Origin of the sequence: Pantoea sp. Fr-CA_6 (assembly GCF_024520895.1) — a bacterium.
Lineage (GTDB): Bacteria > Pseudomonadota > Gammaproteobacteria > Enterobacterales > Enterobacteriaceae > Pantoea > Pantoea agglomerans.
The window spans coordinates 298,154-355,824 of the sequence record NZ_JALNPO010000002.1; the positions used below are offsets into that span (position 1 = coordinate 298,154).

Sequence of the window (57,671 nt, forward strand, 5' to 3'; positions counted from 1 at the left end):
GCTCGCTCTACGCTGGTCGGACTGATCCAGATGGGCCTGACGCTGACCGGCATCGCCATTCTGGTGTCACTGCTCATCGGTTACGTCACGCTGGCACGCTTCCTGAGTTATGAAGTGATCTGGTGCGGCCTGCTGTTTGGTTCGTTCTACTTCCTCAGTCATCTGCTCAACGATGGCTGTGAGAGCCTGTTCTCGACCAGTAACGCAACCGGTCGCCGTATTCAGAGTTCGCTTAACATCAATGAGCGCCATCTGCAGCAAACGGCTACGTTGCTGACGGCCATCGGTAAAACCTTCCTGGTGCTGGTTGTGGCGCTGGCGCTGGTCAACGGGACCTTTGCCTCTTCAACGCCGATTGAGCTGCTGCAAAAAGTGATTGAGTTCTGGGGCGGTAAAGGGCTTGAATCCCTGAATATCGTCCCGGCGCATATGGTGAATGCGATTATCTGCCTGATCGTCGGCATCTATGTGCTGCGAACGGTGCGCCGCTGGCTCGACACTGATTTTCTGCCGAAAACCACCATGGATGTGGGCATGCGGGTGTCGCTGGTGACGCTGTTCAGCAACATCGGTTATGTGCTGATTATCCTGCTGACGTTGTCGATCATGGGCCTGCAGTGGAATAAGCTGGCCTGGATCGTCAGTGCCTTGTCGGTAGGTATCGGTTTTGGCTTACAGGAGATTGTGAAGAACTTTATCTCGGGGCTGATTCTGTTGACCGAGCGGCCAGTGAAGGTTGGCGATCTGGTGAGCATCAGCGGTATCGAAGGGGATATCCGCCGGATTAACGTGCGCGCCACCGAGATCCAGCTGGGCGATAAATCCACGGTGATTGTGCCAAACTCGCAGTTTATCTCGCAGAACGTGCGAAATGCCACCATGGGTAATGCGCAGGGGGTGGTCACGATTACGCTGACGTTCCCGCTCGACATCGATCCGGCGAAAGTGCGCGATATCCTGCTGGAGGTCTACAACGAAAATGAACGCATTCTGGAGACGCCAGAGCCATCCGTTTCGTTTAAAGATCTGACTCAGCAGGGAATTATACTGAGCGTCACCGGTAACGTGGCGGGTCAGCGCCAGATCGCAGGGGCGAAGAGCGACCTGCTGTTCGATATTCTGACGCGTCTGCGTAAAGAGGGCATTCTGCTCTCTACGCCGCAGACCATGATTATCGAGCGCCGTCAGCAGATGGCGGGTGCGGAGCCGGTCCCCGAAGAGAAGCTGGTTTAGGTGTGAAAGGGCCGACTGCTGTCTAATGCTGATCAGTTAAGATCAGATTTGTAAAGGCTGCCACGGTCAAACGTGGCAGCCTTTTTTCTGGGCGAGCGAGCAACAGCGGCGCTCAGGCCTTCACTATCGTGCCCTTTTTAACAATACACACTGAAGTTTCAGAGCAGGCTGGGGCCGGGCAGGGGCAGGTAATCCGCAGCGCTGAACAGAATGAGTCTGCCAGGAGAGCCCGCAGGACGCGGGCGAAAGGCGGGGCGGCACAGGATGTGCCATCCCCGGCGGTCCGTCAGGCAGGCGAATGAAGTGAAGGAACCGCGCAGCGGCGCGAGGACCGCCAGCCCCTGCCCGGCACCAGACTGCGTTATCCCCTGTCGCTTAACTGACTGCCATTAGACTTCTGTCGGCCTTTTTCATATTCAAACGCTGGCTTCTCAGCCCGTTCACACTTCGCTTTCTACAGGGATTCAACGCGCTACAGGGATTCAACGCGGCTGGTGTGCTGCCCGTCGCGGCTCACCGAGCGAATTGCCACCGCACCGCTGACCTGCGGCGGTCTGGTGGCATCGTAGCGCTGCCAGTTTGTGCCCTTGTCCAGGCTGTACTCCAGCGTAACGCCCGGTAGGGCCACATTCATCGACAGGATGCCATCAACGATCCTGGCTCCCGGCACCGGCAGGCGATAATCGATGCCCGCCTTATCCAGCTTCGCCAGTTCCCGCTGTCCCAGCAGATTGGCAAATCGCTGCCAGTCATTCAGACGCGCCTGCTGATCGACCAGATGGGTTTTACCCCCCACATACTCCTGACCTGCCTTGTAATCCTGCTCCCAGCTGGCGCGGTGCCAGCTTCGTTCCGCTACTGCAAACAGGCGAGGATAGATCATGTGCTCCATTTGAGCGTCAGTGCGTACCGTTTCGCTCCACAGCTGGGCCGAAATGCCGTAAGCACCGCTCCAGGGCTTCTCTGATTTGGCGCTGAAAAAGTTGCCATCGCGATCCACCGAGGTTTCAGCATTCTGCGGCAGGTTGTCCGGCGCGAACCCAAAGATTTTGCGCTCGTCGTTGAAGCGCGTGCCCCAGTAATAGCCGCGCTCCAGCGGGTTAACTTCATACGGAAAATCCAGATAGAGATAATCGGGGCTGGAGATCACCACGTCGTAACCTTTCTGTGACCAGTCGCTGGCTGTGTCAAAACCGCCCCAGTAGAGGGTGTCCCAGAAGTTGACCGCGACGCGCGGTGTGGCAAAGGCTGCTGAATCTTTGGCATGTTTTAAACCATCCTGCCAGGCCTGCATTTTGCCAATACCGTGTCGGTTAACGATGTCACTGACGGTCAGGGCAAAGTAGCTCGGCAGGTGCGCCAGATCGTCCACTTTGCCGCTCTTCACCAGCGCCTGACAAACCTGCGATTTCGCCCACGGCAGATCTTCTTTACTCCAGTCGCGCAGACCGGTGCCCGGTTTAGGGTCGCGTTTATCCGAGTAGCCAGCACCCAGCCGGATATTCTTCGCTTCGTCACCGCCAAAATGCCAGACGTCGAGCGGCTGTCCCGCTTCCCGGTGCATCGCCTGAACTTCACCGATCACTTTATCGACAAACCGCTGTGAACCCGCAATGCAGGGATTGAGATAGCTGGTGCGATCATAGAGCTGCACCGAGGTGGTATTGGAGTCGTCGGTGGGATCAATCAGGCGATACGCACTGGCCTGTTCAGATTGTCCCTCCTTCATCAGCCGCTGATAGCGCGCTTCCATGGCGATGACGGCGGCACGGGCATGGGCGGGCATATCGATTTCCGGGATCACTTGGATGTGACGGGCCTGCGCATACTTCACAATCTCGATGTAGTCGGCACGACTGAAATAGCCGCTGCCGTTGTTATCGCTGAACGGACCGGAACCGAGCTGCGGCAGCAGGCAGCGCTGTTCGCTCAGGTCATGGCAGCGCTTAGCCCCCACGTCAGTCAGTTCCGGTAAGCCGGGAATTTCAATCCGCCAGCCCTCATCGTCAGTGAGGTGAAGGTGGAAGCGGTTCATCTTCCAGGCCGCCATCTGATCAAGCAGCCGCATGACCGCCTGTTTACTGTGAAAGTTGCGGGCAACGTCAAGAAACGCGCCGCGATAGGCAAAGCGTGGCGCGTCATGGGCTTCCAGCGTGGCAATACGCGGCGCGCCTTCGGTGGGTATCAGCGAGAGAATCGACATCAGACCATAGAACGCACCGGCAGCATCGTAGCCCACCACGATGGCGCGGCGGGGAGTGATATCCAGATCGTATGCGCCCGGTTTAGCCTTTTTCCCGCTGAAATGATCCGGTTTGATCTGCGTCTTAATAGCAAATCCGGCAGGATCTTCTTTCAGGCCGAGCAGGGCCAGACGCTGCTTCACCGCCTCACCGGTTTCACGGGTCAGCCCGGTCAGTGACAGACTGACGCCACGGCTGAGGTCGGCATCCTGGGGACGCAGTTTCACCTCAAGCGGCGTGGGTGTGATTTGACCGCGCAGCACGGAGGCGGGCAGGGTGGCAACATCGCTGTTTTTATCAAACCGGCTGGCGGGTTGCATCAGGATATTCCGGTCATCGGCACTGCGTCGCCAGTTATCCCCCAACGGCAACACAAACTGACTGGGATCTTCATGATCGGTGCTGACAATGATTTTGGGGGTGGCCTGCCCGGACGTCACATACCAGCGCGGCATCACATCCGTGGCAAACAGCTGCCAGTATTCGTTAACGATCGGAATCTGCACCGATTCGCCCGCGCCAATGCCGGTGAACTTCTCAGTCGGCTCCAGCCGGGTCAGGTCGCCGACCAGATGGGTCATTTTAAACTGTTCGTTATCGACCCGCAGCGTCTGGTGGACGTTGCTCATGTAGATTGCCCAGTGTTTATCGGTCAGGGCTGGGCCGTTATTGGTCAGGGTAATGGTGGCGCGATTGCAGGCGGCATAGTCGGCACCCAGCGCGGCGCAGTCGGTGCCATGCAGGGCGGCCTGATTATCGTTCACCTGATAAGTGACGCCAAACTGGCTGATCTGATTCACCACCTGCTGCGCTGACGAGCTGGCGTGGCCTGTGGCTGCAGCGCCCAGCAGAGTGAGCGCGATAAGGCTTAACTTAAACATATTGATTCATCCTTGCTGCTGAAGAGATATCCGGGAGTCTGCAGGGCGTCAGAACAGTGTAAACGGCACGATAACCATAAATTTGATGTCCTTCTCGTCCTGAAAAATGTTGCCGTAACCGCCGCTGTAACTGGGCAGATTGCTGTGATTGTCGTAGCGGGTGTAATGCAGTTTAAACAGGGTATCTTTGGCGCGGCCCTGCTGGATTTGATAGATCAGATCAAGGTTCCAGGCGGACTCTTTCAGCCGCTGGCTCTGGTCAACGGTGGGCAGCGTGGCGGGTCTGGCATCCCAGCCCCAGACGTACGATGCGCCTACTTTCCATCCCGCCAGCTGCCACGGCGTTAAGTCGAGCATCGCCCCGGCAAAGATCGCTTTTTCGCCATTGGCGTTCCAGTCGGAACGGGCATCCCACCAGATATCCAGTCGTCCATTGGAGCTGGCGTAGCCTGGCGTCATGCGCTGCAGGAAGAAGCCCTGATTCCCCTCTGCTTTGACCCAGCTACCTTCGAGTCGCAGATCAACCGGGCCGACGGTATAGCCGACCGTGATCGCCTGTAACCAGGCCAGGCCGTCATAGACATCACGGGGATTAGCGGCACCGCCCGCTACTTTGTCGTGCGCCCCGTAAAACTGATAGCTGGTGTAAAGTGCATTGCCACCGGGCGTAGCTGACCACGAGGCTTTGGCAAAATATTGATCCATATAATCCGCCGCCTGGCCAAATGCGCCCTCAAGCACCAGATTATTTTTGAAGTCATATTTCATACCGAACGAATGCAGGTAGCTGACAGAAGTTTTGCCATCAGCCTGGCGAAAATTATATAAATCACGATACCAGGGTGCTTTATATTTGTCGCTCCACATCCAGGAGAGCGATAATGTACCAGCCTGCTGGAAATCATACAGCGCACCAATTTCGACGCCGCGATAGGTTCCGGGTAAAAAACTCCAGTGTGGCGCAATAATTGTCTGGCCGGTTGGCTGAATATAACCGGCACGCAACCAGTAATCGTTATATTTTAATTTCAGTGCGGCTTTATAAACAGAAGCACCGCCGCTGTCGCCATTCCACTTTTCATCCCAGCGGGTACGCGCCTTGCTGAAGCCAATTTCATTGGGTGCGGCGGGGCCGCTGTTGGAAAGCTCAGCAGCACCGAAAATGGCGAGGTCCAGACCAATCCACTCTCCGGCATAGCCTGACTGATAGTCGAGATTACTGTTGAGCGAGGCATGATGTAAATTAGCCCGATACTGCCCCTGATATTCACTGGCGGGATCGGTGTCTCTGCGATCTCGCTGACGCTGCCAGTAAAAAACATTACCTTTCAGCGATGAGTCCTCAATAAATCCGCTGGCGTAGGCCGCTGATGAACTTATTGCAGTTAACGCTATTAATGCGGTGGCTATTTCAATTAACGCTAACGCGTAATAAATTTTTCGCATGATCACTCCTCCCTGAATGCAATCCGGATAATTAAGCAGAATATTATTATTGTGGCGGTACTCTATTTTTCGCGACGCGAATTATCAATTAGCAGCGTGGTGATTTGTGAACTATTGCGCAGAACCCGATGAGATAAAATAAAGCAGGTGCAATATGGGAGGGGAGATTAATATTTTGATGAAGATGTTAGCTATTGGCAGGACTGTTGCAATGGGAAGCTGGTGGTGCGAACGGGCCTCCCGGTTGTTTGACAATCAGCCTGCTCAGATAAGCAGGCTAATCCATAAGGCGATTAAACCTGCTTAACCGCCCATCCCTTTTGCTTACTGGTTTTGCCAATCCCAGGATTGAAGCTGTTGGTGGGATCGAGCTGGCGATAGAACGCCGCCAGCTGCGGTTTGGCCTGATAAAGATGTCCGACGTTATGTTCAGCGGGATATTCCGCGCCCCGCGCCTGAAGAATCTCCAGCATCTGCGCTTTGAGCGCATGCACATCGACACCTTTTCTGACGATGTAATCCTGATGAAACACATGACAGAAGAAGTGACCATAGTAGAGACGATGGCTCAGCGAGGCACGGATCTCATCGGGCAGGGTTTCGAACCAGTCCGCGTCGTTACGACGCAGGGCGATATCCAGCGCCAGAATATCTTCGACCTCATCAGAATGCACCGCGTGGTAGCGCACCGCCGCACCCGCCGCTGCGAAGCGATGCAGAAAGGCGTGCGCACCTTCTTTGCCTTCACACTCGAAGAATTCGCCACCGCCTTCACGGAAGTAGTCGCGCAGATAGTTACGCGCTTCCGCCACGCCGTCGCCAGACATCTTCAGCATCAGATGGTGTTCATATTTGTCGCGATACTGCTTCATGCGTTTCGGCAGATGCGCCGGGAACAGTTTACTCAGGCGCTGCAACAGGCGATCGCTGAAGTGCGGTTTAACGAAGGAGAGTTTGCTCAGCCAGGCATCAACCCGCCCCTTCAGCGTGAAAAACAGCGGCATCTTGTCGGTGCCCAGCTTGTCGATCATCAGGAAGGTATCTTTGCCGTAGACTTCCGCAATGTCATAGATGTCGCGGTGCATATATTCGCCCGCCACCGGCAGATGGGTGAAATGCGCCAGCATGTGACGGCGGATATCGCTGAGAACGCCGGGTTCGTTGGTGCCGATGTAAAACACCTGCTGCTGCGGTTCGCTGGCGAAGGTATCGAGTCGCACCGCGAAGACCGCCAGCTTCCCGGCACAACCGGAGGCTTCAAACAGGCGACGCGCATCGGCGTTATAGCGGGCGGGCGTATCCGCATCCACTTCACGAACCCGGTCGGCATATTCATGATCGGAGGCGTGACGGCCATCGTGCTGCACATCTTTGGGCTGCCAGCGGTCATCATCCAGCCGCCCCAGAATCTCTTCCGGCGACGTCCCAAGATCGATACCGAGATGGTTCACCAGCTTCAGTTTTCCCTGCGCATCAATCTGGGCAAACAGCGCCATTTCACTGTAGGCCGGTCCGCGTTTGATCAGCGATCCGCCTGAGTTATTACAGATGCCGCCCAGCACCGAGGCACCAATACAGGAGGAGCCAATCACCGAGTGGGGTTCACGCCCCAGCGGCTTTAGCGCTTTTTCCAGCTGGTAGAGTGTGCTGCCGGGGAACGCCAGCACCTGCTGGCCTTCGTCGATCAGCTGAAGCTTATCCAGCCGCAGGGTGCTGACAATCACCAGCGGACGATCGTAATCGTCGCCATGCGGCGTCGAGCCTTCGGTCAGGCCGGTATTCGCCGCCTGCATCAGGATAATGACATCGGCATTCACCAGCGTTTGCAGTACCCGCCAGAGCTCCAGCAGCGTACCGGGAAACGCCACCGCCAGCGCCTCGCCTTCGCCGGAGCGAAAGCCCTTGCGATAGCGCGCGGTCTGTTCAGGTTCAGTCAGCAGATGGGTGGGGCCGACCAGGCGGCGCAGGTCAGAAAGCAGGGCAGAGGTTTGTATCATGAGCAATTCCCTTGTCTTATCAGTGCGTCCTAACTGTAGCACGTCAACTCACCTCAACGCAGTGTGACAGCGGCAGCTACCTGCTATTCTCATCTTGTGGCACACTGCCGCCTGTTAATTCGATATTGCGCAGTTACTTAAGAGAACCCAACCTGATGAAATGGATTTACTCTGTTAGTCTCGCTGTCTCCCTCGCGATGCAACCGGCATTGGCTGAGACAGTGCCAGGTAACCACCCGATGACCGAACAGGCGCGGGATGCCTTCGTCAACCAACTGCTTAAAAAAATGACGCTGGACGAGAAGATCGGCCAGCTGCGTTTAATCAGCGTCGGACCTGATAATCCGAAAGAAGTGATTCGCGACATGATTCAGAAGAGTCAGGTTGGCGCGATTTTTAATACCGTAACCCGTCAGGATATCCGCGCGATGCAGGATCAGGCGATGCAGCTCAGCCGCCTGAAGATCCCGCTGTTTTTCGCCTACGACGTTATTCATGGTCAGCGCACCATTTTCCCGATTCCTTTGGCGCTGGCGTCGAGCTGGGATCTGGATGCGGTGAAAGAGGTGGGGCGCGTCTCTGCCTATGAAGCGGCCGACGATGGCCTGAACATGACCTGGGCGCCGATGGTGGATGTCAGCCGTGAACCGCGCTGGGGCCGTGGCTCCGAAGGTTTCGGTGAGGATACGTATCTCACCAGCGAAATGGGTCGCAGCATGGTGCAGTCGATGCAGGGCAAAAGTGCTGCCGATCGCTACAGCGTGATGACCAGCGTGAAGCACTTCGCACTTTATGGCGCAGTGGAAGGCGGACGCGATTACAACACCGTGGACATGAGCCCGCAGCGCATGTTCCAGGACTATCTGCCGCCCTATAAAGCCTCACTGGATGCAGGCAGCGGCGGCGTGATGGTGGCGCTGAACTCGATCAATGGCGTACCCGCCACGGCGGACAGCTGGTTGCTGAAAGATCTGCTGCGCGATAAGTGGAAGTTCAAAGGCATCACCATCAGCGACCATGGCGCAATCAAAGAGCTGATCAAGCATGGCGTCGCCAGCGATCCGCAGGAAGCGGTGCGCATCGCCCTGAAGTCGGGCGTCGATATGAGCATGAGCGACGAATATTACAGCAAGTATCTGCCCGCTCTGGTGAAGAGCGGCGCCGTCACCATGGCGGAGATTGATGATGCGGCGCGCCATGTGCTCAACGTCAAATATGACATGGGCCTGTTTAACGATCCCTACAGCCATTTAGGTCCGAAAGAGAGCGATCCGCAGGATACCAATGCGGAAAGCCGTCTGCACCGGGCTGAAGCGCGCGACGTCGCGCGTAAGAGCATCGTGTTGCTGAAAAACCGCCTGGAAACGCTGCCGCTGAAAAAATCGGGCACCATTGCCCTGATTGGTCCGCTGGCAGACAGCCAGCGCGACATTATGGGCAGCTGGTCCGCCGCTGGCGTGGCGAAGCAATCCGTTTCGCTGCTGCAGGGCATGCGCAATGCCACCGAAGGCAAGGCTACGCTGCTCTATGAGAAGGGCGCTAACGTCACCGACAACAAAGGGATTCAGGACTTCCTGAACCTCTATGAGCAGGCGGTTTCCGTGGATACGCGTTCACCGCAGCAGTTGATTGATGACGCGGTCGCCAAAGCGAAGCAGGCCGATGTGGTAGTTGCCGCCGTGGGCGAAGCGCAGGGTATGGCGCACGAAGCCTCCAGCCGCAGCGACCTGGTGATCCCGCCGAGCCAGCAGAAGCTGTTAGCAGCACTGAAAGCCACCGGTAAGCCGCTGGTGATTGTGCTGATGAACGGACGCCCGCTGTCAGTGGTGAATGAAGATCGGATGGCCGATGCGATGCTGGAAACCTGGTTCAGCGGCACCGAAGGCGGCAACGCCATCGCCGATGTGCTGTTCGGCGACTACAACCCGTCGGGCAAATTGCCGGTTTCCTTCCCGCGTTCAGTGGGTCAGATTCCTATCTATTACAACCATCTGCCAACCGGTCGTCCTTACAACTTTGCTAAGCCGAACAAATACACGTCGCACTACTACGACGCGGCTAATGGCCCGCTCTATCCGTTTGGTTACGGCCTGAGCTATACCACTTTCACCGTGTCGCCGGTAAAAATGTCCTCACCGACCATGCCGCGTAACGGCAGCATCGAAGCCAGCGTAACGGTGACCAACAGCGGTAAACGCGATGGCGCGACGGTGGTGCAGATGTACCTCAACGATCCGGTCGCGTCCATCAGCCGTCCGGTGCAGGAGCTGCGTGGCTTTAAGCGCATCATGCTGAAAGCAGGCGAGTCGCAAACCGTGACCTTTAAAATTGACGTGGATGCGCTGAAGTTCTGGAACCAGCAGATGCAGCATGTTGCAGAGCCCGGCAAATTCAACGTGATGATTGGACTCGATTCCGTTCGTACCGAGGATGGGCAGTTCAACTATTTATAACCGTCAGCCTTTCCCCTGACGTCAGGGGAAGGTGATGCGGCGCGTCGTTAGCGTCCTGCTACGGCGCGCCGCGTCATATCCACTATCAGAGCCGCCATGATTAATCTGCGTGACCGCATTCAGCAGCAGGTATTCCGCCTTAACGGCCTGTCGATGAATGAATTTGACCTCTCTCAACCGCCTGGCGATCCCGGCCTGTTTGGCCCGGACAGCGTGATCTGGCGCGTTCACGGTGACTTCACCTCCATGATGTGCGGCGGGATCAGCGCGCTGCTGTTGCAGATGCTGCATCCGGCGGCGCTGGCGGGCGTCTGGGATCACTCCAATTTCCGCGAAGATATGATGGGCCGCCTGCGGCGCACCAGTCAGTTTATCGCCGTGACCACCTATGGTAATTCGCAGGATGCACAGACGCTGATTGACCGGGTGAAACGCATTCACCTGAAAGTCAGCGGCGTTGATAGCGAAGGCAAACCCTATGCCGCCAGCGATCCGCATCTGCTGACCTGGGTGCATGTGGCGGAGACCAGCCGTTTTCTGGCCGCACATCTGCGCTACAAAAATCCACACCTCAGCCGCGCCGGGCAGGATCAGTACTATCAGGAAGCGGCGCAGATTGCCGAAGCGCTGGGGGCGGAGAAGGTACCGAAAAGCGTCGTGGACGTCGCGGATTACCTGCAACAGATGCGTTCAGAGCTGCGCTTTGATCATCGCACTGCCGAAGTGACGCGATTGCTGATGAATGCCCCCGCACCCAGCTGGCAGGCAAAACCGGTGATGAAAATCATGCTGAAGTCGGGATTCGGGCTGATGCCAGCCTGGGCGCAGGCAATGTCCGGTACTGAGATCGGCCGCTTTCAGCAGGCGATCATTGACCGGAAGATTAATGCGATTGCGGTGGGATTAAGGTGGTCGATTCAGCGCGGAGCCTGGTATCGGGCGATGGTGCGGATGGGAAGGGTGGGGTGAGGATGTGCGAGTCTTGTGAGGGGATATAAAAAGCTGAAATGGTAGTGTGGTTCGTATTGTAGAACTCAGCTTTTCAAGTGAAAAATTTTCTATTGCTAGGATAGATTTGTTATTCCACAATGTTTACTTTAGATAGCTTGATTCATACCTTTTTTATGTTACTTAACGTAAAGTTACAATGCTTAGCTATCATACTATTTTAGATTTTTAATACAGAGAAGCGGACATGACTTCATTAACAACATCCATTCTAGCGAAAATATTAGCTTCAGCTGTGTCTCAAGGTATTGAAATATCATCAAATTTTTTAAAATCAAAACTGCAAGGCTGGTTATTCGACGAACCAGCAATTGAACGTCTTGCTGACAAGCTTAAAAAAATGAACTTAGAGGATTTGAATGAAAAAGGTATTGAAAAAAGGTTAGAGAGTGATAGTGAAGTTAATGAATGTATATCAAGCATCTTTCATGAACAAAAAAATAACACTATAAGTCAAAATCATTATGGGCAAGGTGATAATGTCGGTGGAAACAAAGTGATAAATTATGGCAGAAATGATAAATCAACATCATGAAGGTTCAGGTGACAATGTAAATAATAAGATTATTAACATTATTACCAGCCTGAAGGCTGGTAACTTAGGCACTTTTGTTGAAGAGGTGTTGAGAGATATTAATTTTCGATCGATTAATTTAGCAAGCGAGAAAATATTAATTATCAAAACTATTGATGATATTGATGCTTCTGTTAAAGCATTGCTTGATGTGTTGGAAGTAAAAATAAGGCTTGCTCAGGATAAGCCAAATAAAATTAGTGATAATCATAGATTAAGAAACGTAATTAAAAATCCAGATTATCCTAATATGCTTATCAAGCTCGCAAGATCTGTATTTATAGAGCTTTTAAGTTTTATTGATGATAATGCTGCCAGGGATGAATTTAATGAGATTGGCATCGATGATTCTATATATAACGAAGTCTTTTTTCATCGCATTGCCACCAAAAATGAGCTGAGCTCTTTATCTACTCAACTTTCCCGGAGAACAGAAGGAGAGCTTATTGCATTAATCCGGGGTGCTTTGAGGTTAGAGAGTATAGATATTGCATATCAAGTCAGTAATTATCTCAATGCTGTCATGCAAACGCCATACTCAGAGTTTTTAAAATTTCATATTGATGTAGTATTACTTAGTAATAGAGTTTTAGAAAAACATGTTTTTCATTATAAGAGCTATGAAATAAAAGAAATTGACGATTACGTAAGTAAGTTGCTGAATATATTCCACAGTAACCCATCAAAATACTCAATCCCACTTATTAATTTAATTTCAGCCACTCATATGAATGAATCAAGGCTAGTTAAGCTGGCTGTTGAAAATATTGAGTATGTAAGAGAACATAACTCCGATTTTGCAAATTATATTATTGCAGCAACGGAAGAGTATTATGTTCCTGAAGACATTAGAATGTTGAAAGGTTTAGAAATTGATTTAAATGGATTCTCAGATCTGCTATTCGCTTTAGATAAGGGGATTGTTAGCATTCAAAGGATAAAAGAATGGATACTCGATGGAGGTCATGTTGTAAGTGAAAATGAATACTTTTCTAAAATATCCAATTTATTATTAGATCTTTGGGTAGTTAAATCCGATGATAATCTTGAAGTGTTAAGGATTTCAAAAAAAGCTGAAGAGTTAATTTACGAAAAGCTTGAGAATTCAAGCGAGCTTAATCCGGCATTTATACTTAGGGTAAGCGAAAGTTTATTATGTACCGAATTGCCAATTTTAGCACTGAAGTTCATCGAACCATTTATTTTAGAAGGTATGTGGATATCACCTCTATATGAAACATATCTTCAAGCTCTCTATCTCAGCGAAAAAAACAGTGAGTTCTTCAAAAGAATAAACACAATTCCACTATCTGATAAAACCGAATTTTTGCTGTCATTAGAAACTCAGGCGTGTATCAGTTATTTGTTGTTCCACAGGGCAGTAGAATGTGCGTCAAAGCTGATTGAATTGAATGACACCTCTCCTCACAATTGGTATCTTTTCCTGCTTTCACATAGATTGAATAAAACCGATTTAAAAATTATAAAAAATATGGTTTATAAAATTCCTCCTAAAGTTTTGTCCACTTATAGTGAAAATAAGAGACAGCTTATAGTAGAGATTGCCGTTAACGTAGATACTCAGCTATCTGACAAAATTCTTATAGATTGGTTTATTCAAGAACCTGTAAAAGGTTCAAGATTGTTAATCGACGTTCATATGCAGACTATAGATAAACGCAATTATAACAAGGACGAGCTAAACATAACCTACCCCTCAGACCTTTGTGTTAAAGGAGTTGTTTTTACCGATGGTTTTGATACATTTAAAAAAATTGTAGTCAATAATCACGCCTCAAAGCACGCTCAATTTGTTGATGCTTCCACTCCATTGGGAAAGGCACTGTGTTCGATGTCCGTTGGAGAAAAGAGAACTATATCTGGTAGTAATCAAATCACTCTCCAAGAAGAAATAACTCCATATCTAGCCGTTTATCAACTCGCATTAAATATAAGAAATAACAGTAATGATGGGTCGGATTCTTTCCGTCTGTTTACCCTTCCTGAAAAACAAGATGACCTAATACCATATCTTACTAGAGTAATTGGTAAGTACAGTACTAATATAAGTGAACTAGATCACTTTTTGCTTAATCCTGAATTGCCTCTATTCATGAAGGGGCATCATGCTTTTCCTGAAAATCCTGCAAAGGCGATGCATAACTTATTAACCTATGACAAATTGTGCAGTCTTATCACTCTATATAACAACGGTTTAGTAGATCAAAAAGAAATTATTCTGGATGGTTACACTATTCATTACTTTGGACAATTAGGGTTACTATCCATAATTGTAAGTTCTGGGTATAAAATATACATTTCATCGGCGACTAATTTGACTCTTAAAAAGTGGTTGTCAGAAAGCCTTAAGAACAATTTTATGTCGCTTGCAGTAACTGAGAGGGGGCTCAAGCGGCTTACTTCAGAAGACATAAAATCAGAGCAATTTGATTACATACGTGAAATTCATGATTTTTTGAATCACTGTATAACGATACCTTTAATAGTTTTCGATATGCCAGATGAGATTGTTAAGTTACGCGATATTGTTGACAATACAATCTATTCAACATTGCAAATAGCAATAGCTAATAAGATTCCTTGGGCTTGCCTAGATAATTATGTTAGCCAACTTGTTTCGAGCTTGAAAGTTGATGTGGTGAATTTTAACTCAATGTTAAACGCACTTTCTCAGCAGTGTAATTCGATTCAGAAAGCTAGACTTGTCAGAGCTCATATTACGTGGGGGCTCCCAGTCAATTTAAATTATAATGACCTTTTTTATCTTTCTAATAATGATCTGGATGTGTATGTATTAACTCGTTTTCTGCACAAATATGGTGTAAAACTAAATTCACACGAGGCAGTTTTTGATTATGTATTTGATCTAATAAGTCCAATTATATTTAAAGGGATGCTTGAAAAGAAAATTCCAAAAGGTGGCCGCACATATAATGCTTCATATGTCGGCCATGAAGAATACCTTTTTAATGTAGTATGCGATATAATTATAAATTTATCGAATGGTAAATCAGCTGAAGCTAATCTTGCATATTTTATTTTTTTATTTTACTCACGTGCTTTTTATCTTCCAAAAATAGTTGAGTTAATAAGTATGCTAGCATCTTTCTATGCAAGTGGTCATTTCTTGGATTATAATGAAATAAATTTTCAGTTGCATAGGCTTATCGTGGCAGACAATGAAAGTAGAAGATAGTTTATAATTTCACATTCGGGATTTAAATGTGTCATTGTAAGTTTTTCTGCTGATGAATTTATAATTATTCTGCGATTTAAATTTATTATATAATAAAGAAGCGCAAAGAAGCTATGAAATAAATTGATTTTAGTAAGGATAAAAAATGGGTTGAATGCGAATTTTAGTCGTAAGAATATCATATAATCAGTGTTCTTGTCATACAAAAACTCGACAATTTGTTATAATATGTATGAAGATTTTGTTGTTAATTAAAATTACTAATGCTTAGGGCTTGTTTAAAATATAGGGGTAAAGTATTACATTGCCTTCAAGTGTTATGACGTTTTAAAGTTCAAAAAAATAAGATTAAAATGGATTTTCTTCACAACTTCACGCTTACCATAGCGGAAATCAAATAAAGGGGGGGTCCATATTCAATCGCATTTTTGAGCACTTCTACTCCCAAATCCCCTCAAACTCCCACACTTTGAGACTAATACCCTTGTCTCAGATAGCCGCAGCCAGGATCCTGCTCTATTCTCGGGGAAAATGGATTCCTCCAGGCTTTGTCGAGGCACTATGACGTACAAATCCCTGATTGCTGAAGTCCACAATCAGCAGCGCACCCTGACCGCCATTGTCGAACAGGATGAGCGCACTGCCTATTTTTACATCTGGCCAACCGACCTGTTCCGCAGCCAGTATGCGGTGCGCGGCTGCTGGCTACGAAACCTGCTGCCGGCACCGGCGCAGGAAGATCGCGAGGCGATGGAGCAGGGCATAGCGCCGCTGCTCAGCGCCGAGTATTGCCGTAATCTGGAAGCGGAACCCGCGCTGGATCCGGCGGGTCTGCAGGTGCTGTGGGAGCCGAGCGATGATGGCGCGGCGCTGTGGTACTACGGCCAGCTGCTGGCGGTGATCCCCGGCTGGAGCCTCTATCAGGAGAAGCAGGTGAGCTTCTCTGCAGGCTGCATCAAAAAGAACCGGCTGACGGCACCGTTGGGTTCGGCATCAACCAATGACTACTACGCCCGTGCGGAGCATCAGCGTCAGTTCTGGCGCGAATGGCACGACGGCAGCGAGTGGGATAAGGTGCAGAACGATCTGATGGCCTGCTATCAGGCGCGCTTTGGCGAGTCAGTGAAATATTACGCTATCGATCAGGGCAGCTGGCCGCCGATGGCGATCTCCCAGCACTGGCATCAGGGCGTCTGGTATTTCCTGACCATCGGCATGAGCATCCGGCCGATGCCGCAGGTCGATTATCTGTTTGATGAACTGGCACCGCAGTATCGCCGCATTGAACTCGGCATGGCGGTTGACGGTGAAGTCATGACCGAAGGCAACGCGGTGCAGATGGCCAGCGCGCTGGCGGAGTTCGTGCATCTGCCGTGGGCGCGGCTGACCTGGCTGGGCGAGGGCCATACGCTGGCGTCGGAAGTGGCCCCCGTCGGCTTTGAAAGCTTCCTGCTCGCCAATGAGCTGGCAACCGAACAGGCGCAGTTCTCGCTGCCAAAACGCGACGGCGATCGCCCGACTCTGCTCTGGACTACGCCGATTACTGAAACGGAACGGCAGTTCGCGCAGGCGGATGAACATGGTGGTCAGAAGTTACGTGAATTGTTAACGGCGGATGGCAATAATCACATCTTCCGCCCGCGCCAGCAGGTCGTCAGTTCAGAAGAGTAGGCCAGCAATAATGCGCCTGTTCGCCCATTCCCCGGCGCCCGCCGGGGATGTGATAGTTTCTATGTGAAATTAAATTTTTACAAAAATCAAACATTTCTCAAATATGTGATCCTGCTCATCTCAAGTTCCCGCTTGCCGCGCCGTTAAACCCGATCAGGCAATCGCGCCGCACCAGGTTCAGGGGAACGAAGATGTTTAAAACAACACAATCCCGCTTCACCGCAACAATGATCGCGTTCTTTGTTGCGCTTTTACTCGTTACAGTCTGGGTTATTAATCAGTTTGTCGCGCCACAGCTGGTCGATAGCGAAAGCCGTCTGGTTCGCTATCAGGTAGATTCGCTGGCTTCCGGTATCGTTGAACAGATGAACCGCGTTCAGGCCCAGCAGCGCGCCATTACCGAAGCCGCATCCGTCATGGACAGCGCCACTATCGACACCCTGTTACCGACGCTGGTTAACCAGTATCAGGACAGCAATGTGTTTGGTGGCGGGATCTGGCCACTACCAAATCGTCGTGACCCGGCCAAAGAGAAGGACAGCAGCTTCTTTGCCCGTAATGCCAGCAATGAACTGCAGGTGAACACCTACTGGAACTCCGACGCGGCTGACAAATACTGGGAGCAACCCTGGTACAAAGATGGCATGGCCGCTCCAAAAGGCCAGTGTGCCTGGGCAAAAGCCTATCAGGATGCCGCCAGCCCGCAGCCGCGCACCAACTGTGCTATGGCTATCTACAAAAACGGCACGGCCTGGGGTGTCGCCACCATCGACGTGACGCTGGGGTTCTTTAACCAGCTGGCGAAGCAGATGGGTGAAACCATTCAGGGCAACGTCCTGATCGTTGAAGCCGACGGTAAAGTCGTGGGCAATGGCGCACTGGTGAATGCCGCACCGAAGCTCGAAAACCTGGCTGACGTGCAGATGCCGATGGCAGCACCGCTGAAAACGCTGCTTAACGGTGTTGGCAATCAGCCGCTGGAAACCACCTATGACAGCAGTGAAGGCGAGCAGACGCTGTTCGTGCAGGCCATTCCAGGCAGCCCGTGGTATCTCGCCAGCAGCCTGCCAACCAGCCTGCTTAAAGCGCAGTCGCACAACATGCTGACCCGCCTGGGTCTGGTGCAGATCCCTCTGGCGGTGATCCTGCTGCTGGTGTCGCTGGGCTTTGTCCGCGCCATGATGAAACGTCTTAACGTGCTGAACAGCAACATTGAAGCGCTGTCGACCGGTGGTGCGGATCTGACTCAGCGTCTGCCAGCCAGCAACAGCCCGGAGTTCAACGCCGTCGCGCAGAGCTTTAACCAGTTCATCAGCTATCTGCATGGACTGCTCCAGCAGGTGGGCGACAGCGCGCTGGCGATCACTGCCGCGTCGCGGGAAATTGCCAGCGGCAACGCTAATCTCTCTTCCCGTACCGAAGATCAGGCCAGCTCGATTGTAGAAACGGCCGCGTCGATGGAGCAGCTGACCGGCACCGTGCGTCAGAACGCTGACAACGCTACCCACGCTAACCAGCTGGCGGGTGATGCCTCGCAGGTGGCCGCACGTGGCACCGAAGTGGTCCGTCAGGTGGTGACCACCATGGGCGAGATTCATCACTCATCCCGTAAAGTGGTCGATATCATCAGCGTGATCGACAGCATCGCATTCCAGACCAATATCCTGGCGCTGAACGCCGCAGTAGAAGCCGCACGGGCCGGTGAACAGGGTCGCGGTTTTGCGGTGGTGGCATCGGAAGTGCGTAACCTGGCACAGCGTTCAGCCAACTCGGCGCGTGAGATTAAAAAGTTAATCGAAGAGTCGGTGGCGAACATCGATACCGGCAGCGCGCTGGTCGAGCAGGCGGGTCAGACCATGGATGAGCTGATGAAGGGCGTGAGCAGTGTGACAACGCTGATGAGCGAAATCATGTCAGCCAGCCGCGAACAGAGCCTGGGCATCGAACAGGTTAACGTTGCGATTACCCAACTGGATGGCACCACACAGCAGAACGCCGTGCTGGTGGAGCAGGTTTCTGCTGCCGCGCAGGCGATGGAATCGCAAAGCACCCAGCTTGAGCGGGTGGTTCAGAGCTTCCGACTGTAATCCCTCTCCAGGCCAGCCCTGCTGGCCTGATTTTCTCTCTGCTTCATCCGCTTATCTCCGCCTGACCCGGGTAAAAAATCCTCGATGATCCGCCCAAACCGATAATTCTGTGCCAGAATAGTTGGGAATAATCTCAAGGAAACGCCATGTCTGCTATTGAAGTTATCCTCGTTGACCACCTCGATCGTCCCACCGGCAAGATGGAAAAGCTGGAAGTGCATGAAAAAGGATTACTGCACCGCGCGGTGACGGTCTACGTCTTCAATTCCCGGCAGGAGCTGTTGCTACAACGGCGTGCCAGCGATAAATATCATTGTGGTGGCTTGTGGAGTAATACCTGCTGTGGTCATCCTTATCCCCATGAATCAACCCGCGACGCCGCCGAGCGTCGCCTGCGTGAAGAGATGGGGATGGTGGTGACGCTGACGCCGGTGTTTGAGCTGAGCTACAACCTGAAACTGAGCAATGGCCTGACTGAACATGAGTATGGTCACGTCTTCTTTGCCGTCTGCGACAGCCTGCCGCAGCTGAATCCGCAGGAAGCGGATGCCTGGGATTATCGCCCGATGGCGCTCATTGAGCAGCAGATGCAGCAGCAGCCACAGCAGTTCACACCGTGGTTTTTGCACACCTTCCCGCGCATCCCGGACTATCTGGAGCAGTTTCCTTTCCCGGAAGTCACCGCATAAAAAAACCGCACTAAGGTGCGGTTTCAATGCTGGCCGGAGAAGTCGGGCCGGGGTAAACAATGCGCCAGGGTTATGAGCCCGTTTGCTCCCTGAGCCTGCGCGCTATCCACACCCTGACCATTGATTATCGCTGCAGCTCGAAATCTTCCGCATCCACATCATAACCCGACGGTTCCCAGCGGATCGCCAGCAGCGCCAGCAGGCCCGCCAGTGGTGCAAGGAAGATCACCCAGAATACGCCGGTGCCCAGCGCCGCGACCAGCACCGGAAACAGAAACAGCGAAACTTAGAGCTGCCGCGCATCAGCGTCTGGTTAAAGCCGACACCCACGCCACGCAGCGACGTCGGGTAGCTCAGCGACGCAAAAGTCATGGTATGCGAACCCGGCCCGAATCCCTGTCCAAACAGGAACAGCGCCAGCATGCCGATTGCCAGCGCGGCTTCCTGACCGCCTTCCGGACGACCAATCAGCGCCAGCCCGAGCAGCGCCACGCACTGACAGGCATAACCCGCCACCGACATCTTCCACGCCCCGAGGCGCGGCACCAGCCGCACCGCCAGTATCCCGCCGACAAAGGCGAACAGCAGATTCAGCGCCAGCGACACCAGAATGGTGGTAAGCATTGACTGGGCAAAGAAGCTGGAGATGATCACCGGCAAGCCAAACGCCACCGCGTTATAAGCAAAAGATGAGGCAATGGAAGTGATGGTCGCCAGCAATGTACGGCGGCGATAAACGCCCTGTAACAACGCACCATAGTTACGCCAGCTCGCCTTGCGCACCGGCATGGCAGGCGTCAGCGCGGCGTCGGGTGCCACCTGGGCATTAATACTCCACGCACTGCGTAAAATCGCCGCGGCACCTTTCAGGTCGCCCTGATTCGCCGCCCAAACCGGGGATTCGCTCATGTAACGGCTACGGATGGCGATGATGATAATCGCCGGAACGGCACCAAAACCAAGGATCAGTCGCCAGAGCCAGTCGGTGTGGCTTTCGGGTAACACGGCATAGAGCAAGAGCACCAGCAGATAAGAGATGCTGATCGCCGCATACCAGGTTGGGCACCACATCGCCACGCTGGCCGCTTTATTTCCCTTGCCACGTAGTCTGGAAAACTCCGCCAGAAACGCCATCGCCACCGGCAGATCGATTCCGACTCCCAGACCCATCACAAAACGCGCGCCGGCCAGCACGTACTCATTGGGGGCAAACGCACAGGCGATAGCCGCCACCACGAAAAAGAACATATCGGCCATAAACACCCGATAACGGCCAATTTTATCCGTGAGATAGCCGCCGATCAGTGCGCCGATAATGGCCCCGAAGGTGATTGCCGAGGCGACCATGCCGGTGCCGGTCGGGGTGAGATTGAATTCGCGCGTGATGTCTTTGATGCCAAAGGCCAGCGCACCCAGGTCGTAGGCGTCAAGGAAGACGCCCCCCAGCGCAATCGCCACCACAATGCGGGCATTATTACGGGCGCTGTCGCCACTGTTCACTAATCGGGAGACGTCAGCTGCGCTGCGGATCCACTGTGTTTCGCCACCGGGCGAACTCCCTGCTGTTGCCACATGGGCGGAAGAGGTCAGGTCGGACATGATGTTGTGCGTCTTTTATTATAAAAACAGATTTCCGAGAATAGCCGTTTAGACGCCCAGACGTAAATTCATTTCGGTTATATGAGATGAATTTATAATCTCAAATCGTTATCAATTTGCGATAAAGTCAGCTGCATCGCCGCTGCGCCAGGCTACGCTTTTAAGGCAGATAATTTCCGCTGCACGCCTTGCCAGCCTCCCGCAGAGTGGCAGGAGGGCAGCCTGAACGCGCAGGCGCACAACGCCTTGTGAATCATCACGCACGAACAAAACGTAAAAACAACACACTGCGATAAGGAAAAAGCCATGGTCAGAATTCGGGGTTGGATGGGCGTCAGCGCTTTGCTGCTCAGCATGGGGATAGCACAGGCGGCAGACCCGGTGCGGGTCGGCTCAAAAATTGATACCGAAGGATCGCTGCTGGGCAATGTGATTCTTCAGGTGCTGGAAAAGCACGGGGTAAAAACCGTCAATAAAATTCAGCTCGGCACCACGCAGGTGGTGCGCGGTGCCATCACGGCGGGCGAACTTGATATCTATCCGGAATATACCGGCAACGGTGCATTTTTCTTCAATGATGAGAAAGACAGCGCCTGGAAAAATGCCGCCGAAGGCTACGAGAAAGTGAAGAAGCTGGATGCAGAGAAAAACCATCTGGTCTGGCTGACACCCGCTCCGGCCAATAACACCTGGACCATCGCTGTGCGAAAAGATCTGGCTGAAAAAAATCAGCTCAACTCTCTGGCGGATCTCAGCGCCTGGCTGAAAAAAGGCGGCACTTTCAAACTGGCGGCCTCAGCAGAATTTATTGAACGCAGCGATGCCTTACCCGCCTTTGAAAAAGCCTATGGCTTTGACCTCAAGCAGGACCAGCTGCTGTCGCTGGCTGGCGGCGATACCGCTGTCACCATCAGCGCAGCGGCACAGCAGACTTCCGGCGTAAACGCGGCGATGGCGTACGGCACCGACGGTCCGGTGGCGGCATTAGGTCTGCAGACGCTCAGCGATCCTAAAGGGGTTCAGCCGATTTATGCGCCGACGCCGGTGATCCGTGAATCGGTACTCAAAGCCTATCCAGAGATTGCAGAGTGGCTGAAGCCGGTGTTCAGCGCGCTTGACGAGAAGACGCTGCAACAGCTCAACGCCAAAATCGCGGTCGATGGTCAGGATGCCAGCAGCGTAGCGACCGAATGGCTGCAGCAGAAAAAGCTGCTGTAAGCGATGCAGATATCGCGGGAAGCGATAAGCCGTCCGGTTGAGCAGCCGGTGGCACTGCTGCTGCTGACGCTGCTGACTCTGGCGCTGGTGGCATTGCCGTTTCTGAACTTCGCCCCAAACCGTCTGGTGGCGGGTGAACCGCTGATGGGCTGGCAGATTAGCCGCTTCGGGCTGTTGCTGCTGCCGCTGTTGACGCTGTGGCTGCTGCTGTGGCGGCATCCGACCCGCATCACGCTGATGCTGGCGCTGCTGGCGGCAGAACTGATGCTGGCGGCGATCATCTGGCTCAGCGGTCATCAGGCCACTTTACTCAGCCAGCAGGGCAGCCGTCTGGCGCGCACCAGCTTTGCCAGCGGATTGTGGTGCAGCGGCGCGCTGATCCTGCTGCTGATCACCGATCAGGTGCGGCAACTGACCCGCCATCGGCTGGCACAGCTGCTGCTCAATCTGCAGGTCTGGCTGTTGCCGCTGCTGCTGCTGTTCAGTGGCCAGCTCAGCGATCTCTCCCTGCTGAAAGAGTATGCCAACCGCCACGCGGTGTTTGATGCCGCGCTGAGCCGTCATCTCACCCTACTGGCGGGAACGGTGGTGCCTGCGCTGATGATTGCGCTGCCGCTGGGCGTCACGCTGTTCCGGCGGCCTGGGTGGCAGGGCGGTGTGTTCGGCGTGCTGAATGTGATTCAGACTGTGCCCTCGGTGGCGCTGTTTGGTCTGCTGATTGCGCCGCTGGCCGGACTGGCTCAGCAGTTTCCGTGGCTCGGCGACTGGGGCATCAGCGGCATTGGGATGGCTCCGGCGCTGATCGCGCTGGTGCTTTACGCCCTGCTGCCGCTGGTGCGCAGCGTGGTGGTGGGGCTGCAACAGGTGCCGCACGAGGTGCGTGAGAGTGCACGTGGCGTCGGCATGAGTGGCTGGCAGCAGTTTATTGCGGTGGATGTGCCGCTGGCGCTGCCGGTCTGGCTGGCGGGCCTGCGGGTAGTGGTGGTGCAGACGCTGGGCATGGCGGTGGTTGCGGCGCTGATTGGCGCGGGCGGCTTTGGCGCGATTATTTTCCAGGGACTGCTAAGCAGTGCGCTTGATTTGGTGTTGCTGGGGGTGATCCCAGTGATTGTGCTGGCGGTGGTCATCGATGCGCTGTTCCGCCTGCTGATCTCACTGCTGGAGAGAAAAGATGATTGAGTTTGACGGCGTTTCCCGCGCGTTTAACGGTAAAGCGGCGGTGAAAGATCTGTCGTTACAGGTGGCGAAAGGGGAATTTTGCGTGCTGCTTGGCACCTCCGGTTCGGGCAAATCGACCACCCTGAAGATGATCAACCGGCTGGTGGAGTTTGACAGTGGTGAAATCCGCTTTGCCGGAGAGTCGATTCGCCAGCTCGATGCCCGCACGCTGCGGCGGCGCATGGGCTACGCCATTCAGTCGATTGGTCTGTTTCCGCACTGGACGGTGCGGAAGAATATCGCCACGGTGCCAGTGCTACTGGGCTGGCCCCGGGCACAGGTCAATGAACGTATCACGGCGCTGCTGGCGCTGCTGAATCTCGATGCGCAGCTGCTGGACCGCTATCCGCATCAGCTCTCGGGTGGGCAGCAGCAGCGCATCGGCGTGGCGCGGGCGCTGGCGGCGGATCCGGAAGTGTTACTGATGGATGAGCCGTTTGGTGCACTCGACCCGGTGACGCGTGGGGTGCTGCAACAGGAGATGTTGCGCATTCATCAACTGTCGGGCCGCACCATCGTGCTGGTGACGCATGACATCGACGAAGCGCTGACGCTGGCAGACCGTATTGTGCTGATGGATAACGGCGAGATTGTTCAGCAGGGCAGGCCAGCCGAGCTGCTGACCCAGCCGAAAAATGATTTTGTGCGCGATTTCTTTGGTCGCAGCGAAATGGGAGTACGGCTGCTGTCGCTGGAGCAGGTCGGTAATGCCGTGCGGCGCGGCGAGTGGCTGCCGGGCGAACCGATAGCTGCGGCACTGACGCTGCGCGATGCCCTGTCGCAGTTTATCGCCCGGCGTACCGATAAACTGCCGGTCATTGACGATCAGCAGCGGCCGCTGGGCGTGCTCCACTTTGGCGATCTGCTGCAACTGCGCGAGGATTTAACATGCGCAGGCTAAGGGATCCGCTGCTGTGGCTGGTGCTGTTCTACGGCGCGCTGCTGACCCTGATGCCTTACAGCGGGCCGCTGTTTCACCGCTGGTTTCCCGAACTGGCGCGGCCACTCTATCAGCAGGAGAGCTTCTGGCAGCTGACGCTGGCGCATCTGTTTCTGGTGATCACCGCCAGCCTGCTGGCGATCGTGATTGGCATTGGCAGTGGTGTGCTGGTGACGCGGCGGGCGGGCCGGGCCTTCCGGCCGCTGATGGAAACCATTGTGGCGGCAGGGCAGACGATTCCGCCGGTGGCAGTGCTGGCGATTGCGGTGCCGATGATGGGATTTGGCGCCTGGCCCGCAGTCGTGGCGCTGCTGCTCTACGGATTGCTGCCGATTTTACAGGGGACGCTGGCGGGTATTGATAGCGTACCGGCCAGCAGTCGGGAGATCGCCATCGGGGTCGGCATGAGTAGCTGGCAGCGACTGTGGCAGATTGAGCTGGCGCTGGCTGCGCCGGTCATCATCGCCGGGATACGCACCTCGGTGATCATCAACATCGGCACCGCTGCCATCGCCTCGACGGTCGGCGCGAAAAGTCTGGGATCGCCGGTGATTATCGGCTTAAGCGGCTTTAATACAGCCTATGTCATTCAGGGGGCATTACTGGTGGCGCTGCTGGCGATAGTCAGCGATCGCCTGTTTGAACGCCTGCAGCGCTGGCTTAGCGTGAGTGAACGATGAGAGAGTATCCCACCAGCATCAGTCCGCCGGTGCCGCCTGCCGCCATAATAAAAAACAGCGTAGCGAAGAAAGCTTTTTTACAGTTCATGGGTAAAACCTGAGCTCGTTAACAGTGAGGCGGGGATAATAGCGCGCGCAAGGCAGCAGGCAAAGTGCCCGGCGTGCGTTTTTGTTATCAGGCGGGATCGTGCAACCGCACGGCATAGCCCTGTTCCTGCCAGTGTGACAGCTGTTCCTGCTGGCGGCGGGTCAGTTTTTTACCGGTAAAGACAAACATATTCATGCCGGGAAAGAGTTCAGGACGCGGTAAATCCAGCGGTTCTGCCAGCACATCAATCCGCCAGCCATGCTGCGACAGACGCCAGCCTTCCAGCCAGATTCGGGTACGATCGTCGATACCCCAGCCAATAATCAGCGCATCTTTACCCGATTTTTTGCGGCTGCCGGTCAGGCAGAACGCGACATAATCGATCAGCAAACCATCCAGCAGACTGCACATGGTGCGGGCGGTGTTCTGATCCAGACTCAGCTTCTGGCGCACCGGCATAAAAACATGATCGATCAGCGCATCAATCGGATGTTCGCGACCAATCGCGGCAATTTTATTACGAAGTTTAGCGGGTCTGACGTGACGCAGGACGCTGATCAGCTCATCCTGGAGTGTGGTCCAGCCGTCATGGGCATCAACATCGCCACCTTCCAGCAGTGCCTTAACTTTACCGACCGGCACGCCGCTTTCAATCCAGCGCATAATCTCTTCGATGCGATGAACATCTTCTTCGTCAAACTGACGATGTCCGCCTTCGGTACGTTGCGGCTTCAGTAAGCCATAACGACGCTGCCAGGCGCGCAGGGTGACTGGGTTTATGCCACAGCGCTCGGCGACGTCACCGATACTGTATAAGGTCATAAATTCCTCTTTCGATTGGTCTGAGTGCAATTACCATAACGAAGCCGACTAAGTTGTACAATACATTTCTCGATGTACAACTTGACTGATACGCCGTTTCTCCGTTATATCTCATATAAGAGAATTATTCCCAAATATGAGAAATCACCATGTCAGAGCTGAATACAGAGCAACGACTGGCGGTGAGGCTGGCAGAATTACGCCTGCAACGCGGCTGGTCGCTGGATGAACTTGCTGTCGCAACGGGCATCAGTCGTGCGTCATTATCGCGCATTGAGCGAAGCGAGACCAGCCCTACTGCTGCGCTGCTTAACCGTCTATGTGTTGCCTACGGATTAACGATGTCGCGCCTGCTCAGTGAAGTGGAGGAGGAGTCCAGTTTGCTGATCAGAGATGACCAGCAGCCCGTGTGGCAGGATGAATCCAGCGGATTTATTCGCCGGAATGTCTCACCCCCTGCGCTTCATTTCCGATGCGAACTGATTGAGGGCAAATTACGGCCCGGTGCACGTATAGATTACGATGCGCCACCCATTCAGGGGCTGGAGCAGCATATCTGGCTACGCGAAGGCGGCCTCACCGTCACGATGGGGGCGCAGCAGTGGGCGCTGAAGCCCGGTGATTGCTTACGTTTTCATCTGGTCGGGAAATCGGCTTTTGAGGCGCACCTGACTGACGGCGCGCGCTATTTACTGGTGGTGGCGAAACCATGATCGATTACAGAATACTTCGCGCCGACGAAGCGCAACCGCAATTGGATGAACTCACAGCGGTGCTGCAGGGCTGTGTGGCAGACGGCGCCAGCGTCGGCTTTATTGATGCTGAAGACGAAGAGGTGATGACGCGATTCTGGCAGCAGCGGATTGCCGGTCTGGCAGACGGCGACAGCGAACTATTCGTTGCGCGGCAGCACGGTCGCATCGTGGGCACGGTCATTCTCAGTGGCAGCGCGATGCCTAATGGCCGCCACCGGGCGGAGATCAGCAAATTGCTGGTGCATCCGCAGGCGCGCCGTCAGGGCATCGCGCGTGAGCTGATGCAGCGCGCTGAGCAGCAGGCCCGTGCGCAGGGCAAAACGCTGCTGGTGCTGGATACGCGCAGCGGCGATGTCGCCAGCGATCTCTATCGCTCGCTGGGCTGGCAGGCGGCGGGGTCGATCCCGTTTTATGCCGAATCCACCGCGGGCGTGCTGGATGCCACCACCTATATGTACAAAGTGCTGGCGTAGCCAGCCGCTAGCTCATGCGGCTGGCCTTTCTTCGTGCCGGACCGGCCTGGGTTGACGGGCTGCCCGCACGACCCTGAAACGGGCAACTGCTGAAATTTACGACGTCGCACGAAAAATTCGGCGCGAAAGCTGACGCCAACAGGATACTGTGTAAAAATACAGGCCATATTTTCGGTGTGGTAACGCAAATCATGGCCCTGACAGCCGCAGTAAAAAGCCAGATAGCGCAATGGTATAAAGCGCTTCAGGAGCAGGTGCCTGACTTCATCCCACGTGCGCCGCAGCGCCAGATGATCGCCGAAGTGGCGAAGTGCCTGGCGGGCGACGATTCGCGCCATCTGGCGGTTGAAGCGCCAACCGGCGTGGGCAAAACCCTCTCTTATCTGATCCCGGGCATCGCGACCAGCCGCGCCCAGGAGAAGCGGCTGGTGATCAGCACCGCCAACGTGGCGCTGCAGGATCAAATCTTCACCAAAGATCTGCCGCTGCTGAAAAAAATCATTCCCGATCTCACCTTTACTGCCGCCTTTGGCCGCGGGCGCTATGTCTGTCCGCGTAATCTGGCGGCGATGGCGGCCGATGACGATGAGCAGGGCGATCTGCTGCTTTATCTGGACGATGACGCCGTCAGCAGCACTAAAGAGGAGCAGACGCAGTGTGGCCGGTTGCAGAAATCGCTGGATCGCTATCAGTGGGACGGCCTGCGCGATCACAGCGACGAGAACGTCAGCGACAGCCTGTGGCAGCGGCTTTCCACCGACAAAGCGAGCTGCCTTGGCGCACACTGTCGCTGGTATCGTGAATGCCCGTTCTTTGTGGCGCGGCGTGAAATCGAGCAGGTCGATGTAGTGGTGGCGAACCATGCGCTGGTCATGGCAGCAATGGAGAATGAGTCGGTGCTGCCACCGGCAAAAAACCTGATGCTGGTGCTGGATGAAGGGCATCACCTGCCGGAAGTGGCCCGCGATGCGCTGGAGATGAGCGCCGACATCACGCCGGGCTGGAGCAGCCTGCAGCTCGACCTCTTTATCAAGCTGGTAGAGAGCATTATGACGCAGATGCGGCCAAAATCGCCGCCGCCGCTGGCTAACCCGGAGCGGCTGAAAGCGCACTGCGATGAGCTGCGTGAACTGCTGACGATTACCGCTCAGGCGCTGAATCCGCTGCTGCCACCGCATAACCAGCCGGGCGAATTCCGCTTTGTGCTGGGGGCGTTGCCGCAGGAGCTGCTGGATCTCTGCGCCCGGCTGTTTAAGCTCAGCGATGCGCTGCGCGGCCTGAGTGAAGGTTTGATTAATGCGCTGAGCGAGCAGACCGGCAAGGTGGATGTGGTGCGACTGCATCGCAATCTGCTGCAGCTCAATCGCCAGTTTGGCTGGTTCGAATCGGTCAGCAAACTGTGGCGGCTGGCGGCGATGGAAAAAGCCTCTGGCGCGCCGGTGTCGAAGTGGATCACCCGCGAGCTGCGCGAAGGTCAGGCGCACCTGCTGTTTCACTGCGCTGGCATCCGCGTCAGCGACCAGCTGGAGAAGATGCTGTGGCGTAAAATTCCGCACGTGGTTGTGACCTCCGCCACGCTGCGATCGCTTAACAGTTTCAACCGCCTGCAGGAGATGTCGGGACTCAGCGAGAAGGCGGGCGACCGCTTTGTGGCGCTGGACTCCCCGTTTAACCACGTGGAGCAGGGCAAGCTGGTGATCCCGCAGATGCGCTATGAGCCGCTGATGACGCACGAAGCGGAGCATATCGCGGAGATGGCCGGTTTCTTCCGGCAGCAGATGGCGGAGAAAAAGCATAAAGGTGTGCTGGTGCTGTTTGCCAGCAACCGGGCGATGCAGCAGTTTGTCGCCTGTCTGCCCGACCTGCGCCTCTCAATGCTGGTTCAGGGCGATCAGCCGCGCAGCCGCCTGGTCGATCTGCATCGTCAGCGCGTCGCCAAAGGGGAAACCAGCATCCTGATTGGCCTGCAGTCGTTTGCCGAAGGGCTGGATCTTAAAGGCGATCTGCTGAGTCAGGTGCATATCCATAAAATCGCTTTTCCCCCGGTAGACAGTCCGGTAATTTTGACCGAAGGCGAGTGGCTGAAAAGCCTTAAACGCTATCCGTTTGAGGTGCAGAGCTTACCCAGCGCCTCTTTTACCCTGATTCAACAGGTCGGACGCCTGATTCGCAGCCATCAATGTTATGGCGAAATCGTCATTTACGACCGCCGTCTGCTGAGCAAATCCTACGGCAGCCGGCTGTTAGCGGCGCTGCCGATCTTCCCGATTGAGCAGCCGGAAACGCCAGAGCCGGCAGCGATACCGGCCACCGTGGTGCCAAAAAATACGGTGCGTAAACGACGTCCCACGCGGCGCTGAGCCGCGCACTTAACCGGAAGCGAGTGATGGAACTGAATAAAATCATTAAAGAGATTGGTCGCGGTAAAAATCATGCCCGCGATATCGACTTTGATACTGCCGTGGCGCTCTATGGCGCGATGCTGGCGGGCGAGGTGCCGGACCTGGAGCTGGGCGGCATTCTGATTGCGCTGCGTATTAAAGGCGAAGGCGAAGCGGAAATGCGCGGCTTTTATCAGGCGATGCAGGCGCAGATGATGCAACTGCAGGCGCCGGAAAACCGCCCGATGCCGATTGTGATCCCCAGCTACAACGGTGCGCGTCGGCAGGGCAATCTCACGCCGTTGCTGGCGCTGCTGCTGGTGAAACTCGGCTTCCCGGTGCTGGTGCATGGCGTCAGCGACGACGCGACGCGCATCACCAGTGAAGCGGTGTTTGCCGCGCTAGGTATTACCCCCGTCACCACCGCAGAGGCGGCGCAGGCAAAACTCGATCAGGGCGAACTCGCCTTTATCACCATCGATCATCTCTGCCCGCCAATGGCGAAACAGCTGTCGCTGCGCTGGCGAATGGGCGTGCGTAACAGCGCGCATACGCTGGCAAAACTGGCGACCCCGTTTGCCGAACGTGCGGCGCTGCGGCTGTCGAGCGTGTCGCATCCGGAGTATGTGCCGCGTGTGGCGAAATTCTTCAGTGACATCGATGCGCCTGCGATACTGCTCAATGGCACCGAAGGGGAAGTCTATGCCAATCCACAGCGCTGCCCGGCGATCAGCATGATTCAGGGCGCAGGCGCAGAAGCGGAAGTGTGGGTTGAGCGTCAGCCCGAAGTGGCCGTTGAACTGCCGGCCGATAAGACGGCAGAGGTAACCGCGCGCTGGATTGAGCAGGTGCTGAATCAGCAGCGGCCGGTGCCCGCATCAATGCGACTGCAGCTCGCCTGCTGCCTGCGCGCCAGCGGCCAGTGCGACTCGCTGGCGGCGGCAGAGCAGCAGATCCTCGCCGCCGGTTACTGACTCAGGCTGCTGGCAGCGCCTGTTCAACCAGGTTCTGCCAGAAAGTAATGCCAATTGGCAGCAGCGCGTCGTTGAAGTCATAGCGGGCGTTGTGCAGCGGGGCGGAAGGCGTGTCGCCATCCGCGCCCAGCCAGAAGTAAGCACCCGGACAGGCCTCCATCATGCAGGCAAAATCTTCAGACGCCATCGACGGATTAACCTGCCACTGAACCTGTTCGGCCCCCAGCGTCGCCAGCGCCACCTCGCGTACCTGCTCAGCCGGGACCGCATGGTTGGCGGTCACCGGATAGCCCGGTAACCACTCAATCTCACCGCTGACGCCAAACGGACGTGGCAGGGTAGCGACAAATTCATCAATCAGTCCGCGTACTTTTTCGCGCACGCTGGTCTGCAGGCAGCGCACCGTGCCGCGCAGCACAATCTGTTCCGGGATCACGTTGATCGCTTCGCCACCGTGGATCTGCGTCACGCTAACCACCGCCGAGGCGAGCGGCGAGAGCCGACGTGACGGAATCGTCTGCAGCGCCAGAATCAGCTCAGCCGCTACCACCATTGGATCGGCACCGCTTTCCGGCATCGCCGCGTGGCAGCTTTTGCCGTGCAGGGTAATCTCAAACGAATCCAGCGACGCCATCATGGCGCCAGGGTTAACCGCCAGTGACCCCAGCGGCAGGCCCGGCCAGTTGTGCATCGCATAGATCGCATCCATCGGGAAGCGCTGGAACAGTCCCTCTTCCACCATTTTGCGCGCACCGCCCAGGTTCTCTTCGGCAGGCTGAAAAATGAAATGTACCGTGCCGCTGAACTGGCGTATGGCGGCCAGCTGTCGGGCGGCGGCCAGCAGAATGGCGCTGTGACCGTCGTGCCCGCAGGCGTGCATCACGCCAGGGGTGGCGGAGCGCCATTCAGTGTCGCCTTTTTCCGTAATCGGCAGCGCATCCATATCCGCACGCAGCCCGATAACCGGGCCGGGACCGTTTTCCAGCGTGCCGATCACGCCGGTGCCCGCCAGACCACGAAACACCTGCAATCCCGCCCGCTCTAACTCATCAGCGATAAACTGGCTGGTTTGCTGTTCCTGGTAACCTAATTCGGGGTGGCGATGAAACTCACGGCGCCAGCGCAGGGCATCTTCAAGCAGGGCAGGGGAAAGGGTCATGCAGAGTCGCGCTCCATACAGAATGAGAAGATTTCACTTTAGAGGTCGGGTGGCGCTGCGTCTATCGCCGGCAGGACGAAATCTGGCTATAGGCTAAATCAAAATGGAATAAGTAATAAGGAAGTGATGTCCGGGCAGGGCTTCAGAAGGGAAAAATGCGACGAAAACGGGGCAAGCCGCTGCCCGCCCCGTTCAGCGTATTACTTCTGCATCGGCAGATTCAGGTCATGCTCTGCCGCGCAACTTTGTGCCAGCTCATAACCCGCGTCGGCATGACGCATCACGCCGGCGGCCGGGTCATTCCACAATACCCGTCCCAGACGCGCATCCGCCTCTTTGCTGCCATCACAGACAATCACCATACCGGCGTGCTGCGAGAAGCCCATGCCAACACCGCCGCCGTGATGCAGGCTGACCCAGGTCGCACCGCCTGCGGTGTTCAGCAGCGCGTTGAGCAGCGGCCAGTCTGAGATTGCATCCGAGCCATCCTTCATCGCTTCGGTTTCACGGTTAGGTGAGGCAACCGAGCCGCAGTCGAGATGGTCGCGGCCAATCACCACCGGCGCTTTCAGCTCGCCGTTGCGCACCATTTCATTGAACGCCAGACCGGCAAGATGCCGTTCGCCCAGTCCCAGCCAGCAGATACGTGCTGGCAGTCCCTGGAAGGCGATGCGCTCCTGCGCCATATCCAGCCAGCGATGCAGCGTTTTGTGGTGCGGGAACAGTTCTTTGAGTTTCGCGTCGGTCTTGTAGATATCTTCCGGATCGCCGGACAGCGCCACCCAGCGGAACGGGCCTTTTCCTTCGCAGAACAGCGGACGGATGTAGGCCGGTACAAAGCCTGGGAAGTCGAAGGCGTTGCTGACACCCTCATCCAGCGCTACCTGACGGATATTGTTGCCGTAATCCACGGTCGGGATGCCCATATGACAGAAGTCGAGCATCGCCTGCACGTGGACCGCCATTGACGCACGCGCCGCTTTCTCCACTGCCTTCGGCTGTGAGACGCGCTCCTGCTGCCAGCGCGCCAGATCCCAGCCAGCCGGCAGATAGCCATTAATTGGATCGTGTGCCGAGGTCTGATCGGTGACAATGTCCGGTTTTGGCCCGCCCGCCCGGGCGCGTTTCACCAGCTCCGGCAGGATCTCGGCGGCATTGCCCAGCAGCCCGACCGAAATCGCTTTTTTCGCCGCGGTCGCTTCGCTGATTAACGCCAGCGCTTCATCCAGCGTGGTGGCTTTGTAATCTACATAGCGGGTACGCAGGCGGAAATCGATGCGCGACTCCTGACACTCAATCGCCAGCACACAGGCCCCGGCCAGAACGCCCGCCAGCGGTTGCGCGCCGCCCATGCCGCCCAGCCCGGCGGTGAGGATCCAGCGTCCGCTGAGGTCGTTGTTGTAGTGCTGACGTCCCGCTTCCACGAAGGTTTCGTAGGTGCCCTGCACGATGCCCTGCGCGCCGATATAGATCCAGGAACCGGCGGTCATCTGGCCGTACATCATCAGGCCCGCTTTATCCAGCTCATGGAAGTGATCCCAGGTTGCCCAGTGCGGCACCAGATTGGAGTTTGCCAGCAGTACGCGGGGTGCATCCGCATGGGTGCGGAATATGCCGACCGGCTTGCCACTCTGGATCAGCAGGGTTTCATCCGGCTGCAGTGCCCGCAGCGAACGCAGGATCTGCTCGAAGCACTCCCAGTTACGCGCCGCCTTACCGATGCCGCCATAAACCACCAGATCTTCCGGCCGCTCGGCAACATCGGGATCGAGGTTGTTCTGAATCATGCGGTAAGCGGCTTCAATCAGCCAGTTGGCGCAGTGCAGCGTGGTACCGTGAGGCGCGCGAATTTCACGTGCCACAGCCTGAGAAAGAGTTTCGCTCATGAAAGATTCCTTAATTCAAGAAGTTGGGCGCATGCTCGGCAGCAGCGCGGTCAATGCCTGAGGCCAGTCAGTGCGACTTGCCCACTGACGCATTGCCTCGATATCGGGAGCCAGCAGGCGATCCTCCTCAAGGAAGGCGACCTGCTCGCGAATGGTGTCGATGGCCTGCTCAATCAGCGCAGAGCTTTTCAGCGGCCGGTTGAATTCAATGCCCTGTGCGGCGGCCATCGCCTCAATGCCGACTACCGCGGCGCTGTTAAAGCACATGCTGCCGAGACGGCGGGCGGCGTAGGTTGCCATCGAGACGTGATCTTCCTGATTAGCGGAGGTCGGCAGGCTGTCGACGCTGCCCGGATGGGCCAGCGATTTGTTCTCAGAGGCCAGCGCGGCGGCGGTCACCTGGGCGATCATAAAGCCGGAGTTTACGCCGCCGTCGCGCACCAGGAAGGGCGGCAGGCCCGACAAGCCGCTGTCCAGCAGCAGCGCCAGCCGCCGCTCGGAGATGGCTCCGACTTCGGCAATCGCCAGCGCCAGGATGTCCGCAGCAAAGGCCACCGGCTCGGCGTGGAAGTTGCCGCCGGAGATCACATCGCCGCTGTCGCTGAACACCAGCGGGTTGTCAGAGGCCGCGTTCGCTTCGATTTCCAGAATCCGCGCGGCGTGGCTGAAGTTGTCCAGGCAGGCACCCATCACCTGTGGCACGCAGCGGATGGAGTAGGGATCCTGAACGCGGCCGCAATGCGTATGCGACAGCACTATTTCACTGCCCTCAATCAGGGTGCTGACGGCAGCGGCGACCGCAATCTGACCATGCTGACCGCGCGCCTGATGGATACGGGCGTCGAACGGTTTTAGCGAGCCTTTAATCGCCTCCAGCGACAGCGCACCGGCCATCAGACCGGCGGCAAACAGGTTTTCACCCTCAAACAGGCCGCGCAGCGCCAGCGCAGTTGAGACCTGGGTGCCGTTAAGCAGCGCCAGTCCCTCTTTCGGGCCGAGTACAAACGGCGACAGACCCACGCTTGCCAGGCCTTCGGTTGCCGGGATCAACTCACCCCTGAGCCGGACCTGACCTTCGCCCAGCAGCATCAGGGACATGTGCGCCAGCGGCGCCAGATCGCCGGAGGCACCGACCGAGCCTTTTTCCGGGATGCAGGGCATGACACCCGCATTGAACAGCGCCAGCAGCGCCTCAACCAGTTCGATTCGCACGCCAGAGTGACCGCGTGCCAGGCTGATGATTTTGGTGGCGACCACCAGGCGGGTAACATTGTCGGGCAGCAGATCGCCCAGCCCGACGCTGTGTGACAGCACCAGATTACGCTGCAGATCCGCCAGCCGACTGGCCGGGATTTGCGTCTGCGCCAGCTTGCCGAAGCCGGTATTAATGCCATATACCACGTTGCCAGAGGCGACAATCGCATCCACGGTCTGCTGCGCCGCCGCAATCGCCTGACGCGCGGGCTCATCAAGCGTCAGCGTGACGTTGCCCTGATAGATAGCGCGTAATGTGGCGAGGTCCACCTCGCCTGGCACCAGGCGCAAAACCTGAAACGAACCTGACATAGTCTACTCCTGTCTATACAAGTGTGCTGGTGTGGCTAAACTGCTCTCCTTGCCCTGATCCAGCGGAATAATACGAGTGAAACATAAGCTTTAATTCTTGTCTATGCTTGTCTATACAATCAAAGGGAGCAAGCAAGTGCCGTGCCAGGCCGATCACAAAAATCGATTGCCCGTCCGTTGCGGGTTGACTATTTAGCGCTACTCAGAGGCTGCACCATCAGGATGCGCAGGCTGCACCATTGGGGCACCGCACAGCGTACTGGATGTATATACATTCACACGGTGAGACAGTAAACTTAGGGGACTTTCAGCATAAGGAACAGCAAATGGTTGAGCATACGGCACTGGCACAACTGGCGGCGGCAATGAGCGATGAGCCTGCCCCGATTTATCAGCGGGTGAAGCAGGCCATCGTCAGCCAGATCCGTGAAGGGTTGTGGAAAGCGAATCAGCGTGTGCCATCAGAAAGTGAACTGGTTAATGAACTGGGCGTCAGCCGCATGACCATTAACCGGGCGCTGCGTGAACTCACCAGCGAAGGCTTTCTGGTGCGGATGCAGGGCGTCGGAACCTTCGTGGCGGAGATGAAAGGCTACACCGCCATGCTGGAGGTGCATAATATCGCCGATGAGATCGCTCAGCGCGGCCATCAGCACAGCTGCAAAATCCTCGCCATCGGCCAGGACAAAGCCGATCCTGAGCAGGCGGCGGTGCTGGGACTGACCACCGGGCAGACGCTTTATCATTCGCTGATTGTGCATTACGAAAATGAGCTGCCGGTGCAGCTGGAGGACCGTCTGGTCAATCCGCTGGTCGCGCCCGATTACCTGACGCAGGATTATCAGCAGATGACGCCTTACACCTATCTGATGCGCGTCGCGCCGCTGACGGCGGGCGAGCACATTGTTGAAGCGGTGTTGCCCGATGCGCGTCAGCGTAAACATCTGTCAGTGGATGAGCACGAGCCCTGCCTGCTGATTCGCCGTCAGACCTGGAGCGACACTAAAATCGTGACCTATGCGCGGCTGCTCTATCCTGGCTCACGTTACAAATTACTGGGCCGCTTCAGGGGACACGGTTAAGACGGGTAAACAGCAGCCGGGCATCGGTATCGCACGGGCTGAGTGCTGTTTCTTCATCGACCCACCACGCGCCCTGCTGCGCAGTCAGCCGTTCCCCGTCAGCCGTCTGCCAGGTGCCAGCCAGCACCCAGGCAACGCCATGCAGAGTGCTGACAGGCGTGGTCACCATCTCCACCGCTGCCTGCCATTCCCCGCGCCGCGTCATAATATTAAAATCTTCGCTGACGCTGCCCTGCAGCTTTGCCGTTAAGGCGAGTTCGCCGGCAAACGCCCAGGGCTGCTGAGGCGTCAGTAAGTGCTGCCCGCCCGGCGCGGTCAGCAACACCGGATCGCCATGCAGCAGGGTAATCACCCGATCAATGTCAGGAAAGGCAGAGAAGGGACCATCCTGCGCCAGCGTCGCAATGCTGGCGCGCCAGCCGAAGCGCTCCGCGCCGGGTGGAAAGCTGATGATTTCGCGGGTTTCGCCGCCGCCGTTGCGCCAGCGGCTGACCGCCAGCTCCGCGTATGTGAACCGGGCGATCATCGCAGCGCCTCCATCGCCTGAGCAAAGCGGGCGGCACACGCCGTCTGGTGCGGATGCACCCCATCTTCAACCACGGCTTTACCCGCCACATAAACGTCCCGAATCTGATCGCGCTGCCCGGCAAAGAGCCAGCGGTTGAGGACGGCGTGCGACCCGACGCTGCCGAGCCACGCCTCATCCCGCAGCACCAGCCAGTCGGCACGTTGTCCCACCGCCAGCGTGCCCTGCTGAATGCCACACGCCTGCGCACCGCCTGCTGCTGCCTGTTGCCACAGCAGATCGCCTACCGACGGCTGGCCGGGCAGGGTAATCCGGTTGCGGCGCTGGTCGCGCAGTCGCTGAGCATACTCCAGCCAGCGCAGCTCTTCCTGGGCGCTCAGCGAAACGTGACTGTCAGAGCCGATGCCCCAGCGTCCGCCCTGCGCGATGTACTCCACTGCCGGAAAGATGCCGTCACCGAGGTTGGCTTCGGTGGTCGGGCAGAGACCCGCCACTGCGCCACTGCGGGCGAGACGCGCCAGCTCACTCTCATCCAGATGGGTGGCGTGGATCAGGCACCAGCGCGCATCCACCTCAAAGCGGTTCATCAGCCAGGCCACCGGACGCTCGCCGCTCCACGCCAGCGAGTCATTCACCTCTTTCTGCTGTTCAGCCACATGGATATGTACCGGCAGTGTCAGATCACTGGCCGCCAGCACGTCCTGCATCTGGCTTTCACTCACCGCCCGCAGTGAATGGAAACAGAGGCCACGGTTCAGCAGTGGTCTTTGCTGCTGCCACGCATCAAGCCGCGCCTGCTGTTGCAGATAGCGATCGGTCTGCTGGATAAAACGCTTCTGACCCGCCGACGCTGGCTGGCTGCCGAAGCCGCTGTAGGTGTAGAGCACCGGCAGCAGCGTCTGGCCGATACCGGCGATCTCCGCCGCTTCAATCAGCTGTTGCAGCATCGCATCATCACTGTAGGGCGCACCCTGTGTGTCGTGGTGCAGGTAGTGAAACTCTGCCACCTGGGTGTAGCCGCCTTTCAGCATCTCGATGTAGAGCAGGGCGGCAATATCGCCCACCTGTTGCGGCGTCAGGCGCTGCACCATGCGGTACATCAGATCCCGCCACGTCCAGAAACTGTCCTGAGGATCGCCCGCTACTTCAGCCAGACCCGCCATGGCACGCTGGAAGGCGTGCGAGTGCAGGTTGGCGATTGCCGGGATCACCTCGCCGTTGAGCCGGATAGCCTGATCAGCGTGGCTATCCGGAGTAATAGAGTCGATAAAACCGGCCTGATTGACCGTGATACGCACCTGCTGCTGCCAGCCCTCCGCGAGCAGGGCACGCGAGGCAAAAAAAGTCGCCATGGTTGATCCTCATCGGATGTGGTTGTATATACATATACATACTTTGAGGCACAGTGTAAACGGCGGAGGCATGAGGCAGCGATGGCAGAAGAGATGCGCGTAGAGACGGTGTGGACCGGGGCTGACCTGGTCACCATGCGTGACGGAAAGTACCATCTTATCCCGCAGGGGGCGCTGGTGGTGCGGGCGGGCAGGCTGGTGTGGGTCGGGCCGCAGGCGGAGATGCCCGCGTTCATCGCCGATCAGCATCATCATCTGCCGGGCGGCATCGTGACCCCGGGGCTGGTGGATTGTCATACCCATCTGGTGTTTGGCGGCGACCGCAGCCAGGAGTTTGAACAGCGCCTGAATGGCGTCAGCTATGCAGAGATTGCCGCGCAGGGCGGTGGCATTCTCTCAACCGTGCGCGCTACCCGCGCCGCCACTGAAGAGGAACTGGTGGCATCGGCTCGCTGGCGGCTTAACCGCCTGCTGGCCGAGGGCGTCACCACCGTGGAAATCAAGTCCGGCTATGGCCTGGATGAAGAGAGCGAACTGCGGATGCTGCGGGCGATTCGCCAGCTGGGAGAGAGCGTAGCCGCTGACGTGCGCGCCACCTGTCTGGCGGCACATGCTTTTCCGCCGGAGTTTAAGCACGACCCGGATGGCTGGGTCGATATCATCTGCGAACGGCTGCTGCCGCAGGTGCAGGCACTGGGACTGGCGGATGCGGTGGATGCGTTCTGCGAGCATCTCGCCTTTTCACCGCAGCAGGTGGCGCGGGTGTTTGACCGGGCAGTGGCGCTTGGCATGCCGGTGAAACTGCATGCGGAGCAGCTCTCGGCGTCAGGTGGCGCAGCACTGGCGGCGCGCTATGGGGCGCTCTCTGCCGACCACCTTGAATATGCCACCGAGGAGGATGCCAGAGCGATGGCACAGCATGGCACCGTGGCGGTGCTGCTGCCTGGTGCATTTTATCTGCTGCGGGAGACGCAGCGTCCGCCGGTGGATCTCTTCCGGCGCTATGGCGTGCCGATGGCGCTGGCCAGCGATGCCAATCCCGGCACCTCGCCTGCGCTGTCGCTGCGTCTGATGCTTAATATGGGCTGCACCCTGTTTGGCATGACGCCGGAAGAGGCGCTGGCGGGCGTCACGCTGTGGGGGGCAAAAGCGCTGGGGCTGGCTGACAGTCACGGCTCGCTGGAGGCGGGAAAAGTGGCGAACTTCGTTCACTGGCCGCTGGCCCGTCCGGCAGAACTGGTTTACTGGCTGGGTGGTGAACTGCCCTGTACCGTTATCTATCGTGGAGAACCGCAATGAACCCTTTCCATTTTACCCAGGGCAGTCTGCCGCTGCTGGTCAGCATTCCCCATGCCGGTACCGAGCTGACGCCCGACGTGGAAGCCGGATTGAGTGAGGCCGCGCGCGGCTTACCCGACACCGACTGGCATATTCCCCTGCTGTATGATTTTGTGCGTGATCTCGGAGCCAGCGTGTTAATCGGCCGCTACTCCCGCTTTGTGGTCGATCTCAATCGCCCGCCCGATAACCAGCCGCTCTACACCAGCGCCACCACCGGCCTGTTCCCTGAAACCCTGTTCGACGGCACACCGACCTTTGCGCCAGGCAAAACACCCGACGACACGGCGCGTCAGGGCTACATCGATCAGATCTGGCAGCCCTATCATCAGCAGATTCAACAGGAGCTGGCGCGGCTCAAAGCGCAGCATGGCTATGCGCTGCTGTTTGACGCCCACTCTATCGCCAGTGAAATTCCCCGCCTGTTTGACGGCCGTCTGCCCGATATCAACATCGGCACCAACGACGGCGCAAGCTGCACGCCTCCAATGAGTGCGGCGCTGGAGGCCGTGTGCGCGGCGCAGAACGACTACAGCTGGGTGATTAACGGGCGCTTTAAAGGCGGTTACATCACCCGTGCCTACGGTCAGCCGCAGCAGCAGATTGAGGCGGTCCAGCTGGAGCTGGCGCAGCTCAACTACATGGATGAAACCCCACCTTACGCCTGGCAGCAGGCGCGTGCCGCCCGGTTGCAGAACGTGCTGAAGGCACTGATCCACGCCATGCTGGCGCAGGCTAAACCGCAATAAAATTCACCAGAGCGATGCGCCACTCCGGTGCATCGCTGCCCTGATCGGGTGCAGCGGCGGGCAGGTCGCCTGCCCGCTCCCAGACTCCCGCCGCTTTTTTCCACTTCTGCAGAGCTGGCATAACCTTTGCTTGGTTGTATGTACAAGTGCCGCAGCACCGCCATCTGCGTAATAAATTCTGTCTGGCTCACAAAACGATAAAGCCGGCAATGAACTGCGCTGCGTTAACTTGTATATACATGACATATCATCCTGTGAAATTTATGTTAAATCTCGTCAGGGTGATCACCAGGCCGCTACTTTCAGGAGAACCGTATGACGCACCCTCTGACTCTTCGTCGTTTATGTCTCACTACGCTGGTTTCCAGCCTGCTGCTCTGTGGCGTCAGCGCCCAGGCCAAAGAGTGGAAGTCGATCACCATTGCCACCGAAGGCAGTTATGAACCCTGGAACCTCACCCTGCCAGGCGGCAAGCTGGGCGGTTTTGAACCGGAGCTGATGGCCGATCTCTGCCAGCGTATGGCAATACAGTGCAAGCTGGTGGTGCAGAACTGGGATGGAATGATCGCCGGTCTGAATGCCGGAAAATATGACGTGATCATGGATGCAATTGTGATCACCCCCGAGCGCAAGAAAGTGATCAATTTCACCGTGCCCTACGCCTCTACGCCCGCCACCTTCATCACGATGAAAGGGTCGTTGCTGCCTGCCGACAGTAAGATCATCAAACTCACCGACGATGAGAAAACCGTGGAGCCTGCCATCGCACCCCTGAAAGCGGCGCTGAAGGGCAAAACCATCGGTATCGCCTCCGGCACCGTCTACACGCCGTTTATCGACAAGTACTTCAAAGAGGTGGCGGATGTCCGTGAATACACCAGCTCAGCCGATGCGATCCTCGATTTGCAGGCGGGGCGAATTGACGCAGTGTTTGACGATGTGACCTTTGCGCAGTCGATGCTGGCGCGACCGGATAACCGTAACCTCAGCTTTAGCGGTCCGCAGCTGGGCGGCCCAATCTGGGGTGAGGGCGAGGCGATGGGCGTGCGCATGGCAGACAACGATCTGAAAGCCCGGCTGGATCAGGCGATCAAAGCCGCGCTGGCCGATGGCACAGTGAAAAAGCTGAGCGAGAAGTGGTTCAAAACTGACGTCACACCCTGAGTGAGGTAACTGATGATAAGCCTGCTGAGTTTTGGCCCGGAGGGCTGGGGACGGTTGATTCTGAGTGCCACACTGACGACGTTGCTCCTGTCATTTGCCGCGCTGCTGGTCGGTGCGGTAGTGGGATCGGGCGTCGCCGCTGCAAAGTTATCCCCGCACCGCGCGGTGCGCTGGGCAGGGGAAGGCTACTCGGTGATCTTTCGTGGCATCCCTGAGCTGCTGGTGATCTACCTGTTCTACTTCGGCGGATCGGGATTGATCACGCAGATCGGACAACTGTTTGGCGCGGACGGGTTTATCGAAGCGCCGCCGTTTCTGATCGGGGCGCTGGCCATCGGGCTTATCTCCGGCTCTTACCAGGCGGAAGTCTATCGTGCCGCACGGCTGGCCCTGGCGAAAGGGGAGATCGAAGCCGCTGTTGCTATTGGTATGCCGCGCTGGCGCATCCGGCAACGCATCCTGCTGCCGCAGGTGGCGCGCTATGCGCTGCCCGGCCTGTCAAACGTCTGGCAGATGAGTCTGAAAGACTCGGCGCTGGTGTCAGTGACCGGCATTGTCGAGCTGATGCGGGCCAGCCAGATTGCGGCCGGCTCCACCCGTGATTACTTCTCCTTTTATCTGGTGGGCGGTGCCTGTTATCTGCTGCTGACGCTGCTGTCGAACCGCGCCTTTCTGCGGGCTGAATCCCGTCTTGGTCGCGCCTGGCAAAGCCGCACCGCTGCACAGCATTAAGGAGACTTATGATCGATTTCGCGTTCCTCACTGACACCTTCCTGAAACTCAGCGCCGCGTTGCCGGTTACGCTGGGCCTGTTTATCAGCGCCTTTCTGTGCGGCGGCGTGCTGGCGGTGGGTATTCTGGCGCTGCGTATGAGCCGCTGGCGTCTGCTGAGTGCTTTTGCCCGTGGCTACATTCTGGTGTTTCGCGGCTCGCCGCTGATGATCCAGCTGTTCCTGATCTACTACGGCCTCGGGCAGTTTGGTGTGATCCGGCACAGTCTCTTCTGGCCGTTTCTGCGTGAGCCCTTTACCTGTGCGGTGCTGGCGCTGTCGCTCTGCACCGCCGCCTACACCGCGGAGATCCTGCGCGGTGCGCTGCTGGCTGTGCCGCCCGGTCAGGTGGAGGCGGGGATGGCGTGCGGCATGTCGCGCGGGCTGCTGCTGCGGCGCATTATCGCGCCGGTGATGCTGCGTTATGCGCTGCCCGCTTACTCCACCGAGGCGATTCTGCTGGTGAAGTCGACCGCGCTGGCCAGTCTGGTCACGGTCTGGGATGTCACCGGGGTGGCGCAGCAGATTATCCAGCGTACTTACCGCACCATGGAGGTGTTTCTCTGTGCGGCGGCAATCTACCTGATCCTCAACTTCATCATTGTGCAATTGTATGCCCTGCTGGAGCGGCGTCTGACGCCGGTTCATAAACCGGAAAAAAAGCCGTTACCGGCCGCTAAGCCGATTCCTGGAGGAAAATAAACATGTCTGAACTGCCACCCGTCACGCTGTCGGCCAGCGATATCCATAAATCCTTTGGCGCCATGGAGGTGCTGAAAGGCATCTCGCTGCAGGCGCACCAGGGCGATGTTATCTCAATACTCGGTGCCAGCGGCTCGGGCAAAAGTACGCTGCTGCGCTGCATTAATCTGCTTGAGACGCCTGACGCGGGCGTGGTCAGCGTGGGCGGTGAAACCATTGAGATGAAGCGCCATGCCCGGGGACACCAGCTGGCGGCTAACCCGCGTCAGATTGAGCGGCTGCGCTCCCGGCTCGGCATGGTGTTTCAGAGCTTTAACCTCTGGTCGCACCTGACGGTGCTGCAGAATGTCATTGAAGGGCCGCACTACGTCCTCAAGCGCGATAAAAAAGCCTGTATTGCCCAGGCGGAACAGCTGCTGGATCGGGTCGGTCTGCTGAATCGCAAAGATTTCTATCCCGCCCAGCTTTCAGGCGGTCAGCAGCAGCGGGTGGCGATCGCCCGCGCGCTGGCAATGGACCCGGAGGTGATGCTGTTTGATGAGCCAACTTCGGCACTCGATCCGGAACTGGTGGGCGAGGTGCTGAAGGTCATGCGCAGCCTGGCGGAAGAGGGCCGCACCATGCTGGTGGTGACCCATGAGATGGGTTTTGCCCGCAACGTCTCTAACCGGGTGGTGTTTATGCATCAGGGCACCATTGATTGTCAGGGCACGCCAGAGGCGATGTTCGGCGAGGCGGGATCGGCGCGCTTTAAGCAGTTTATCTCCAGTCATCATCAGGTGGAGCCGGTGGTATGAGCGACGTAATACGTCAGACGCTGGTCTGGGGCGATGGCCCGCTGAAATGGCAGGCGCTGGTGCAGGTCGCCCGGCACGGCGCCACCCTGACGCTGAGCGACAGTGCCTGGCAGCGAATTGCGCAGAGCCGAGAAATCGTCGGGAATATCGTGGCGGCGGGGCAGGTGGCTTACGGCATCAATACCGGGCTGGGGGCGTTGTGCAACATCACCCTGTCTGAAGATGAGCTGAGCCAGCTGTCGCGCAATACCCTGCTGAGTCATGCCTGTGGCGTCGGGCCGGTGCTGGCAAAACCCGAGGTCCGCGCCATTCTGTGCGCTGCGATTGCGAACTACAGCCACGGAAAATCAGGTGTTTCAGTGGCGCTGGTGCAACATCTCCTGGCGCTGCTAAACCTGCAGATTACGCCACAGGTACCGTCGCAGGGATCGGTGGGATATCTGACCCACATGGCGCATATCGGCCTGGCGCTGATTGGCATCGGCGAGGTGGAGTGGCAGGGCGAAATCGTTCCGGCGCAGCAGGCGCTGGCCCAGGCGGGATTAGCCCCTTACCGGCCTGGTGCCAAAGAGGGGCTGAGCCTGGTCAACGGCACGCCCTGTATGACCGGCTTAGCCTGTCTGGCACTGGACGATGCCGAACGGCTGCTGGACTGGGCAGACGTCACCGGTGCGATGAGCTTTGAGGCGCTGCGCGGTCAGCTGGTGGCGTTTGACCCTGAGGTGCTGGCGCTGAAGGCCAGCCCGGGGATTCAGCGCAGTGGCGAACGCCTGCGCCAGTTGCTGAGTGACAGCCCGCTGCTGAAAGCCAGCGTTGGCATCCGGACTCAGGATGCACTCAGTCTGCGCTCGATGCCGCAGGTGCACGGCGCCTGTCGCGATCAGTTTAGTCACGCTGTCCGTCAGGTGGAGAACGAACTCAACGCCTGTACCGACAATCCGCTGGTGCTGGGGACGCCGCAGGCCTGGCGCGTGGTGTCACAGTCCAATCCGCATGGCGAGTCGGTGGCAATGGCCTGCGACCTGCTGGCCATTGCGATGGCGGAGCTGGGCAGCATCGCCGAGCGACGGCTTGATCGGCTGGTGAATCCGCTGGTCAGCGGCCTGCCGCCGTTTCTGGTGGCCGAGCCGGGCGTGAATTCCGGCATGATGATTGCGCAGTACGTGGCGGCGTCACTCTGCGCGGAGAACCGTCAGCTGGCGCAGCCTGCGGTGCTTGATAACTATGTCACTTCAGGATTACAGGAGGATCATCTGAGCCTTGGCACCGGCTCGGCGCTGAAGCTGCTGAAACTGGTCAGCAATGTTGATCACATTATCGCGATTGAGTATCTGCTGGCGGCGCAGGCGCTGGAGTTTCACGGTGAGTCACAGCTGGCAGCAGGCACGCGGCGCGCCTGGCAGCATTTGCGGCAGGTTGTTGAGTGCTGGCAGCAGGATCGCTGGCTGGCACCCGACATCGCCCGCGCGGTAGCTCAGATTAAAGCGCACCGGGCCGATGCGCTTGTGGGGTGAGGATTACCTGCGGCGCGCGTCCGGACGGACTAAATCAAAACGTTGCGCTTCGCTGATGCCGTAATAGGCGCTGGGGCCGCCCGCGCGCAGAATCGGCTCGGCTTTAGCGGTCTGATAAATGCCCTCTTCCAGCAGCGATTCATCAATGTGAATCGCCACCGCTTCACCCAGCACCAGCCAGCTGTCGATCAGATTGCCGCTGGCATCCTGCAGCTGAATCAGTTGCGTCAGGCGGCACTCGAAGTTGACCGGGCTCTCTGCCACCAGACTGGCGCTGACCTGTGAAGCCGCCAGCGGCGTTAAACCGGCAAAGGCGAACTCATCCTGATCGGCAGGCAGCGAGGCGGAACTTTCGTTCATCGCTTCCGCCAGCGGACGCGTCGCCAGGTTCCAGACAAACTCTTTGGTCTCAGCAATATTTCTCACGCTGTCTTTCCAGCCACTGCTGGCGAAACCGATAATCGGCGGATGATAGTTGAAACAGTTAAAGAAGCTGTAAGGTGCCAGATTGTGCTGGCCGCTGCTGCTCACTGAGCTAATCCAGCCGATCGGGCGCGGCCCGATAATGGCGTTCAGCGGATCGTGCGGCAGACCGTGACCAGCACGGGGTTGATAGGAATAGCGTTTCCGGGTCATAACTTCTCCAGCAGGGAATTTTATTTATCTTAGCCCGACAGCATCGCCCGACGGAATCGGAAAGAGGTAAGCGGATGGTGCGGGTTTATTTTCCGCCGCCTACAGCGTATTGTACGCGCGCCTGAATAATTGAGAGAACGTATGAAAAAGTCAGCCAGCACGTCGCCTTTCCACGCCCGCAATCGCCATCAGGGCGAATACGATTTTGCCGCGTTAACCGCTGCCCATCCGCCGCTGAAAGCCAAAGTCCGGCCCAATGGGTATGGCGTGCAGTCCGTGGATTTCGCGGACCCGGAGGCGGTGATGCTGCTGAACCAGGCGCTGATCAAACTATTTTACGACATCGACTGGCAGCTGGCTCCCGGCTCACTCTGCCCGCCCGTGCCGGGACGCGCCGATTATCTGCACTACCTTGCCGATCTGCTGGCGCTGGATAATAACGGCGTGATCCCGACGGCGGACGTTCTGGATGTCGGCTGCGGTGCAAACTGCATCTATCCGCTGATTGGCGCGGCAGAATATGGCTGGCGCTTTACCGGCACCGAAGTCGATGAAGCCGCCATCAAAGCCGCTAACCGCATTGTTGCGGCCAATCCGCGCCTGACGCGCCAGATCCGTCTGCGTCGTCAGAAAAACAGCGATGCAGTGCTGGCAGGTGTGGTCAGTAAAACTGAATTTTTCAGTGCAGTGATGTGTAATCCGCCGTTCCACGCGTCGGCGGAAGAGGCGGTATCGGGATCGCAGCGTAAGGTCCGCAATCTCGGACTGGATAAGAGTGCGCCGCTCAACTTTGGCGGACAGCACAATGAGCTGTGGTATCCCGGTGGCGAAAAGGGCTTTATCGGCAAGATGATCGCCGAGAGCGTAGCGTTTAGTCGTCAGATCGGCTGGTTTACCTCGCTGGTGTCGCGCAAAGAGAACTTACCGGCGCTGGAAAAACAGCTGCAGGCGCTCGACGTGGCGGAGATGCGGGTGGTTAATATGGCGCAGGGTCAGAAGCAGAGTCGCTTCCTGGCGTGGAGTTTTATGCCTGCCGCCCAGCGCACTAAACTGCTGAGTCGCCTGGGGAACTGAGGTATCGCTTTACATGGGTAACAGGTGTATCTGTGGGCGAAGAGTAAAATAGAACGGGCCGCGATGCGGCCCGTTTTGATTGTTGACAACGCCCGACTCGGTGGAGGTAAGACCGAGCTGGCACAGGGAACCCGGTCAGATCGGAAAGACGCAAAGGCTGTCATCCATGACACGCTCGGCCCGCGCCGTCCCTGGCGCGGGACGCTTTCCTCTTCTGACCGGGTTCCCTGTGCTTCGGGTTTATTCGTTGCTGCCAGATTTACCCTGGTTTGGATTGTCATCAGTTTTAACGGGCCGCTTAGCGGCCCATTTTGATCAGGAAACGTGCTGCAGGAATTCGCGCAGACGCTCGCTCGGTGGGTTGCTGATCAGGCTGTCGGGATCGCCATCTTCCGCAATCCGGCCTTTATCGATAAAGATCAGCCGTGAGGCCACCTTCTGTGCGAAGCCCACTTCGTGCGTCACAATCACCATCGTCATGCCTTCTTCGGCCAGATCCTGCATCACCTTCAGCACTTCGTGACGCAGTTCCGGGTCGAGCGCTGAGGTTGGCTCATCAAACAGCATCATTTTCGGCTTAACTGCCAGTGCACGGGCAATCGCCACGCGCTGCTGCTGACCGCCGGAAAGCTCAGACGGAAAGTGGTGCGCGCGCTCGGCGAGGCCCACTTTGCCCAGCAACTCACGCGCCAGCTGGCGTGCCGCCTCTTTGCTGGCACCGCGCACACGGATAGGACCAAAGGCGACGTTATCCAGCGCACTCATCTGTGGGAACAGATGAAACTGCTGAAACACCATGCCCGCTTCCTGACGAATCAGGCGGTCATCGACTTTCGGATCATTGACGCGCAGGCCATCGACAATCAGTTCGCCACTGGTGATCTCTTCCAGCTTGTTAATACAGCGCAGCAGGGTTGATTTACCGGAACCGGATGGGCCGATAATCACCACCACTTCGCCCTGGTTAATCTTCAGGTCAATATTGTGCAGCACCTGGGTCTGGCCAAAATGCTTGGAGACATCTTTAAATTCAATCACAGGATTTTCACCCTTTTCTCAATGCGGCGCAGCACAAAGCTCAACACCAGCGTAATAACCAGATAGATAATCGCGACGGCGCTCCAGATTTCCAGCGCGCGGAAGTTACCGGCAATAATCTCCTGACCCTGACGAGTCAGTTCAGCCACACCAATAACGATAAACAGCGAAGTATCTTTGATGCTGACAATCCACTGGTTGCCCAGCGGTGGCAGCATACGGCGCAGCGCCAGCGGCATAATCACGTAGCGCAGCGTCTCGCGGCTCGACAGGCCAAGCGCCAGTCCGGCTTCGCGGAAGCCCTTGTTGATCGACAGCACGGCACCACGAGTAATCTCGGCAATGTAAGCGCCGGAGTTAATCATGATGGTTACCACCGCCGCGCTGAAGGGATCAATACGCAGGTCGGGGAACGCCATCGGCAAAGCAAAATAGATAAACATCACCTGCACCACGATAGGGGTGCCGCGAATGATTTCGATAAACACCAGTGCGATGTTATTGGTGATCCAGCCACCGTAAGCGCGGGCAAAGCCCGCTACCAGGCCGATGAAGAGGCCGCCAATCAGTCCAATAATTGAGATAATTAAGGTCAGTTTAGCGCCTTCAAGCAGCGCTGGCATGGCGGGCCAGATGACGCTCCAGTCAAACTCCATGGTGTCACTCCAGATATGTTGCGATGGAAAAAAGCAGGGAAAAAGTTCCCCTGCTGAAATCAGATAACGGGCAAATTATTATTTAGGTTCGGTGCCAAACCATTTTTTATAGAGCGTGTTGTAGGTGCCGTTCTCTTTCAGGGTTTTCAGTGCGCCGTTTACTTTTTCACGTAAATCGTCGCTGCCTTTCGGGAAGGCGATACCATACTGCTGCGCTTCAATTGAATCGCCTACCGCTTTAAAGCGGCCTTTACCGGCGGTATGGATGAAGTAAAGGATGTTAGGCGTGTCATGCAGCACGGCGTCCGCACGGTTGGTGCCCAGCTCCATATAGGCGCTATCGATATTCGGGAACTGACGCAGATCTTTGGATTTGATGTTGGCTTTCGCGTATTCCACGGAGCCGGTGCCGCTTTTCACTGCGACCACTTTACCGTTCAGATCGCTGATGCCTTTGATGTCGTTTTCATTGTTACGCACCATCACCTGCAGACCGCTTTTGTAATAGCCGTCAGAGAACTCAATCGCTTTTTTACGTTCTTCGGTAATGGTGATACCCGCCAGTGCCAGATCGACATTGCGCGTTTGCAGTGCAGGGATAATGCCGCTGAAGTCCATTGGCTTCAGGGTGTAATCGAGCTTCAGCTCTTTCGCAATGGCATCCCACAGATCCACATCGAAGCCGACATATTTGTCACCCTGTTTAAATTCAAACGGAACAAAGGCGGTATCCGTGGCGACGACCAGCTTTTTGTCTGCTGCAGTGGAAGAGAGAGAGAAGGCCAGCGCCAGCGCGGCCACAGAAACTTTTAACAGTGACTTCATCATTTTTCCTTTTTTTACTACCAGGCGGCAGGGCCTGCGTTTGCGGCTTGTCATATGAAAGAATTATGCCAACTTTGCAAAATCCGCGAAATCAGAGAGTTAAATAACATAGCTGACACGATTTTGCAGTTAATTCTGCCATTGCACCAGTTTGGTGCTCAGTTTTGGTGCAGGTGGCTGTTTTGGTGCAAGCGGTAGTGTGCCTCAGATGTTAAGGCTGTGAAGCGGGGGAGGGAAGAACTGTTAACAGGGTCATAAAAATGCGGTAACACAGACGTAAAAAAGGCGGGTTTCCCCGCCTGACAGACTGCATTGAGTCTTATTCAATGTTCGCTTCGATAAACCACAGGAATTTATCAAGGTCACGTGATGCCGCAGTAAAGATATCAGCGGTATCTTCGTCTTTCACTTCAGTGATTGCTTTACGGGTGTCATTCGCGACAACGCTGTAACGGTCTGCCAGCGCTTTCAGATGATCCTGAACGCTGTGAATATTAAGCGGATAGCTCTTCAGCGGAGTCGTATCGTTAACGACCTGCGTGGTGCCCAGCGCCACGCCACCCAGCTGAACCACACGCTCGGCAATAGTATCCTGATGATCGGTAATCGCGGTGCGGAAGCCGTCCAGCATCTCATGCACACCGATAAAATTAGCACCGCGCATGTTCCAGTGCGCCTGCTTAGTGATCAATGACAGGTCAATAAACTCGACTACCAGACGGTTTAACACCGCGATGGTGGCTTTTTTATCGTCTTCGGCCACATCATTGCGGGTATAAATCAGGTCAGAAGATTTAGTTTTAACCAATTTAGCGGTACTCATCGTTTCAGTCCTCTCTTTGATGGTTGTCCTAATCAAGTACCGGATAAGTATAGCAGCGCTTTTCAGCTTTGCAGAAACGACTTTGTCGATGGATGAAATAGCGTGCGTCTTTAGTCAGAGCAGAGCTGGGCTAAGAAGGTTAATGCCATGTTAAAATATAAAATAAAATAAATAGCTATTTAAATCATGTTGTTATTCTATTATGTAAATAACTGGTAAGTGTCTGTTTCAAAATAGGCAACTCAGGAAGGAGCGAAGATTAGGAAAAATTCTCATGATGAGCATGATTATTATTTAGCCCCGCCAGCAGGCGGGGCGGATAGCGTTTATTTTTGGATATCGTCTGATAATTCAACGCTGTTTAACTGACTCTTTTTCGGCCGCATGGTCAGCGTTGAACCTGCCGAGGCGATGATGATCGCCAGCAGCGCCAGCCACTGAAGCCCGGTCAGGGTTTCCCCCAGAAACAGCATGCCTGAAAAGGCAGCCATGGCGGGTTCCAGACTCATCAGCGTGCCGAAGATGCGCGCCGGTAAGCGGGTGAGGGCGATCATCTCCAGCGAATAGGGGATGGCGCTGGAGAGCAGGGCAACCAGCAACGCGATCGGCATAACGGCCCATGTCCAGATGCCACTTTCTGCGAACGTCAGCCCCAGCGGTACAAAAATCACTGAGGCAATCAGCGACCCGATAGCCACTGTCGCCGGGCCATGTTCTGCGCCTGCCCGCTGTCCCGCCAGGATATAGATCGCCCAGCAGGCGCCTGCACTCACTGCCAGCGCAGCGCCCAGCGGATCAATCGCAGTCATGCCTGTGCCAAAAGGCAGCAGGAACCATAGACCAATCACGGCCAGCAGCACCCAGACAAAATCCAGTGGCCGTCGCGATCCGAATAGCGCCAGCGCCAGTGGGCCGGTAAATTCCAGTCCCACCGCCACACCCAGCGGCACGGTACGAATCGCCAGATAGAACGTGAAATTCATTGTGCCCAGCGCCAGTCCATACATCAGGAGTGGCAGACGTTGTTCCCGGCTAAAGCGTAAACGCCAGGGTTTGAAGATAATACAGAGTATCAGGGTGCCAAAGCCCAGACGCAGCGCGGTGATGCCGGTAGCGCCAACGGCAGGAAACAGGCTTTTCGCCAGCGAAGCACCGCCCTGAAGCGATAGCATCGCAATCAGCAGCACGGCAATCGGCATCACTATCGGGGCAAGGTTTTTAGAAGCGGGAGAGGCAGACATCCTGTGTACTTTTCCTGGTCATCAACGTAATGAGTCAGCCAGTGTAAAGGAAATAGCAGGCAAAAAATCACGGAATGGGGTTTTAAATTTCTCTCAACTGAGCGATTTTTGGCCAGAATCAGGGCCATTTAGGTAAAGAAATGTCAGGTTTTTTTAGGATTTAACTTAAAGAACGAAATGAGCACAAAATGATTATTGCAGAAAGATGACGGATTTTATAAGAAAAATGAATGACATAGGTTGTCGCATTAACTTCCTGTTACACCAAACATTCTGTTAGACAACAAAATCCGGGCAGAGTTTCTCGCTATTTTTTGTTATATTTTCAGCGTTGTCAGGAGAGAAGTATTTTCACATTTGAGGTGGTTATGAAAAAAATTGCATGTCTTTCAGCATTAGCCTGTGTACTGGCAGTATCTGCAGGTTCAGCAATGGCACAGAGCACCGTAACTGGTGGCTATGCTCAGAGCGACTATCAGGGCGTAGCTAACAAAGCTAACGGCTTCAACCTGAAATACCGCTACGAAGACGGTTCTAACCCACTGGGTTGGATCGGTTCATTCACCTACACAGAAAAAGATAACACCGATTCTGGCATTTATAACAAAGGCCAGTACTACGGTGTGACCGGTGGTCCTGCTTTCCGTCTGAACGACTGGGCAAGCATCTACGGTGTTGTGGGTATCGGCTACGGTAAATTCCAGCAGAACGATACTTCATCACGCGATAAAACTGATTCAAGCGACGTAGGTTTCTCTTACGGCGCAGGTCTGCAGTTTAACCCAGTTCAGGACTTCGCAGTTGACGTTGGTTACGAGCAGAGCCGTATCCGTAACGTTGACGTTGGCACCTGGATTGCTGGCGTAGGTTACAGCTTCTAAGTTTAGCTTAGCTGACCTGCAAAAAAGCGGCCCCTTGTGGGCCGTTTTTTATTGTGCTGATTTACTCACCCTTCTCTCGTGCCTGCACGTTTCCCGACTTTCCCGGATCGCTGTAGCCGATCAGCAGCCATGCTGGTTGAAGCCGCAGGTCATATTAATTCGATGGGGAAACAGGAAAAAAAGAGAGCAGAAAGGGAGAGTGCGCCTCTCAGCCAGCGGCTGAAAGGCATAGAATCAGGATTAGCCGCGCCAGATCAGATTCTGACAGCGACGATCGTCAGACTTATGGCCCAGCAGTTTTTCCAGCAACATCAGACGCAGTGTGAACGGTGAACGCGTCAGCAGGCACAGCCAGGATTTCATCTCCGGGGTTGTTTTCTTCTCAGCCTGGAAGCATTTACTGCAATCTAAGCAACATTTCAGGGTGCTCATAGAATCACCTCCCAATCATTGTCGACGCGGTAGTCAGCAGCCTGCGGTGAGAGGCGTCATCATCACCGGAGCAACAGAGGATCAACTGGGATCGCTCTTTTGCTGCTTACATTATCGTCAAATATAGCACTGGCTATATCCTTTAGCCAAGGCTAATGACGAAAAATTTGAGCTTCTTTGCGGCTGGTTTACAATGAGCGCAGCTAAATCCGTACAGCAGTGACAGTACGGGAAAAAATAATGAGGAAGCTGAATGAGTCGTCGTGCTAAAAGCGTGGTTTCTGCGCCAAAAGGACCACTGAAAGATATTGAAGAGCATGTCGAAGGTTTTCGGCAGGTGCGTGAAGCGCATCGTCGGGAATTAATTGATGACTACGTTGAGTTAATCTCTGATTTGATTGGTGAATTTGGCGAAGCGCGTCAGGTTGATATGGCGGCCCGCCTGGGCGTTTCACAACCTACCGTAGCGAAAATGCTGAAGCGGCTTGGCAGTGCCGGGCTGGTTGAGCAGGTGCCTTACCGCGGTGTCTTTCTGACTGGTGAAGGAGAGAAACTGGCAGAGGAGAGTCGCGCCCGTCATCACATTGTTGAAAGTTTTCTGCTGGCGTTAGGCATCAGTCCCGAAACTGCCCGACGTGATTCAGAAGGTATTGAGCATCACGTCAGTGATGAAACGCTGGCCGTATTTAAGAAATTCTCCGAAACCCGCTAACGCTAAGGCGTACCTTCATCATGCCTCAACTGCTTCGATCTTTTTTGCATGACTCTGTTTTGCATTTATTAATCGTGATTGGTGTAGTTCTGGCATTTCTGGCGGATTTTCGCTGGGCCGATCTGCCCGGTGCCGTAGACTGGCATACCATTATTACGCTCACCGGGTTGTTGATCCTGACCAAAGGGCTGGAAACCAGTGGCTACTTTGACGTGCTGGGGGGACGACTGATTGCGCGTTTCCGGCACGAACGTGCGCTGGCGCTGTTTATGGTGCTGGCTGCCGCGTTGCTCTCTACGTTTCTGACCAATGATGTAGCGCTGTTTATTCTGGTGCCGCTGACGCTGACGCTGCGAAAGTTCTCTCACTTACCCATCTCGCGACTAATCATCTTCGAAGCGCTGGCGGTCAACGCCGGATCCCTGCTGACGCCGGTCGGCAACCCGCAAAACATTCTGCTGTGGAGCCACGGCAAATTAAGCGTTGTCGCGTTTATTGTGCAGATGCTGCCGCTGGCCGCCTGGCTGCTGCTTAGCCTGATGGTATTAACCTGGTTCAGCTTCTCAAAGCGCTCGATTGATAAGCATGACAACCCGGAACAGCCGCAGTGGCAGAAGCCGCTGTTTATTGTCAGCGTGGTGCTATACCTGCTGTTTATCGCCGGACTGGAGCTGGAAATCACCGGCTGGGTCCTGCTGCTGATTCTTGCCACGTTCCTGGTGATGGCGCGTCCGGTGCTGCTGCGCATCGACTGGAGCCTGCTGGCGGTGTTTATCGCCATGTTTATTGACGTCTTCCTGATGACGCGTCTGCCGGTGATGCAGGCTCACTTTGATGCGGTTTCTCATTTCGGTCAGGGGCAGCTCTACCTGCTGGCGATTGGTCTGTCACAGGTGATCAGCAACGTTCCGGCGACGATTCTGCTGCTGCAAAAAGTCCCGCCTGGCGATGTGCTGGCCTGGGCGGTCAATATTGGCGGATTCGGCCTGCTGCCGGGTTCGCTCGCTAACCTGATTGCCCTGCGTATGGCGAAAGATCGGGCCGTCTGGTGGCATTTCCATCTCTTTTCTCTCCCTCTGCTTGCCTGGTCGATGGCCAGCGGCTGGCTGCTGTTGCGGCTGCTTAATTAGGCCCGACGCATCCTGCTACCCGCCACAGGTGGCAGGATGTGCGCCATTTCTCAAGTTTCGTAAAGTTGCGCTGGATTTTGTCAGTTTCCGATATAAGGTTAACAGGACCTTTATGCCCGGGAATTAGGGCCTTAGCCAGTGATGGGAACTATGAGCGAGAATAACCAACGCGATCCACACCAGCAGGACGCAGAAAATGCGACGGATAAAAACCGTCAGTCAGAGGAAAATCAGGACAACGACCAGCAGCCTGAGCGTAAACGCCCCGGTAAAAAGCCGCTGATTATTCTGGCGGTAGTGGTGGTGATTATGCTGATTGTCGGCTTCTGGTTCTGGTTCACTACCCGCAATATTGAAACTACCGACGACGCCTTTACCGAAGGCGATGCCGTTACCATTGCGCCTAAAGCCTCCGGCTATGTCGTGAAGCTGCTGGTGAAAGATAACCAGCGGGTGAAGAAGGGCGATCTGCTGGTGGAGATCGATCCCAGCGACAATCGTGCCCAGCGTGAACAGGCTAATGCGCAGCTCGGTTTAGCTGTCGCACAGCTGCATCAGGCGCAGGCTCAGCTGGCGCTGTCAAAGGTACAGTATCCGGCACAGCGCGATCAGGCGCTGGCGGATCAGGCGAAAGCCGAAGCGAATCTGCTTAATGCGCAGGCGGATTATCGTCGCCAGCGCGGCGTCGATCCGCGTGCGACCAGTCAGCGTAATATCGACAGCGCGTCCGCGCAGTTACGTTCGGCGCAGGCGCAGTTACAAAGCGCGAAAGCACAGGTTGAAGTGGCGTCACAGGTTGCTCTGCAGATTCGCCAGCAGGAGACCAATGTTGAAGCGCGTCAGCAACAGGTTGAGCAGGCGAAGGCGCAGTTAAGCACGGCCGATCTTAATCTCTCCTATACCCAGGTTCGCGCGCCCTATGACGGGTTTGTCACCAAGCGTAACGTTCAGCTGGGCACACTGGTGCAGGCGGGATCGTCGCTGTTTTCGCTAGTCTCGCCTGAGATCTGGGTCACCGCTAACTTCAAAGAGTCTCAGCTGCAACACATGAATCCTGGCGACAAAGTTGAAATCAGCGTCGATGCCTGGCCGGATATGAAGCTGGAAGGGCATGTTGACAGTATTCAGATGGGCTCTGGTTCACGCTTCTCGACTTTCCCGTCAGAAAACGCCACCGGTAACTATGTGAAAATCGTTCAGCGCGTGCCGGTGAAAATCGTCATCGACAAGGGCCTTGATCCGAACCATCCTCTGCCGCTGGGTCTCTCTGTTGAACCGAAGGTAACGGTGGAATGAGTACGGCGCAGAGCTGGAAACCCGCCAGTAATCCGTGGTTAGTGGCGATCACGGTCACGCTGGCGGTGTTTATGGAGATCCTCGACACCACCATTGTTAACGTGGCGCTGCCGCATATCGCCGGTTCGCTCTCCTCCAGTTACGATGAGTCAACCTGGGTGCTGACCTCTTATCTGGTGGCGAACGGCATTGTGCTGCCTATCTCTGCGTTCTTCAGCCGACTGTTTGGCCGTAAACAGTTTTTCCTGATCTGCATCGTGATGTTTACCATCTGCTCCTTCCTGTGCGGCATCGCTACCGAACTGTGGCAAATCATTCTGTTCCGCGTGCTGCAGGGCTTTTTTGGTGGCGGATTGCAGCCGGTTCAGCAGTCTGTGCTGCTGGACTACTTTAAGGCGGAAGATCGCGGCAAGGCATTTGGGCTCTCCTCTATTGCCATTATTGTCGCGCCGGTGATTGGCCCGACATTAGGTGGCTGGATTACCGACAACTACAGCTGGCGCTGGGTGTTCTTTATCAACATTCCGGTCGGCGTACTTACCGTGCTGGCGATCTATCAGCTGCTGGAAGATCCACCGTGGGAGCGTAAATGGGCCAAAGGTAAGCTGAAGATCGACTATATCGGCATCAGCCTGATTACCTTAGGACTGGGTTGTCTGCAGGTGATGCTGGATCGCGGAGAGGATGAGGACTGGTTTGCCTCGCACTTTATTGTGCTGTTCGCCATTCTGGCGCTGATTGGCATCGTCGGCGCCATTTACTGGCTGATGTATGCCCGTAAGCCAGTGGTCGATATTCTGGTGATGAAAGACCGCAACTTCTGGGTCGCCGGGCTGTTGATGGCGGGGATGGCGATGATTCTGTATGGCAGCTCTGTAGTGCTGCCACAGCTGGCGCAGCAGGATCTGGGGTACACCGCCACCTGGTCAGGTCTGGTGTTGTCGCCTGGCGCGGTGCTGATTGTGCTGACCATACCGCTGGTGCTGAAACTGATGCCAATCGTTCAGACGCGCTACATCATTGCCTTTGGCTTTAGCTGTCTGGCCGTGGCGTTTCTCTACTCCGCCACCTTAACGCCCAACGTCGATTTCACCACTTTGGTGTTGATGCGCAGCGCACAGTCAATCGGGCTGGGTTTCCTGTTTGTCCCGCTGACGACTATCGCCTTTGTCACCATTCCGCAGCGGCTTAATGCTGACGCCTCGGCGCTGTTTACCATGTTCCGTAACGTGGCCGGATCGATTGGGATTTCACTCTCGACCGCTGCCATTACCGAGCGCGAACAGGTGCGGTCAGCGCACATGGTGCATAACATGACGCCGCTGAATGAGCCGTTCAACATTACGCTTCAGCACTGGGCGCAGGCGATACGCGACTTTACCTCGGCGGTGGGCGATCCCGTCACGCTGGCAACCGGTCAGCTCTATCAGGAGATGATTGCGCAGTCGCGTATCCTCGCTTACATCGATGTCTTCTCAGGCCTGAGTATTGTCGCCCTGATTTTGATTCCATTTTGTTGGCTGCTGTCGCCGATTAAGAGCGAAGGCAGTGCAGGAGCACACTAACATGAAGGTTTTTTACTCTCATCGCCTGAAACCCCTGAGTTTACTGCTGGCCCTCGGGCTGGCGGGCTGCGCCGTCGGACCTGACTATCAGGCGCCGAAACCTGCCGTGC

The 57,671-nt window shown here is 56.0% G+C and carries 48 protein-coding genes and 1 pseudogene (2 of these 49 running past the window's edge); 31 read left to right on the forward strand and 18 right to left on the reverse strand.

The features are described from left to right. A protein-coding gene (locus NR201_RS04560) for a DUF3772 domain-containing protein (protein ID WP_064704689.1) crosses the window boundary here: on the forward strand, window positions 1-1,233 show its 3' portion. It extends 1,215 nt beyond the left edge of the window; 1,233 of the gene's 2,448 nt are visible here — the last part of the coding sequence; the start codon falls outside the window, past its left edge; the stop codon is at window positions 1,231-1,233. Between the two features lie 472 nt (window positions 1,234-1,705). On the opposite strand, the gene NR201_RS04565 is transcribed toward NR201_RS04560, so the two are convergent. The 3 genes from NR201_RS04565 to dld form a co-directional block, all read right to left on the reverse strand. Next, window positions 1,706-4,357 (reverse strand): beta-N-acetylhexosaminidase, encoded by a 2,652-nt coding sequence (locus NR201_RS04565; RefSeq protein ID WP_256849409.1) that lies wholly within the window; start codon window positions 4,355-4,357, stop codon window positions 1,706-1,708. A gap of 48 nt (window positions 4,358-4,405) precedes the next feature. Next, window positions 4,406-5,803: an OprD family outer membrane porin gene (locus tag NR201_RS04570; RefSeq protein ID WP_256849410.1), complete on the reverse strand. Its 1,398-nt coding sequence runs from the start codon at window positions 5,801-5,803 to the stop codon at window positions 4,406-4,408. A gap of 293 nt (window positions 5,804-6,096) precedes the next feature. After that, window positions 6,097-7,800 (reverse strand): D-lactate dehydrogenase, encoded by a 1,704-nt coding sequence (gene dld / locus NR201_RS04575; RefSeq protein WP_010260312.1) that lies wholly within the window; start codon window positions 7,798-7,800, stop codon window positions 6,097-6,099. 155 nt (window positions 7,801-7,955) lie between these two features. On the opposite strand from dld, the gene bglX reads away from it, so the two are divergent. The 7 genes from bglX to idi all read left to right on the forward strand — a co-directional run bounded on the left by bglX (window position 7,956) and on the right by idi (window position 19,499). After that, window positions 7,956-10,253, forward strand: coding sequence for a beta-glucosidase BglX (bglX, locus tag NR201_RS04580; protein WP_033779533.1), 2,298 nt, complete (start codon window positions 7,956-7,958; stop codon window positions 10,251-10,253). Window positions 10,254-10,349: 96 nt separating this feature from the next. After that, window positions 10,350-11,222: an oxygenase MpaB family protein gene (locus NR201_RS04585; protein WP_010260319.1), complete on the forward strand. Its 873-nt coding sequence runs from the start codon at window positions 10,350-10,352 to the stop codon at window positions 11,220-11,222. A gap of 226 nt (window positions 11,223-11,448) precedes the next feature. Further along, window positions 11,449-11,796: a hypothetical protein gene (locus NR201_RS04590; RefSeq protein ID WP_256849411.1), complete on the forward strand. Its 348-nt coding sequence runs from the start codon at window positions 11,449-11,451 to the stop codon at window positions 11,794-11,796. After that, window positions 11,768-15,052 (forward strand): hypothetical protein, encoded by a 3,285-nt coding sequence (locus NR201_RS04595; RefSeq protein ID WP_256849412.1) that lies wholly within the window; start codon window positions 11,768-11,770, stop codon window positions 15,050-15,052. Before NR201_RS04590 ends, NR201_RS04595 begins: the two co-directional genes overlap by 29 nt. A 561-nt stretch (window positions 15,053-15,613) precedes the next feature. Continuing rightward, a complete protein-coding gene (locus NR201_RS04600; protein ID WP_033766757.1) occupies window positions 15,614-16,723 on the forward strand; it encodes a suppressor of fused domain protein in 1,110 nt (369 codons plus the stop codon). Between the two features lie 191 nt (window positions 16,724-16,914). Further along, the gene (locus NR201_RS04605; protein WP_256849413.1) at window positions 16,915-18,810 is read left to right on the forward strand and encodes a methyl-accepting chemotaxis protein; all 1,896 of its coding nucleotides are present in this window, start codon (window positions 16,915-16,917) and stop codon (window positions 18,808-18,810) included. Between the two features lie 146 nt (window positions 18,811-18,956). After that, a complete protein-coding gene (gene idi, locus NR201_RS04610; RefSeq protein ID WP_050679469.1) occupies window positions 18,957-19,499 on the forward strand; it encodes an isopentenyl-diphosphate Delta-isomerase in 543 nt (180 codons plus the stop codon). Window positions 19,500-19,623: 124 nt separating this feature from the next. Here idi and NR201_RS04615 read toward each other — a convergent pair. Next, window positions 19,624-21,098: pseudogene (locus NR201_RS04615) on the reverse strand (MFS transporter). 306 nt (window positions 21,099-21,404) lie between these two features. Between NR201_RS04615 and NR201_RS04620 the strand changes: the two are divergent. The 4 genes from NR201_RS04620 to NR201_RS04635 are packed head-to-tail and all read left to right on the forward strand — an operon-like array spanning window position 21,405 to window position 25,154. After that, window positions 21,405-22,316 carry an ABC transporter substrate-binding protein gene (locus NR201_RS04620; protein ID WP_132498875.1) on the forward strand — a complete coding sequence of 304 codons (912 nt, stop codon included), beginning with the start codon at window positions 21,405-21,407 and terminating at the stop codon, window positions 22,314-22,316. A 3-nt stretch (window positions 22,317-22,319) separates the two neighbouring features. Next, a complete protein-coding gene (locus NR201_RS04625) occupies window positions 22,320-23,495 on the forward strand; it encodes an ABC transporter permease (protein WP_256849414.1) in 1,176 nt (391 codons plus the stop codon). Then, complete coding sequence (locus NR201_RS04630) at window positions 23,488-24,435, forward strand: ABC transporter ATP-binding protein (RefSeq protein WP_132498871.1); 948 nt, start codon at window positions 23,488-23,490, stop codon at window positions 24,433-24,435. Before NR201_RS04625 ends, NR201_RS04630 begins: the two co-directional genes overlap by 8 nt. Further along, window positions 24,423-25,154: an ABC transporter permease gene (locus NR201_RS04635; protein ID WP_256849415.1), complete on the forward strand. Its 732-nt coding sequence runs from the start codon at window positions 24,423-24,425 to the stop codon at window positions 25,152-25,154. The genes NR201_RS04630 and NR201_RS04635 overlap by 13 nt, the downstream gene beginning before the upstream one ends. 175 nt (window positions 25,155-25,329) lie before the next feature. Here the strand turns inward: NR201_RS04635 and NR201_RS04640 are convergent, their stop codons facing one another. Continuing rightward, on the reverse strand, window positions 25,330-26,064 hold the full coding sequence (locus NR201_RS04640) for a MerR family transcriptional regulator (RefSeq protein ID WP_010254274.1): 735 nt from the start codon (window positions 26,062-26,064) through the stop codon (window positions 25,330-25,332). 149 nt (window positions 26,065-26,213) lie between these two features. Between NR201_RS04640 and NR201_RS04645 the strand changes: the two genes are divergently transcribed. From NR201_RS04645 to ybiB, 4 genes are all read left to right on the forward strand, one after another. Next, window positions 26,214-26,777 carry a helix-turn-helix domain-containing protein gene (locus NR201_RS04645; RefSeq protein WP_158131896.1) on the forward strand — a complete coding sequence of 188 codons (564 nt, stop codon included), beginning with the start codon at window positions 26,214-26,216 and terminating at the stop codon, window positions 26,775-26,777. Beyond that, complete coding sequence (locus tag NR201_RS04650; protein WP_256849416.1) at window positions 26,774-27,292, forward strand: GNAT family N-acetyltransferase; 519 nt, start codon at window positions 26,774-26,776, stop codon at window positions 27,290-27,292. The genes NR201_RS04645 and NR201_RS04650 overlap by 4 nt, the downstream gene beginning before the upstream one ends. A 191-nt stretch (window positions 27,293-27,483) precedes the next feature. After that, window positions 27,484-29,652 (forward strand): ATP-dependent DNA helicase DinG, encoded by a 2,169-nt coding sequence (gene dinG, locus NR201_RS04655; RefSeq protein ID WP_256849417.1) that lies wholly within the window; start codon window positions 27,484-27,486, stop codon window positions 29,650-29,652. A 26-nt stretch (window positions 29,653-29,678) separates the two neighbouring features. Further along, window positions 29,679-30,647 (forward strand): DNA-binding protein YbiB, encoded by a 969-nt coding sequence (ybiB, locus tag NR201_RS04660; RefSeq protein WP_033766772.1) that lies wholly within the window; start codon window positions 29,679-29,681, stop codon window positions 30,645-30,647. A gap of 1 nt (window position 30,648) precedes the next feature. Here ybiB and NR201_RS04665 read toward each other — a convergent pair whose 3' ends face one another. The 3 genes from NR201_RS04665 to hutH (NR201_RS04675) form a co-directional block, all read right to left on the reverse strand. Beyond that, a complete protein-coding gene (locus NR201_RS04665; protein WP_256849418.1) occupies window positions 30,649-31,806 on the reverse strand; it encodes a M20 aminoacylase family protein in 1,158 nt (385 codons plus the stop codon). A 200-nt stretch (window positions 31,807-32,006) separates the two neighbouring features. Continuing rightward, the gene (gene hutU / locus NR201_RS04670) at window positions 32,007-33,692 is read right to left on the reverse strand and encodes a urocanate hydratase (protein ID WP_256849419.1); all 1,686 of its coding nucleotides are present in this window, start codon (window positions 33,690-33,692) and stop codon (window positions 32,007-32,009) included. 15 nt (window positions 33,693-33,707) lie between these two features. Next, entirely contained in the window at window positions 33,708-35,258 is a 1,551-nt protein-coding gene (gene hutH, locus NR201_RS04675) for a histidine ammonia-lyase (RefSeq protein WP_010254298.1), read from the reverse strand. Between the two features lie 326 nt (window positions 35,259-35,584). Between hutH (NR201_RS04675) and hutC the strand changes: the two genes are divergently transcribed. Next, entirely contained in the window at window positions 35,585-36,340 is a 756-nt protein-coding gene (gene hutC / locus NR201_RS04680; RefSeq protein WP_050679476.1) for a histidine utilization repressor, read from the forward strand. On the opposite strand, the gene NR201_RS04685 is transcribed toward hutC, so the two are convergent. Together NR201_RS04685 and NR201_RS04690 are read right to left on the reverse strand one after the other, a co-directional pair. Continuing rightward, on the reverse strand, window positions 36,324-36,866 hold the full coding sequence (locus NR201_RS04685) for a HutD family protein (protein ID WP_256849420.1): 543 nt from the start codon (window positions 36,864-36,866) through the stop codon (window positions 36,324-36,326). The two genes, hutC and NR201_RS04685, sit on opposite strands and share 17 nt — an antisense overlap. After that, a complete protein-coding gene (locus tag NR201_RS04690) occupies window positions 36,863-38,218 on the reverse strand; it encodes a formimidoylglutamate deiminase (RefSeq protein WP_256849421.1) in 1,356 nt (451 codons plus the stop codon). The genes NR201_RS04685 and NR201_RS04690 overlap by 4 nt, the downstream gene beginning before the upstream one ends. Before the next feature lie 81 nt (window positions 38,219-38,299). Here NR201_RS04690 and hutI point away from each other — a divergent pair, with 81 nt between their 5' ends. Next, window positions 38,300-39,517 (forward strand): imidazolonepropionase, encoded by a 1,218-nt coding sequence (gene hutI / locus NR201_RS04695; RefSeq protein ID WP_256849422.1) that lies wholly within the window; start codon window positions 38,300-38,302, stop codon window positions 39,515-39,517. Continuing rightward, window positions 39,514-40,305 (forward strand): N-formylglutamate deformylase, encoded by a 792-nt coding sequence (hutG, locus tag NR201_RS04700; RefSeq protein ID WP_256849423.1) that lies wholly within the window; start codon window positions 39,514-39,516, stop codon window positions 40,303-40,305. The genes hutI and hutG overlap by 4 nt, the downstream gene beginning before the upstream one ends. On the opposite strand, the gene NR201_RS04705 is transcribed toward hutG, so the two are convergent. After that, complete coding sequence (locus NR201_RS04705) at window positions 40,292-40,426, reverse strand: hypothetical protein (protein ID WP_256849424.1); 135 nt, start codon at window positions 40,424-40,426, stop codon at window positions 40,292-40,294. The genes hutG and NR201_RS04705 overlap by 14 nt on opposite strands. Before the next feature lie 194 nt (window positions 40,427-40,620). Between NR201_RS04705 and NR201_RS04710 the strand changes: the two genes are divergently transcribed. From NR201_RS04710 to hutH (NR201_RS04730), 5 genes are read left to right on the forward strand one after another with little or no spacing between them, the layout of a single operon-like run. After that, window positions 40,621-41,469, forward strand: a complete 849-nt coding sequence (locus NR201_RS04710) for a transporter substrate-binding domain-containing protein (RefSeq protein WP_191921149.1) — start codon at window positions 40,621-40,623, stop codon at window positions 41,467-41,469. 12 nt (window positions 41,470-41,481) lie between these two features. After that, window positions 41,482-42,201 (forward strand): ABC transporter permease, encoded by a 720-nt coding sequence (locus NR201_RS04715; RefSeq protein WP_010254310.1) that lies wholly within the window; start codon window positions 41,482-41,484, stop codon window positions 42,199-42,201. Window positions 42,202-42,209: 8 nt separating this feature from the next. Then, window positions 42,210-42,941 carry an ABC transporter permease gene (locus NR201_RS04720; protein ID WP_010254311.1) on the forward strand — a complete coding sequence of 244 codons (732 nt, stop codon included), beginning with the start codon at window positions 42,210-42,212 and terminating at the stop codon, window positions 42,939-42,941. Window positions 42,942-42,943: 2 nt separating this feature from the next. After that, window positions 42,944-43,738 (forward strand): ABC transporter ATP-binding protein, encoded by a 795-nt coding sequence (locus NR201_RS04725; RefSeq protein WP_022625980.1) that lies wholly within the window; start codon window positions 42,944-42,946, stop codon window positions 43,736-43,738. Continuing rightward, the gene (gene hutH, locus NR201_RS04730) at window positions 43,735-45,252 is read left to right on the forward strand and encodes a histidine ammonia-lyase (protein ID WP_182504519.1); all 1,518 of its coding nucleotides are present in this window, start codon (window positions 43,735-43,737) and stop codon (window positions 45,250-45,252) included. Before NR201_RS04725 ends, hutH (NR201_RS04730) begins: the two co-directional genes overlap by 4 nt. A gap of 3 nt (window positions 45,253-45,255) precedes the next feature. Here hutH (NR201_RS04730) and NR201_RS04735 read toward each other — a convergent pair whose 3' ends face one another. Then, complete coding sequence (locus tag NR201_RS04735; protein ID WP_022625978.1) at window positions 45,256-45,888, reverse strand: flavin reductase family protein; 633 nt, start codon at window positions 45,886-45,888, stop codon at window positions 45,256-45,258. 141 nt (window positions 45,889-46,029) lie between these two features. Between NR201_RS04735 and rlmF the strand changes: the two genes are divergently transcribed. Further along, window positions 46,030-46,962 carry a 23S rRNA (adenine(1618)-N(6))-methyltransferase RlmF gene (rlmF, locus tag NR201_RS04740; protein ID WP_010254323.1) on the forward strand — a complete coding sequence of 311 codons (933 nt, stop codon included), beginning with the start codon at window positions 46,030-46,032 and terminating at the stop codon, window positions 46,960-46,962. Window positions 46,963-47,277: 315 nt separating this feature from the next. Here the strand turns inward: rlmF and glnQ are convergent, their stop codons facing one another. The 5 genes from glnQ to rhtA form a co-directional block, all read right to left on the reverse strand. After that, window positions 47,278-48,000, reverse strand: coding sequence for a glutamine ABC transporter ATP-binding protein GlnQ (gene glnQ / locus NR201_RS04745; RefSeq protein ID WP_010254327.1), 723 nt, complete (start codon window positions 47,998-48,000; stop codon window positions 47,278-47,280). Beyond that, on the reverse strand, window positions 47,997-48,656 hold the full coding sequence (gene glnP, locus NR201_RS04750; protein ID WP_010254329.1) for a glutamine ABC transporter permease GlnP: 660 nt from the start codon (window positions 48,654-48,656) through the stop codon (window positions 47,997-47,999). The genes glnQ and glnP overlap by 4 nt, the downstream gene beginning before the upstream one ends. A gap of 78 nt (window positions 48,657-48,734) precedes the next feature. Beyond that, window positions 48,735-49,481 carry a glutamine ABC transporter substrate-binding protein GlnH gene (gene glnH / locus NR201_RS04755; RefSeq protein WP_010254333.1) on the reverse strand — a complete coding sequence of 249 codons (747 nt, stop codon included), beginning with the start codon at window positions 49,479-49,481 and terminating at the stop codon, window positions 48,735-48,737. Between the two features lie 319 nt (window positions 49,482-49,800). Next, complete coding sequence (gene dps, locus NR201_RS04760; protein ID WP_010254336.1) at window positions 49,801-50,304, reverse strand: DNA starvation/stationary phase protection protein Dps; 504 nt, start codon at window positions 50,302-50,304, stop codon at window positions 49,801-49,803. A 326-nt stretch (window positions 50,305-50,630) separates the two neighbouring features. Beyond that, a complete protein-coding gene (rhtA, locus tag NR201_RS04765) occupies window positions 50,631-51,545 on the reverse strand; it encodes a threonine/homoserine exporter RhtA (protein ID WP_010254339.1) in 915 nt (304 codons plus the stop codon). Window positions 51,546-51,913: 368 nt separating this feature from the next. Here rhtA and ompX point away from each other — a divergent pair, with 368 nt between their 5' ends. Continuing rightward, the gene (gene ompX / locus NR201_RS04770) at window positions 51,914-52,426 is read left to right on the forward strand and encodes an outer membrane protein OmpX (protein ID WP_010254344.1); all 513 of its coding nucleotides are present in this window, start codon (window positions 51,914-51,916) and stop codon (window positions 52,424-52,426) included. 240 nt (window positions 52,427-52,666) lie between these two features. On the opposite strand, the gene NR201_RS04775 is transcribed toward ompX, so the two are convergent. Continuing rightward, a complete protein-coding gene (locus NR201_RS04775) occupies window positions 52,667-52,858 on the reverse strand; it encodes a hypothetical protein (protein WP_256849425.1) in 192 nt (63 codons plus the stop codon). Window positions 52,859-53,111: 253 nt separating this feature from the next. Between NR201_RS04775 and mntR the strand changes: the two genes are divergently transcribed. The 5 genes from mntR to NR201_RS04800 all read left to right on the forward strand — a co-directional run. Next, entirely contained in the window at window positions 53,112-53,570 is a 459-nt protein-coding gene (gene mntR / locus NR201_RS04780) for a manganese-binding transcriptional regulator MntR (RefSeq protein WP_010254350.1), read from the forward strand. A gap of 20 nt (window positions 53,571-53,590) precedes the next feature. Beyond that, the gene (locus tag NR201_RS04785) at window positions 53,591-54,700 is read left to right on the forward strand and encodes an SLC13 family permease (RefSeq protein WP_022625975.1); all 1,110 of its coding nucleotides are present in this window, start codon (window positions 53,591-53,593) and stop codon (window positions 54,698-54,700) included. 150 nt (window positions 54,701-54,850) lie between these two features. Continuing rightward, complete coding sequence (locus tag NR201_RS04790) at window positions 54,851-55,996, forward strand: HlyD family secretion protein (protein ID WP_010254357.1); 1,146 nt, start codon at window positions 54,851-54,853, stop codon at window positions 55,994-55,996. Continuing rightward, the gene (locus NR201_RS04795) at window positions 55,993-57,561 is read left to right on the forward strand and encodes a DHA2 family efflux MFS transporter permease subunit (protein WP_010254360.1); all 1,569 of its coding nucleotides are present in this window, start codon (window positions 55,993-55,995) and stop codon (window positions 57,559-57,561) included. The genes NR201_RS04790 and NR201_RS04795 overlap by 4 nt, the downstream gene beginning before the upstream one ends. Before the next feature lies 1 nt (window position 57,562). Beyond that, a protein-coding gene (locus NR201_RS04800) for an efflux transporter outer membrane subunit (protein WP_010669731.1) crosses the window boundary here: on the forward strand, window positions 57,563-57,671 show its 5' portion. The gene runs 1,421 nt beyond the window's last position; the window shows 109 of its 1,530 coding nt (coding positions 1-109); its start codon is at window positions 57,563-57,565; its stop codon lies off the right edge, out of view.

What these genes read in the sequence shown, in the direction of transcription:
- NR201_RS04565 (WP_256849409.1), bottom strand. Translation starts at nt 4,357, where the DNA reads ATGTTTAAGTTAAGCCTTATCGCGCTCACTCTGCTGGGCGCTGCAGCC.
- NR201_RS04570 (WP_256849410.1), bottom strand. Translation starts at nt 5,803, where the DNA reads ATGCGAAAAATTTATTACGCGTTAGCGTTAATTGAAATAGCCACCGCA.
- dld (WP_010260312.1), bottom strand. Translation starts at nt 7,800, where the DNA reads ATGATACAAACCTCTGCCCTGCTTTCTGACCTGCGCCGCCTGGTCGGC.
- bglX (WP_033779533.1), top strand. Translation starts at nt 7,956, where the DNA reads ATGAAATGGATTTACTCTGTTAGTCTCGCTGTCTCCCTCGCGATGCAA.
- NR201_RS04585 (WP_010260319.1), top strand. Translation starts at nt 10,350, where the DNA reads ATGATTAATCTGCGTGACCGCATTCAGCAGCAGGTATTCCGCCTTAAC.
- NR201_RS04590 (WP_256849411.1), top strand. Translation starts at nt 11,449, where the DNA reads ATGACTTCATTAACAACATCCATTCTAGCGAAAATATTAGCTTCAGCT.
- NR201_RS04595 (WP_256849412.1), top strand. Translation starts at nt 11,768, where the DNA reads ATGGCAGAAATGATAAATCAACATCATGAAGGTTCAGGTGACAATGTA.
- NR201_RS04600 (WP_033766757.1), top strand. Translation starts at nt 15,614, where the DNA reads ATGACGTACAAATCCCTGATTGCTGAAGTCCACAATCAGCAGCGCACC.
- NR201_RS04605 (WP_256849413.1), top strand. Translation starts at nt 16,915, where the DNA reads ATGTTTAAAACAACACAATCCCGCTTCACCGCAACAATGATCGCGTTC.
- idi (WP_050679469.1), top strand. Translation starts at nt 18,957, where the DNA reads ATGTCTGCTATTGAAGTTATCCTCGTTGACCACCTCGATCGTCCCACC.
- NR201_RS04620 (WP_132498875.1), top strand. Translation starts at nt 21,405, where the DNA reads ATGGTCAGAATTCGGGGTTGGATGGGCGTCAGCGCTTTGCTGCTCAGC.
- NR201_RS04625 (WP_256849414.1), top strand. Translation starts at nt 22,320, where the DNA reads ATGCAGATATCGCGGGAAGCGATAAGCCGTCCGGTTGAGCAGCCGGTG.
- NR201_RS04630 (WP_132498871.1), top strand. Translation starts at nt 23,488, where the DNA reads ATGATTGAGTTTGACGGCGTTTCCCGCGCGTTTAACGGTAAAGCGGCG.
- NR201_RS04635 (WP_256849415.1), top strand. Translation starts at nt 24,423, where the DNA reads ATGCGCAGGCTAAGGGATCCGCTGCTGTGGCTGGTGCTGTTCTACGGC.
- NR201_RS04640 (WP_010254274.1), bottom strand. Translation starts at nt 26,064, where the DNA reads ATGACCTTATACAGTATCGGTGACGTCGCCGAGCGCTGTGGCATAAAC.
- NR201_RS04645 (WP_158131896.1), top strand. Translation starts at nt 26,214, where the DNA reads ATGTCAGAGCTGAATACAGAGCAACGACTGGCGGTGAGGCTGGCAGAA.
- NR201_RS04650 (WP_256849416.1), top strand. Translation starts at nt 26,774, where the DNA reads ATGATCGATTACAGAATACTTCGCGCCGACGAAGCGCAACCGCAATTG.
- dinG (WP_256849417.1), top strand. Translation starts at nt 27,484, where the DNA reads ATGGCCCTGACAGCCGCAGTAAAAAGCCAGATAGCGCAATGGTATAAA.
- ybiB (WP_033766772.1), top strand. Translation starts at nt 29,679, where the DNA reads ATGGAACTGAATAAAATCATTAAAGAGATTGGTCGCGGTAAAAATCAT.
- NR201_RS04665 (WP_256849418.1), bottom strand. Translation starts at nt 31,806, where the DNA reads ATGACCCTTTCCCCTGCCCTGCTTGAAGATGCCCTGCGCTGGCGCCGT.
- hutU (WP_256849419.1), bottom strand. Translation starts at nt 33,692, where the DNA reads ATGAGCGAAACTCTTTCTCAGGCTGTGGCACGTGAAATTCGCGCGCCT.
- hutH (WP_010254298.1), bottom strand. Translation starts at nt 35,258, where the DNA reads ATGTCAGGTTCGTTTCAGGTTTTGCGCCTGGTGCCAGGCGAGGTGGAC.
- hutC (WP_050679476.1), top strand. Translation starts at nt 35,585, where the DNA reads ATGGTTGAGCATACGGCACTGGCACAACTGGCGGCGGCAATGAGCGAT.
- NR201_RS04685 (WP_256849420.1), bottom strand. Translation starts at nt 36,866, where the DNA reads ATGATCGCCCGGTTCACATACGCGGAGCTGGCGGTCAGCCGCTGGCGC.
- NR201_RS04690 (WP_256849421.1), bottom strand. Translation starts at nt 38,218, where the DNA reads ATGGCGACTTTTTTTGCCTCGCGTGCCCTGCTCGCGGAGGGCTGGCAG.
- hutI (WP_256849422.1), top strand. Translation starts at nt 38,300, where the DNA reads ATGGCAGAAGAGATGCGCGTAGAGACGGTGTGGACCGGGGCTGACCTG.
- hutG (WP_256849423.1), top strand. Translation starts at nt 39,514, where the DNA reads ATGAACCCTTTCCATTTTACCCAGGGCAGTCTGCCGCTGCTGGTCAGC.
- NR201_RS04705 (WP_256849424.1), bottom strand. Translation starts at nt 40,426, where the DNA reads ATGCCAGCTCTGCAGAAGTGGAAAAAAGCGGCGGGAGTCTGGGAGCGG.
- NR201_RS04710 (WP_191921149.1), top strand. Translation starts at nt 40,621, where the DNA reads ATGACGCACCCTCTGACTCTTCGTCGTTTATGTCTCACTACGCTGGTT.
- NR201_RS04715 (WP_010254310.1), top strand. Translation starts at nt 41,482, where the DNA reads ATGATAAGCCTGCTGAGTTTTGGCCCGGAGGGCTGGGGACGGTTGATT.
- NR201_RS04720 (WP_010254311.1), top strand. Translation starts at nt 42,210, where the DNA reads ATGATCGATTTCGCGTTCCTCACTGACACCTTCCTGAAACTCAGCGCC.
- NR201_RS04725 (WP_022625980.1), top strand. Translation starts at nt 42,944, where the DNA reads ATGTCTGAACTGCCACCCGTCACGCTGTCGGCCAGCGATATCCATAAA.
- hutH (WP_182504519.1), top strand. Translation starts at nt 43,735, where the DNA reads ATGAGCGACGTAATACGTCAGACGCTGGTCTGGGGCGATGGCCCGCTG.
- NR201_RS04735 (WP_022625978.1), bottom strand. Translation starts at nt 45,888, where the DNA reads ATGACCCGGAAACGCTATTCCTATCAACCCCGTGCTGGTCACGGTCTG.
- rlmF (WP_010254323.1), top strand. Translation starts at nt 46,030, where the DNA reads ATGAAAAAGTCAGCCAGCACGTCGCCTTTCCACGCCCGCAATCGCCAT.
- glnP (WP_010254329.1), bottom strand. Translation starts at nt 48,656, where the DNA reads ATGGAGTTTGACTGGAGCGTCATCTGGCCCGCCATGCCAGCGCTGCTT.
- glnH (WP_010254333.1), bottom strand. Translation starts at nt 49,481, where the DNA reads ATGAAGTCACTGTTAAAAGTTTCTGTGGCCGCGCTGGCGCTGGCCTTC.
- dps (WP_010254336.1), bottom strand. Translation starts at nt 50,304, where the DNA reads ATGAGTACCGCTAAATTGGTTAAAACTAAATCTTCTGACCTGATTTAT.
- rhtA (WP_010254339.1), bottom strand. Translation starts at nt 51,545, where the DNA reads ATGTCTGCCTCTCCCGCTTCTAAAAACCTTGCCCCGATAGTGATGCCG.
- ompX (WP_010254344.1), top strand. Translation starts at nt 51,914, where the DNA reads ATGAAAAAAATTGCATGTCTTTCAGCATTAGCCTGTGTACTGGCAGTA.
- NR201_RS04775 (WP_256849425.1), bottom strand. Translation starts at nt 52,858, where the DNA reads ATGAGCACCCTGAAATGTTGCTTAGATTGCAGTAAATGCTTCCAGGCT.
- mntR (WP_010254350.1), top strand. Translation starts at nt 53,112, where the DNA reads ATGAGTCGTCGTGCTAAAAGCGTGGTTTCTGCGCCAAAAGGACCACTG.
- NR201_RS04785 (WP_022625975.1), top strand. Translation starts at nt 53,591, where the DNA reads ATGCCTCAACTGCTTCGATCTTTTTTGCATGACTCTGTTTTGCATTTA.
- NR201_RS04790 (WP_010254357.1), top strand. Translation starts at nt 54,851, where the DNA reads ATGAGCGAGAATAACCAACGCGATCCACACCAGCAGGACGCAGAAAAT.
- NR201_RS04795 (WP_010254360.1), top strand. Translation starts at nt 55,993, where the DNA reads ATGAGTACGGCGCAGAGCTGGAAACCCGCCAGTAATCCGTGGTTAGTG.